Below are 43,573 nucleotides of genomic sequence, written 5' to 3' on the forward strand. Positions count from 1 at the left end.
GGACCCTGTGGGAGAGTAGGACGCCGCCGAACAATCATTGCGGAAGCCCCGCACCAGCCCTTACAGGGCTCGGTGCGGGGCTTTTCTGCGTTCACGGCCAGATCGACGCGGACCGGGCCGGCCGCACGCCTCCCGTCTGTCGTCCGAATGGCCGCAGCAGTCCGGTGACGCGTCGTCGGCGGCCCGGCGAGACGGGCCCTACGTCCCTTTAGTTCGTACTGTGGGGGTATGGGCTACGACCTCGTCATCTTCGACAACGACGGCGTGCTGGTGGACAGCGAGCCGCTCGCCAACAGCATCCTCGCCGGGTACCTGACCGAGCTGGGGCACCCGACCACCTACGAGGAGTCGGTCCGCGACTACATGGGGGCCGCCGTGCACCGGGTGCACGACCTCGTCGTCGAGCGGACCGGGCAGCAGCTGCCGGCCGACTTCGACGAGACCCTGCGCGCGCGGACCGTCGCCGCGTTCGAGCAGGAGCTGAAGCCCGTCCCCGGCGTGGAGGAGGTGCTGGGGGCGCTGACCGCGCAGGGGGTCGGGTACTGCCTGGCCTCCTCCGGGAGTCACGACCGGATCCGGGTCGGGCATCGGGTGGCCGGGCTCGACGGGTGGTTCGAGGAGGAGTGGATCTTCAGCGCGCAGGACGTGGGCCAGGGGAAGCCGGCTCCCGATCTGTACCTGCACGCGGCGCGGCAGATGGGCGTGGAGCCCGCCCGTTGCGTGGTCATCGAGGACAGTCCGCTCGGCATCCAGGCCGCCGTCGCCGCGGGCATGGACGTGTACGCGTTCACGGCGATGCTGCCCGCCGACCAGCTCCCCGGGGCCACCGGGCACTTCGGTGACATGAAGCAGCTCACCGGACTGCTCGGGCTGGAGGCCGGACTGGGTATGTGATCTCTCTACCCACGGGTAGCCCGTGGGCCTACGCTGACCCGCCATGACGGATGATGTGCGGCTGCGGCGCGGCCGCGGCGCTCTGGGGTTCAGTTTCTTCGTGCAAGGCGTCGCCTTCGCGCTGCTCGTGACGCGGATCCCGGCCATCCAGGACCGGTACGGGATATCCGACGGCCTGCTGCCCGCCTTCCTCGCGGCCGTGCCGGTCCTCGCGGGGGCGTCGAGCGTGGCCACCGAGCACCTGGTGAAGCGGGTGGCGCCCAGCGTCGTACTGCGGTGGGCGCAGCCGTTGGTGCTGCTGTCCCTGCTGGGTGTCGGGGCCGGCGGCCAGATGTGGCACGTGGCGGTGGCGCTGGGGGCGTTCGGGCTGTCGGTGGGTGCGCTGGACGCCTCGATGAACATGCTCGGGGTCAGTCTGCAGCGGGCGTACGGGCGGAGCATCATGCTCGGCTTCCACGCCGCGTACAGCCTCGGCGGGATCCTGGGGGCCTCGGCCGCGTGGGCGGGGGCGCACTGGGAGCTGAACCTCTTCGTCAGCTATCTGCCGGCCGTGGCCGTGCTGTTGCCGCTGGCGCTGCTGGGGAGCCGGCGTTATGCCGACGGGCCGGCGGGTCCGGGGGAGACCGGCGGGAAGGGGCTGGGGGCCGGCGGGTTCAAGCTGCTGCTGCCGCTCTGCCTGGTGATGGCGTGCGCGTACATCGGGGACTCCACGGTGGCGAACTGGAGTGCCAAGTACCTCCAGGACGTGCTCGGGAGCTCGGAGCAGATGGCGACCGTCCCCTACAACGTGTACATGGTGACCACCCTCGTGGGGCGGGCCGTCGGGGACCTGGGCGTGCGGCGCTTCGGGGCGGCCGCCGTGGTGCGGGGCGGGACGCTGGTGGCGGCGACCGGGTTCGCCGTGGTGGCGGCGGCTCCGGGGGCGTGGGTGGGGATGCTCGGCTTCACGCTGCTGGGGATCGGGCTGTGCGTGATCGTGCCGCAGACCTTCGCCGCCGCGGGGCGCCTGTTCCCGGGGGCGTCCGACACGGCCGTCGCGCGGCTCAACATCTTCAACTACGTCGGCTTCCTGATCGGGTCTCCGCTCGTCGGGGCGGTCGGCGACGCCTGGAGCTACCGGGGCGCGATGCTGGTGCCGATGGCGCTGGTCCTCGTGACACTCTTCCAAGCCCGCTCGTTCGGTTCCGAGGGCGCCCGATACGGTGTCCGGCATGAGCGGCGAGCCGGTGACCGGGCTGTTGATGTGGGACGAGGCGGTAACGAGGTATGACTTCGGACCGAGCCATCCGATGGACCCGTTGCGCCTGGCGCTGACCATGGGCCTGGTGCGTGCCTTCGGGCTGGACCGGGAGATGGAGGTACGGGCGGCGCCGGCGGCCGGGGATTCGACGCTGCGGCTGGTCCATCGGGAGGACTACGTCGCCGCGGTGCGCGAGGTGTCCGCCGACCCGGGGGCCGCGGACGGTTCGTACGGACTGGGGACCCTGGACGATCCGGCCTTCCACGGGATGCACGAGGCGTCCGCGCTGATCGCCGGGCAGTCCGTGGCGGGCGCGGAGGCGCTCTGGCACGGTGAGGCCGAGCACGCGGTGAACTTCGCCGGCGGGCTGCACCACGCGATGCCGGGCGGGGCGGCCGGATTCTGTGTCTACAACGACGCTTCGCTGGCGGTGGCGCGGCTGCTGGAGCTGGGGGCCGAGCGGGTCGCGTACGTGGACGTGGACGTGCACCACGGGGACGGTGTGCAGGCGGCCTTCTGGGACGACCCGCGGGTGCTGACCATCTCGATGCACGAGCATCCGCGGACGCTGTTCCCGCAGACCGGCTGGCCCGAGGAGACCGGCGGCCCGGGGGCGGAGGGGTCGGCGGTGAACATCGCGCTGCCCGCCGGGACCGGGGACGCGGGCTGGCTGCGGGCCTTCCACGCGGTCGTGCCGGAGCTGCTGGCGGACTTCCGGCCGCAGGTGCTGGTGACCCAGCACGGGGCCGATACGCACTTCGAGGACCCGCTGGCGCACCTGGCGGTCTCGCTGGACGCCCAGCGGGCCGTCCAGGAGGCCTGTCACCGGCTCGCGCACGAGTACGCGGACGGGCGGTGGCTGGCGCTGGGCGGGGGCGGGTACGCGGTGGTGGACGTCGTTCCGCGGTCGTGGACGCATCTGGTGGGGATCGCCGCGCACCGGCCGGTGGATCCCGAGACGGCGGTGCCCGCTTCGTGGCGGGACGAGGTGTACGCGCGGACGCGGCAGTTGGCGCCGGCCCGGATGACGGACGGGCGGACGCCGGCGTGGCCGGATTGGGACGCGGGCTACGACCCGGCGGACCGGACGGATCAGGCCGTTCTGGCCACGCGCCGGGCGGTGTTCCCGCTGCGCGGCATGCTGCCCTGAGCGTGCGGCCGGCAGGCGCGTCCGGAGCTGATGCATTGTTACGCCAACTGTGGGGCTGTTCGGTGGAATTGATGAACCGCCAGATGCGTTGGGGCAGCATCGGAGGGTGTTGAGCACCGGCGCGCTGCGTGCGCATCTGCTGGCCGCCCGGTTGGCCGGGCCCGTCGCCACCTCCCGGGAGGAGAGCCTGCGCAGTTACCGGCTGTTCGCGGCGCGGGATCCGCGGGTGATGCTGGGGCTGGATCCGGAGTGGGCGTGGGGCGAGGGCGATCTGCTGAGGCTGATGGCGGACAAGTGCGGCGTCTCGGCGGATCCGGCGCACGTCAGTGGGCCGGACGTGATCGATCCGGAGCGGACGGTGGCCGCGCTGGAGGCCTTCGCGGGGCGGCTGTGCGAGGCGGCGAGGGCGCGGTCGCCGGTGTTGTTCGGGACGGGCCATCCGCATCGGCTCCTGGGCTTCTACGCCGGTTTGGCGGAGGCGCTGTCGGCGGCGGGATGTGTTGTCCTCACTCCGGCGCAGGGGGTGAGTGTCGACATGGCGACCCGGTTCGGCGTACGCACGTACAGCATCGAATACGTACGGGGGGTCGCACTGGTGCGGGAACCCGGCGTGCGGGTGCCGGGGAGTGCGACCGGCGTGCACACCCATTCGCCGCTGCCGGTTCGGGTGGCGCTGGGGGCTCTCGCGGAGGCCGGCGGGCCGCTGCCGGAGCTGGTGGTGGGGGACCACGGGTGGGTCTGCGGTGCAGGTCAGCTCGGTGTGGAGGCCATCGGGCTGGCGGATACGGATGATCCCGCGCTGTTCGTCGGGGAGGCCGAGGGGCGGGTCTCGGTGGCCGTTCCACTTGATGACGCGGTGCGAGCGGACTACTACCGACCGCTCACGCGGTACGTGCTCGGCCGCGCGAGTCTGACGGGGCGGCAGGAGTGGCCGTAGCTCCTCTTCCCCACTCGTATCACGCGCCCCTACTCTGGGGAGTGAGCGTGCGACGACGAGGAGTAACCGGAGGGGAAGCCGGTGCCCGTCATGCGCGGAAGGTCAAGGTGTGTCATGGCTGCTGGCGAGAGGCCTCTCAGTGAGGTTCAGTTCCTGACCGTGGCGGAGGTCGCCTCGGTGATGCGAGTGTCGAAGATGACCGTGTACCGGCTGGTGCACAACGGCCATCTGCCCGCAATCCGGGTGGGCCGGTCCTTCCGGGTCCCCGAGAACGCGGTCCACGAGTACCTCCGAGAGTCCTATGTGGGGGTGGAGTCGGCCTGAGACTGAGGCTCGGGACGCCCCTGGCTACGACGCGGAAGCGCTCGGATTACAAGCTCAGAGCTCGGGCGGGTAGGCTAGGCCGACGTAGGTCGTGTGGGCCCAGACGCCCCGCACCAGTGAAGAGAAGTGAGCGAGGGTAGTCGTGGGCTCTGTTATCAAGAAGCGGCGCAAGCGGATGGCTAAGAAGAAGCACCGCAAGCTGCTCAAGCGCACCCGCGTCCAGCGCCGTAACAAGAAGTAAACGGCAGCTGTACGTGTTCTCCGCAGCCCCTCCACCATCCTGGTGGAGGGGCTGCGGTGCAGCCGGGGGACTTCTTCGAGGGAGGCGCTGAGCTCGTGGGGAAGGTCGTACTCGTCACCGGGGCTGCCCGGCAGTTGGGCGGCCGCTTCGTGCGCCGGATCCAGCGTGACCCGGACGTCGAGCGGGTGATCGCGGTGGACGCGATGACACCGCCGCACCGGCTCGGATCGGCGGAGTTCGTCCGTACGGACATCAGACAGTCGGCGATCGCCAGAGTGCTGGCCGAGCACGCCGTGGACACGGTGGTCCATCTTGCGGTCACCGGAGGCAGTGCGGGAACGGGCGGTGCGCACAGCACCGTCAAGGAAACGAACGTCATCGGCACCATGCAGCTCCTCGGGGCCTGCCAGAAATCGCCGACGGTACGACGGCTCGTGGTGAAGTCCAGTACCAGCGTCTACGGCGGCACCCCCCGGGACCCGGCCGTCTTCACCGAGACCACGGAGCCGAAATCCCTCCCGGCGGGCGGCTTCGCCAAGGACGCCGCCGAGGTCGAGGGCTACGTACGGGGCTTCGCGCGCAGACGGCCGGACGTCGCGGTGTGCGTCCTGCGGTTCGCGAACATCCTGGGGCCCTTCGCGGACTCGGCGCTCGCCGAGTACTTCTCGATCCCGGTGATGCCGACCGTGCTGGGGTACGACCCGCGGCTGCAGTTCGTACACGAGGACGACGTCCTCGAAGTGCTGCGGCTGGCGGCGCGGGAGCCCAGGCGCGGGACCCTGAACAGCGGCACGTTCAACATCGCGGGTGACGGCGTACTGCTGCTGTCGCAGTGCTCGCGGCGGCTCGGGCGGCCCACGCTGCCGCTGCTGCTGCCCGCGTTGAACTGGGTGGGCGCCGCGCTGCGGGCGGTCGGGGCCAGTGACTTCTCGCCGGAGCAGATAAGGCTGCTCACCCATGGCCGGGTCGTGGAGACCACGCAGATGCGTGAGGTGCTCGGCTTCGATCCGCTCTACACGACCGCCGAGACCTTCGCGGACTTCGCGCGGAGCCGGGGGACCGGCCTGCTGCCGCCGGAGCGGGTCGGACGGGTCGTGGACCGGGTGGCGGCCATGCTGGACGCAAACGGGCTCGACAGGCTCAAGGACGACGCCTACGCGGCTGAAGGAGCGAAGCGATAGTGGCGGACGCCAAGGTCATTCCGTTCGACGAGGACCGGCCGCGGCGGCGGATCCCCCGCCGGGTGCGGGCGGTGCCCGCTGCCGAGCCGGTGGTGGAGCCGCCGGCGGCTCCCGGGCCGGCGTCTGCCGCGGCGCCCGGCGACAGCTGGGACCGGCGGATCGCCGGCGGTCTGGCGTTCCTGCGGCGGCGGGTCACCGGGGACTACGAGGTCGACGACTTCGGCTACGACAAGGAACTGACGGACCAGGTCCTGATGTCCCTGATGCGGCCGCTGTACGACAAGTACTTCCGTGTCGAGGTCAAGGGCATCGAGAACATCCCGGCCGAGGGCGGTGCGCTGATCGTCGCGAACCACTCCGGGACGCTGCCGCTCGACGGGCTGATGCTGCAGGTCGCCGTGCACGACCACCACCCGGCGGAGCGGCACCTGCGGCTGCTGGCGGCGGATCTGGTGTTCATGCTGCCGGTGGTCAACGAGCTGGCCCGCAAGGCGGGGCACACCCTGGCGTGCGCCGAGGACGCGCAGCGGCTGCTGGAGGCCGGAGAGCTGGTCGGTGTGATGCCGGAGGGCTTCAAGGGGATAGGGAAGCCGTTCGGGGACCGGTACAAGCTGCAGCGGTTCGGGCGCGGCGGGTTCGTGTCGACGGCGCTGCGGGCGGGCACGCCGATCGTCCCGTGCTCGATCGTGGGGGCGGAGGAGATCTACCCCATGGTCGGCAACGCGAAGACGCTGGCACGGCTGCTGGGGGTCCCGTACTTCCCGATCACGCCGACGTTCCCGTGGCTGGGGCCGCTGGGTGCGGTGCCGTTGCCGACGAAGTGGACGATCCAGTTCGGGGAGCCGATCCCGACGGACGGGTACGCCGCGGAGGCGGCGGAGGACCCGATGCTGATGTTCAACCTCACGGACCAGGTGCGGGAGCAGATCCAGCACACGCTCTACAAGCTGCTGGTGCAGCGGCGGTCCGTGTTCTTCTGACGCGCTGTCGGCGGAAGAGCCGAAGGGCGGATGGCTGAAGGAAAGGGCGGGGCTGCCTCGGCAGCCCCGCCCTTCCGGTTACTCGGCGTCCTCCGCGCCCAGGCCCAGGCCCGGGAGGAGTCCCGGGAGCAGGGGCGGGATGGTGATGTCCGGCTTCGGGCTCTCCTGCGTGCCCGAGGGGGGCGGGGCCGACTGTCCCGCGGGCGGGTTGAGCAGGTCGCCCGTACCGCCGAGGAGGCCGCCGGCGGGGGGCCGGGAGCTGCCCGATGGGGACGGCGCCGCGGGGCTGCCGGACGGCGTGCCGGCGGCCGGGGCGGACTGGTGGGCGCCGCTGGGGGTGCCGCCCGGCTTGGCGGACGAGCCGGGGGTCCCTCCGGTGCCGCGGGTCTGCTCCGGTGCCTTGGGAAGCAGGCTCCGCAGCGGCGCCACGTCTTCGTCTATGGCCTGGAAGACCGACTCCACCTCACCGCCCACGTCCGTGAGCTGCGCCGGGAGCTTCTCGCGGAGCTTGCCCCACGCGTCGCGGTGGGAGCGGGAGAACGACGACAGCTTCTGGATCGGGCCGAGCGAGCCGTCCCGTTCGTACGCGGCCTGGAGGAGGCGGTGGCCTTCCTCCGCGTCGTGCTTCACGCCCGCCAGCGCCCGGCGGATCGCGCCCAGGGACTCGTGGTCCAGGTCGCCCAGCCGGCCTCGTTCCATCAGCCGGCGGGCTTCCGACAGACGGTTCGAGGCCTGGTCGAGATAGAGCTCGCCCCGGTCCGAATCGTCGTCGGCCATCCCCAGCTTCAGGTCCTCCATGCCCCGCTTCACGGGGTAGAGGTGGTCACCGGGCAGGGCGTCGGAACTGGCAGCGGCCACTCCGCTGAAGGCCCCTGCGGCCACACCCACGGTGAGGCCGCCCGCTGCGATGCCCTTGGACCAGCGGGAGCGGGGCCGCAATTTCCGGAGCGGGGTCGCCCGGTGGGCGCCGCGGCCGGCCCGCTGTTCGGGCAGCTGAGGGTCCGAGGCGGCACCGCCCCCGGCCCTCTCCTCCAGCACCATGGCCTCCATGGCGGCAATGAGCTGGGCTCGTTGCACCACTTTGACCTCGGGGTCCAGCACTGGGCGCGGCATTCTTTCGCCGAGCACGCTCGCCAGGGCCAACAGCCGGTCGTGGTCGGCAGGTTCGGCAGGTGCCTCGGACTGCTCGGCCGCCGAGTCCGGATCTGGAAGATCGGACGGGGTCCGATCCTCCAGGGCCTGGGCGAAGGCGTTCGCCCGCCGGTGCGGGGTCACGTTCGCGATCACTGGCGGCACCTCCTCTCGTCATGACGATCGACTCCCCAAGGTGTCCGGAAGGTTGCCTTCCTTGAGCGCGTCCACACTTTCGAGTGAGCGGCTTCGGGCAAAGCGTGTCCACAGGGAGCCTGCATTCCGCACAACGAGCGTCGCGGCACTTGGGTTACGGACGAAGGATGATCTGACCACAGCGTCATCGAGGGGTCACCGAATGTGAGGTTGTGTGGTGTCGGAGGGTCAGCGGGCGTCTTCGGGGAGGAGGCGGGCCAGGGTGCGCACCGCCCGGTACTGGAGCGTCTTGATGGCGCCCTCGTTCTTCCCCATCACCCGGGCCGTCTCGGCGACCGAGAGGCCCTGCAGGAAGCGCAGGGTCACGCACTCCTGCTGCTGCGGATTGAGCTTGCGTACGGCCTCCAGCAGGGCCGCGTTGGAGAGGGACTCCAGGACGGAGTCCTCGGGGCTGCGCTCGACCTCGTTCGCGTCGAGCATCTCGCCGGTGGTGACCTCCAGCCGGAAGCGGCTGGACTTGAAGTGGTCCGCCACCAGGTTGCGGGCGATCGTCACGAGCCAGGCGCCGAAGTCGCGGCCCTGCCAGGTGAAGGTGGAGATCCGGCGCAGCGCGCGCAGGAACGTCTCGCTGGTGAGGTCCTCCGCGGTCGCCTTGCCGCCGACGCGGTAGTAGATGTACCGGTAGACCGTGTCGCTGTACTGGTCGTAGAGGCGGCCGAAGGCCTCGGCCTCGCCCGCCTGGGCGCGTTCGACCAGGTCCATCATGCGGGCCTGGTCGCTGTCCGCCGTGGGGCGGCGGTGGGTGGCCTGGGTGCCGGTGCCGGCGGCGTTCGAGCCGCCGGCGGCGCGACCTCGTCTGCCCACCGTCGCGCCGCCGTCGGTCAGGGCATAGCAAGGACCGGCCGGGCCGAAGCCGGCAGGGACTGCGGCGGCGAAGGCGGGGACGGCGTACGCGGTGGGGACGAAGCCGCGCAGGTGGTCGAGGACCGTTGCGCGCAGCTGAGCCAGGCCCGAGGCGTCAACCCCGACAGGTGGGTACACGGGACTCCCAGAGGCAGAGCTTCCATCACGTGCAGTGCGGGACCGTTCACCCGTCGTGGCGACAGATGGCCGGTGGCATGCGTTTGAGGAGAATAACGCTTCGTACAGGCAGCGCTACACCCAGTTGCTCAAATCACCGGTTCCGACACTTCTGTTGCGTGTCGAGGGCATATTCAGTCGCAGTTGGTGATCGATTCTTGATCGCTTGGGTACGCGGAATGGACGCTTCCAAGGGGTCCCGCGACCGGGTCGGGCATGCCGGAGTGCCGCGCCGGGGGCGCGGGTAGAGGTGAGCGAATGCGCAGGGCCGGGCCGTGGCCCGGCAGGCCCGGGGCGCGTGGGCCCCGGGCCTGGCGTTGTTACTTGCGGCGGCGGTGCAGGGCGATGGCCGCGGCCGCGCCGCCCGCGATCGCGCCGACGCCGGCGGCCGCCGGGACGCCGACCTTCACGGCCTTGCGGCCGGTCCGATAGTCGCGCAGCCGCCAGTCGTTGGTACGGGCATGCTTGCGCAGTTTTGTGTCGGGATTGATCGCGTACGGATGTCCGACCAGTGACAGCATCGGGATGTCGTTGTGCGAATCGCTGTACGCGGCGCAGCGTTCGAGGTCCAGTCCCTCGGCGGCGGCCAGCGCGCGGACCGCCTCCGCCTTCGCGGGGCCGTGCAGGGGCTCGCCGACCAGGCGGCCGGTGTAGATCCCGTCGACGGACTCGGCGACGGTGCCCAGGGCCCCGGTCAGGCCGAGGCGGCGGGCGATGATCGTGGCCGTCTCCACGGGGGCGGCCGTGACCAGCCACACCTTCTGGCCGGCGTCGAGGTGGGCCTGCGCGAGGGCGCGGGTGCCCGGCCAGATCCGCTCGGCCATGTACTCGTCGTAGATCTCCTCGCCGATCGCCATCAGCTCGGAGACCTTGTGGCCCTTGACGATGGACAGGGCGCTGTCGCGGGCGTCCTGCATGTGCTCGGGGTCCTCGACCCCGGCGAGCCGGAACCAGGCCTGCTGCCAGGCGAAGCGGGCGAGCTCGCGGCGCCGGAAGAACTCGCGCTTGTAGAGGCCGCGGCCGAAGTGGAAGATCGCGGCGCCCTGCATGACGGTGTTGTCGAGGTCGAAGAAGGCGGCGGCGAGGTCGTCGCCGGCGACCGGGAAGACGGGCTCGTCCGGGGTCTGGTCCGGGCCCTCTTCGACGAGGGCTTCCGGTTCCGTTTCGGGTTCGGGGAACGCCGGGGCCTCGGCCAGAGCGGTCTTGCGGGCGGCCTCGGCCGAGGCCTCGCCCGCCAGCACGCTGCGTGCGGTGGCGGAGCGTCGACGAGGGGGGAGCCATCCGAGAGCGGCCATGACGCGAGCATAGCCACTGTGTTCGGGAGTTCCCGAACCGATGGGATGCGGAGGCGTGAACTCTTCGGGGCGCTGCTGTTACGTGAGGGCGCGGGAGAATGGGTGGCATGAGCCCTTTGTTGCGCCGTAAGGAAAAGAAGCAGCCCGGCGAGCGGACGGTGACGCTCATCGGGAAGCCGGGGTGCCACCTGTGCGACGAGGCGGAGGAGGTGGTCGCGAAGGTGTGCGCCGAGACGGGTGCGCAGTGGGAGAAGAAGGACATCTCGCAGGACGAGGAGCTCTACCGGCTGCACTGGGAGCAGATTCCGGTCGTGCTCGTGGACGGCGAGCAGCACACCTTCTGGAGGGTGAACCCCGACCGGCTCCGGCGGGCGTTGGAGGCCTGACCCTCTTCCCGGGTACCATCATGGGCGATTTATGGGGTCTCGGGGGCGTATCTGTGAGGAGTGTGCACGGTTTTGCCCCCTTTGGGATTTGAACGGGTTCGACGTGCCGATGGTTCCGGCTTTACGTGCCGGAGTCGCGTGACCCCGGTCACTTTGGTCGGACAAAGCGGACACAATCTTTGTGCACGCGTTCACAAAGGCATAGCCTGCTGTCGACGGGGCGGTCCTGGGACAAGTGGCCGCCTGCAGCCCCGCTCATCCCGCAGGAGCATCGTGGCAACTGGCCGAACTCACCGACCGGCGACGCGCAGCCGAGGTATTCCCGAGGCCACTGTCGCCCGGCTTCCGCTGTACTTGCGTGCCCTCACCGCGCTCTCCGAGCGATCGGTGCCCACGGTGTCCTCCGAGGAGCTCGCGGCCGCCGCCGGAGTCAACTCCGCGAAGCTGCGCAAGGACTTCTCGTACCTCGGTTCCTACGGGACCCGCGGCGTCGGCTACGACGTCGAGTACCTCGTCTACCAGATCTCCCGCGAGCTCGGCCTGACCCAGGACTGGCCGGTCGTCATCGTCGGCATCGGTAACCTCGGCGCCGCCCTCGCCAACTACGGTGGTTTCTCCGCGCGCGGCTTCCGTGTCGCCGCCCTCATCGACGCCGACCCGGCGATGGCCGGCAAGCCGGTCGCCGGCATGTCCGTGCAGCACACCGATGATCTGGAGAAGATCATCGAGGAGAACGGCGTCTCGATCGGTGTCATCGCGACGCCCGCCGGTGCGGCCCAGCAGGTCAGCGAGCGGCTGATCGCGGCCGGTGTCACCTCCATCCTGAACTTCGCGCCCACCGTGCTGTCCGTGCCCGAGGGTGTGGACGTGCGCAAGGTCGACCTCTCCATCGAGCTCCAGATCCTCGCCTTCCACGAGCAGCGCAAGGCCGGCGAGGAAGCGGCCGCCGCTGCCGCCGGCGGCTCCTCCGTGGGCGGCGCCGCACCTGCCGCGGCCGTGGTGCCGCCGGCCGGGCGGACCACCGCCGAGCAGCGCAAGGGCGGGCCCGAGGGTGACGTGCCGGCGGTGATGCCGGCATGAGTCTGCTCGTCGTAGGGCTGAGCCACCGCAGCGCACCCGTGAGCGTGCTGGAGCGGGCCTCGCTGTCCGCCGATGCCAAGGTGAAGCTGCTGCACGACACCCTCGCCGCCGAACCGGCGACCGAGGCGACCGTGCTGGCCACCTGCAACCGGATCGAGCTGTACGCGGACGTGGACAAGTTCCACGCCGGCGTCGCCGAGCTGTCCACGCTGCTCGCGCAGCACAGCGGGGTCGGGCTGGAGGAGCTCACCCCGTACCTGTACGTGCACTACGAGGACCGGGCGGTGCACCACCTGTTCTCGGTGGCGTGCGGCCTGGACTCGATGGTCGTGGGCGAGGGGCAGATCCTCGGCCAGATCAAGGACGCGCTGGCGCTGGGGCAGGAGCTCCACACCGCCGGGCGGCTGATCAACGACCTGTTCCAGCAGGCGCTGCGGGTCGGCAAGCGGGCGCACTCCGAGACCGGGATCGACCGGGCCGGTCAGTCGCTGGTGACCTTCGGGCTGGAGCAGCTGGCCGTGAACGTGCCGGTGGCCGAGTGGGCCGCGGGCAAGCGGGCGCTGGTCATCGGCGCCGGGTCGATGTCCTCGCTGGCCGCGGCGACGCTGGCGCGGGTCGGGGTCTGCGAGATCGTCGTGGCGAACCGGACCGCCGACCGGGCGGAGCGGCTTGCGGAGATTCTGGTTGCCTCGGGCACCGGGGTTTCGGCCGTGGCCGTGCCGATGGCGCGTGTCGCCGATGAGCTGACACGAGTCGACGTGGTGGTGTCCTGCACCGGTGCGACGGGGCTCGTGCTGACCGCCGACGACGTGCTGGACGCCGTGTCCTGGGGCTCCGCCCCGGACCCCGCGCCTCAATCGCCGGCGGGGCTGGAAGAACGGGGCTCCGCCCCGGACCCCGCGCCTCAATCGCCGGCGGGGCTGGAATCGGTGGATGCGGCCGTTGTCGCGCGGCTCGTTGCCGCTGCCCGGGACGGAGGGCGGCTGGCCGACGCCGGGGCTGCTCGGACCATCAGTGCTCCTGCCGAGGCCGACGGGTGTCCCGTCGGGCCGGACGGGCGCTCCGCGCTGACCGGGGTCGACGCCAACTCCCTCGAACTGCACGGGACCTGGGCCGACCAGGGCGAGGCCGCCGCACAGCGGCAGCCCCGCAGGACCACCCGTACGCAAGCCCACGCGACCACCGTCCGGCTCGCGCTGCTCGACCTGGCCATGCCCAGGGACATCGACGCGGCCGTGCACCGGATCCCGGGCGTCCGGCTCGTGGACATCGAGTCGCTCGCGGAGGCGTCCGCCGACGCCCCGATGGCGGCCGACGTCGACGCCGTACGCGGGATAGTCGCCCAGGAAGTGGCGGCCTTCGGGGCGGCGCAGCGGGCCGCGCACATCACGCCCACCGTCGTCGCCCTGCGCGCCATGGCGGCCGAGGTCGTGGCCATGGAAGTGGCGCGGCTCGACGGGCGCGTGCCCGACCTCGACGAACGGCAGCGCGCCGAGGTGACCCAGACCGTACGCCGCGTCGTGGACAAGCTCCTCCACGCGCCGACCGTGCGCGTCAAGCAGCTCGCGAGCGAGCCCGGCGGCGCCGGGTACGCGGAAGCGCTGCGCGAACTCTTCGACCTCGACCCTCAGACGGTTGCTTCCGTCAGCCGGGCGGACGCGGCCGATCCGATGAACGACGACGACCCAGGACGGGCATCATGAACACACGTCCCGACCAGCCGCTGCGGCTCGGTACGCGGCGGAGCAAGCTGGCCATGTCCCAGTCGGGGCACGTCGCCGACGCGGTACGGGCCGTCACCGGCCGGGCCGTCGAGCTCGTGGAGATCACGACCTACGGCGACGTCTCGCGCGAGCACCTCTCGCAGATCGGCGGGACGGGCGTGTTCGTCACCGCCCTGCGCGACGCGCTGCTGCGCGGAGAGGTCGACTTCGCCGTGCACTCGCTGAAGGACCTGCCGACCGCGCAGCCCGACGACCTCGTGATCGCGGCCATGCCGCGCCGCGAGGACGCGCGGGACGCGCTCGTCGCCCGGGACGGTCTGACCTTCGAGCAGCTGCCCGACGGTGCCCGGATCGGTACCGGCTCGCCGCGGCGCACCGCCCAGCTCAACCACCTGGCGCTGTCGCTCGGCAAGCGGATCGAGACGGTGCCCATCCGCGGCAACGTCGACACCCGGATCGGCTTCGTCCACGACGGTGAGCTCGACGCGGTCGTCCTGGCGGCCGCCGGTCTGAACCGGATCGGGCGCGGTGACGAAGCGACCGACCTGCTGTCCGTCGACAGCGTCCTGCCGGCACCCGGCCAGGGCGCCCTGGCCGTGGAGTGCCTCGCGTCCGACACGGACCTCGTCGCCGCGCTCGGTGTACTCGACGACCCGCACACCCGGGCCGCCGTGACCGCCGAGCGTTCCCTGCTCGCCACCCTGGAGGCAGGCTGCAGCGCCCCTGTGGGCGCGTTCGCCGACCTGCTGGCCGACGGGGAGATTGTCAATGAAATGCGCCTGCGCGGCGTCGTCGGAACCCTCGACGGCACGACGCTGGTGCAGCTGTCCACCACCGGTCCCGTGCCCCAGTCGTACGACGAGGCCATGGCGCTCGGCCGCGAACTCGCGGACGAGATGCTGGCCAAGGGCGCGGCCGGTCTGATGGGGGAGCGATCGCTTTGAACCCCTCAATTCCGACCACCTCCGCCTATCCGGCCGTCGCCGCCCACGGACGCGTCACCTTCCTCGGTGCCGGCCCGGGCGACCCGGGTCTGCTGACGCTGCGCGCCGTCGAGGCGCTCGCCGCCGCGGACGTACTGATCGCGGAGCCCGAGGTGCTCGAGGTCGTACGGACTCATGCGCGGGCGAACGTCGACACGCCGCAGCTGACGATTGCTGATGAAGTGTCAGCGGCCGCCGGGGTCCCGGTGATCCGGGACGCGGCCAATCTTGTCATGGAGGCCGCACGCTCCGGCAGGCGGGTCGTGCGTGCCGTCACGGGCGACCCCGGGCTCGACGGCAACGCCGCCGAGGAGATGCTCGTCTGCGCCACCGCCGGTATCCCCTTCGAGGTGGTGCCCGGTGTCGCGACCGCGGTGGGCGTGCCCGCGTACGCCGGTGTCCCGCTGCGCGACAAGCAGGGCGCGGACGTGCGGTTCGTCGACGCGAAGACCGCCTCGGCGCGCTGCTGGAGCGAGGTGGGCGCGAGCGACGGCATCCTCGTCGTGTCCGCGACGCTGGAGACCGTCCCGGCGGCCGCCGCCGAGCTGGTGAGCGCCGGGCGCAAGCCCGACACCCCGCTGACCGTGACCGTCGCCGGTACCACCACGCGGCAGCGGACCTGGTGCGCGACGCTGGGCACCATCGCCCAGGTGTTCAAGCAGGGCAAGGTGCTCCCCTCGCCCGAGGGCGCCCGGCCCGTCATAGCCGTGGTCGGTGAGCACAGCGCCGTCGCACGGCGCGAGGACCTGTCCTGGTTCGAGTCGAAGCCGCTGTTCGGCTGGCGGGTCCTCGTACCGCGTACCAAGGAGCAGGCCGCCTCGCTCTCCGACCAGCTGCGTTCCTACGGCGCGGTGCCCCACGAGGTGCCGACCATCGCCGTGGAGCCGCCGCGCACCCCGCAGCAGATGGAGCGCGCGGTGAAGGGCCTGGTGACGGGCCGCTACGAGTGGATCGCCTTCACCTCGGTCAACGCCGTGAAGGCCGTCCGCGAGAAGTTCGAGGAGTACGGGCTCGACGCGCGTGCCTTCGCCGGCATCAAGGTCGCCGCGGTGGGCGAGCAGACCGCCGCCGCGCTCGTGGAGTTCGGCGTGAAGCCGGACCTGGTGCCCAGCGGTGAGCAGTCCGCGGCCGGACTGCTGGAGGACTGGCCGCCGTACGACCCGGTCTTCGACCCGATCGACCGCGTGTTCCTGCCGCGGGCCGACATCGCGACCGAGACGCTGGTCGCCGGGCTGATCGAGCTCGGGTGGGAGGTCGACGACGTCACCGCCTACCGGACGGTGCGCGCGTCGCCGCCGCCGGCGGACACGCGCGAGGCGATCAAGGGCGGCGGCTTCGACGCCGTTCTCTTCACGTCCTCGTCCACCGTCCGCAACCTGGTCGGGATCGCCGGGAAGCCGCACAACGTGACCGTCATCGCCTGTATCGGGCCGGCGACGGCCAAGACGGCGGAGGAGCACGGGCTGCGCGTGGACGTCCTGTCCCCGGAGCCGTCCGTGTCGAAGCTGGCGGAGGCCCTCGCCGAGTACGGTGCGGCGCGCCGCGAGGCGGCCAAGGAGGCCGGCGAGACGGTGTTCCGGCCGAGCGAGCGGCGGCCGGGGGCACGGCGGCGTCGTACGACGTGAGCGGGTTAGCCCCGGCCGGACTCCGGCCGGCGGAACGGGTGAGGGGCCCGGGTGCGGAGGGATGCCGCGCCCGGGCCCCTTCGTCGTTCCGGGACGGATGACGGATCAGGAGGCGGGTCCGGCGGCGGTGTACGGACGGGTGGGCCCGCAGGCCCGGAACGCAGCGGCCGTCAGGTGGGGTTCGCGCTGCGGAACGCGCGCCGGTAGCTGTCGGGCGGGACGCCGACGACCCGCTTGAACTGGCGGCGCAGCGTCGTCGCCGTACCCATGCCGGTGGCGACGGCGACCGCCTCGACGGTCTCGTCGGTGGTCTCCAGCAACTCCTGTGCGCGGCGGACGCGCTGGGTCAGCAGCCATTGCAGCGGGGTCTGGCCGGTGACCGCCCGGAACTGCCGTCCCAGGTGGCGCGGGCTCGTACTGGCCCTGCGCGCCATGTCGGTGACGGTCAGCGGCCGGTCCAGCCGTTGCTGGGCCCAGGCGAGCAGCCCGGCGAGCTGATGGTCGCCGCCCGTGACCTGCACCGGGGTGGCCACGAACTGTGCCTGGCCGCCGGGCCGGTGCGGCGCCATGACGAGACGGCGGGCGATGGAGTTGGCGACGGCGGCGCCGTGGTCGAGGTGGATCAGGTGCAGGCACAGGTCCACGGCGGCGGCCTTGCCCGCGGCCGTGAGCACGCTGCCGTTGTCGGTGTAGAGCACGTCCGGGTCGACCTCGGCCAGCGGGTGGCGTGCGCTCAGCTCCGCGGCGTGCGCCCAGTGGGTGGTGGCCCGCCGCCCGTCCAGCAGGCCCGCGGCGCCGAGCACGAAGGCCCCGGTGCACAGGGACGCGACCCGGGCACCCGCCGCGTGGGCCGCGCGCACGGCGTCGACCAGCTCGGGCGGCGGCGGCTCGTCCACGTCGGCGCAGGCGGGCACGATCACGGTGTCGGCCCGGACCAGGCGCTCCAGGCCGTGGTCGGGCTCGACGGTGAACGGGCCGACGCGCACCGGACCGGGGCCGCAGAGCAGTACGTCGTACCAGCCCTGCGGGGCGTCGAGCGGGGGATTGCCGAAGATCTCGTAGGCCACCGCCAGCTCGAAGTGCAGCATGTGACCGGCGGCCGCCAGGGCGACAGTGGGCATGTCCGAAAGTGTACGGGTGATGTCGTTCCGGACCATCACGTTCGGGCACGGCCCGCCCCGAGACTGGGCTCACCAGGACGACGAGGACGGGGAGAACGATGAGCACGGTGGGCAGCACGGACCGCAGGGCGGGTACGGCCGGCGCGGTGGTGGTCTACGGGGCGACGGGACACACCGGTCGTTTCATCGTCGCCGAGCTGCGCAGGCGCGGCATCGCCACCATCATCTCCGGCCGCGACGAAGCCCGGTTGGAGGCGCTGGCGGCGGGGGGCGCGGATGTGCTCGTCCGCCCGGCCACCGTGGACGACCCGGCCTCCCTGGACCGGGCCCTCGCCGGAGCGGCGGCCGTCATCAACGCCGCCGGACCGTTCGCGGTGACGGGCGGCCCGGTCGTCGGGGCGGCCCTGCGCGCGGGGATCCCCTATGTCGACGTCGCGGCGGAGATCGAGGCGAACGCGGCGATGTTCGCCGACCACGCGGAAGCGGCCCGCAAGGCGGAGGTGCCCGTGGTGCCGGCCATGGCCTTCTACGGGGGCCTGGGCGACCTGCTGGTCAGCGCCGCCATGGGGGAGTGGACCGCGGCGGACGAGGTGCACATCGCGTACGGGCTGAGCAACTGGCAGCCCACGGCGGGCACCAGGACGGCCGGCGCGGTGTCCCACGAGCGCCGCGGGGGCCGCCGGGTGAGGTTCACGGACGGCGCCCTGCAGTACCACGACGACCAGCTGTCGGAGCAGGACTGGGTCTTCCCCGAGCCGCTCGGCCGGCGGTCGGTGATCGCGGAGTTCACCATGGCCGATGTCGTCACCGTGCCCAGCCACGTGGCCGTTTCCGAGGTGCGTACGTACATGGCCGTGGAGGCCGCGCGGGACCTGGCCGGGGCGGACACGCCGGCGCCGGAGGCGGTCGACGACCTCGGGCGCTCGGACCAGACCTTCGTCGTCGACGTCCTGGTCCGTGCGGGCGGCGTCGAACGCCGCGCCACCGCACACGGCCGGGACATCTACGCGGTCACGGCCCCGCTGGCGGTGGAGGCCGCCGAGCGGCTGCTGTCCGGGCGCACCCGGACGACGGGCGTGGCCTCGGCCGCGGCGATGTTCGACGCTCCGGACTTCCTGCGGGCGCTGGCCCCGTACCTGTCGGTGGAGGCCTCGGGCTGACCGGCGGACGGTCCGCGCACGGGTGGAGCCCGGGAGCGGGGGGCCCGGGCTCTACCCTTGTCCGGACTGCTGTCGATGCTCGAAGAGGCGACTGAAGATGAGCGCGTACGGATCCTTCCCCGGTTCGCGGCCCCGCCGGCTGCGCACCACCCCGGCGATGCGGCGGATGGTCGCGGAGAACCGGCTGCATCCCTCGGACCTGATCCTCCCGGCGTTCGTCCGGGAGGGCATCAGCGAGCCCCTGGCGATCTCCGCGATGCCGGGCGTCGTGCAGCACACCCGGGACACGCTGCGGAAGGCCGCCGTCGAGGCGGTCGAGGCGGGGGTCTCCGGGATCATGCTGTTCGGTGTCCCGGCCGACGAGAACAAGGACGCGCTGGGCACGGCGGGCACCGAGCCGGACGGGATCCTGCAGGTCGCGATCCGCGATGTGAAGGCCGAGGTCGGGGACGACCTGGTGATCATGTCGGACCTGTGCCTGGACGAGTACACCGACCACGGCCACTGCGGCGTGCTGGACGAGCACGGGCGCGTCGACAACGACGCGACGCTGGAGCGCTACGCCGAGATGGCGCAGGTCCAGGCCGACGCGGGCGTCCACGTGGTCGGGCCCAGCGGGATGATGGACGGCCAGGTCGGCGTCATCCGCGACGCGCTGGACGAGACCGGGCACGAGGACGTCTCGATCCTCGCCTACACGGCGAAGTACTCGTCCGCCTTCTACGGTCCCTTCCGCGAGGCCGTCGGCTCCTCGCTGCAGGGCGACCGCAAGACGTACCAGCAGGACCCGGCGAACGCCCGGGAGTCGCTGCGGGAGCTCGCCCTCGACCTGGAGGAGGGCGCGGACATGGTGATGGTCAAGCCGGCCGGCCCCTACCTCGACATCCTGTACCGGGTCGCGCAGGCGGTGGACGTTCCGGTGGCGGCGTACCAGATCAGCGGCGAGTTCGCGATGATCGAGGCGGCGGCGGAGAAGGGCTGGATCGAGCGCGACCGCGCCATCCTGGAGGCTCTGCTGGGCATCAAGCGGGCGGGTGCCGACACGATCCTCACGTACTGGGCGACCGAGGTCGCGGGCTGGCTGCGCGAGACGCGCTGACGGTCTGTTCTACGGCCAGCCGACGAGGCCGTTGAAGACGATGAAGTCGAGGACGACGGCGGCCGGGGCGGTCACCGCGAACCACACCCTGGCGGCGGCGTAGCGCCGCCGCCAGGGCAGCCCCCACGTGGCGAGCAGCAGGACCAGGACCACGGCCAGGCCGGACCCGAACACCGGGAAGGCGATGTCTAGGAGGCGTCGAAGCGGTCGCTCGCCGTGTCACCGCAGGAGTCGCAGGCATCGGGGACAGCCCGACGAAGAAGAACGCGACGGCCGCGAGCGGCAGCGTCAGCAGGGTGGAGACGAGCGGTGCGACGAACGCGCGGGGGTGGCGGGCGGTGTTCGGGGTCATGGATCCAGTGAACTCCACGAGAAAAATACGAACATGAGTGCGTGTACTCAAATAGCCGGCTCACTGACCTGCGAAACTCTTAGACGTACGTACGCATTTGATGCGGCAGTGCCGAAGAGGGGTGGACATGCAGGACGGCGATCTCAGGGTCTCGGAGGACGGCCTCACCAAGCTCGCTGACGATCTCGATCAGATGCAGGGCCATCTGGAGCGTCAGATCCGCGAGATGGACCGGGTGGTCGACAGCATCGCGGCGGGCTGGCAAGGGCCCACGGCCACGGCCTACCGCGCCCTGCACCGGGGGGCCGCCGAGGACGCCGTGCGGATCCGGCAGGTGCTCTCCCTCCTCGAAGAGGCGACCAGGGCCTCCCGCGACGGATTCACGGCCCAGGAGCTGGAGGTTCTGGCCGCGTTCAAGCGCGTGCAGAGCCGGGAGGACGTGTCCGAGGCCGCCGAGGCCCTGACCGTGCCGGACCAGCCGGCCGCCCCGCAGAGCCGTCTGCAGGACATCTGAGAGCAGCGAGGAACAGCACCACCATGTCGGACGACGACCGGATAACTGTCGATTTCGCCACCCTGCAGCGCCTGTCGGGTAACTTGGAGGAGATCCTCAAGGACCTCAACGAGAAGCTGGACCTGCTCTACGAGCGCGCCAAGAAGGCCGTTCTGAGCTGGGACGGCGAGGCCCGGCAGGCCTTCATCGACGAGCTGGACAAGTGGGACCGCTCGGCCCAGGACCTCAAGGCCGCGCAGGCCTGGCTCCACGAGGTCGTGGTCAAGGGCCATCTCAACTACGCCGCGGCGAACAAGTCGGTGCTCCAGGGTTGGGGAGGCGGCGCCTGATGGCCGGACCCACCCCGGGCCCCGGCCCGGCGCAGCCACCCGCCGGAGGCGGCAACATCGACGTCAAGCCGTCGAGCCTGTGGACCGTCTCCGGACAAGTCGCCGGTCAGCAGGACCCCATGATGCGCGGTGGGAACACCCTCGTGCAGGAGCTGCAGAAGTACCCGGACGCCGGCGGGGCGGGCACCAGCGCCGAGAAGTTCGCGCAGGCCTACAAGAAGATAGGCAACCGCTGGCTGGAGGTACTGGGCAAGAGCGTGGTCAGCATCGGCGGTGTCGCCGTCGGCTTCACGGAGACCGCCAACGCCTACACCAAGGCCGACGCGGCGGCACACCCCAAGCCCGGACAGGCGGCGGAGCAGCGCCCGTTGCCCACGGTGATCGACAAGGAGCCCAAGTTCGCCGGCGTCCCCGACATCAAGTGGGGTGACGACGACGGCGGTGACGACTTGATCCGCGGTGCGATGGAGGGCATACCGGAGATCGTCCGGGACGTCCTGCAGCCCGTCGCGAAGAACCTGTTCCGCGTCGGCAAGGTGGCGGACGTGCACCCCTTCCCGGAGCAGCACTACCTCAACTCGCACTGCCACAGCTGGATGAACGTCTCGACCGTCCCGGGCAACACGGCAGCCGAGCTGACGTCGATCATCGGCACCATCACCAACCACGGCCGGGCGGACTGGGAAGCCGCCATGCGGACGTTCTGCAGCGCGCTGTGGGGCGCGACGGACTGGGGCAAGTCCCGGCACGGCTACCAGTGGGCGCACACCACCCCGCCGCCCGGGACGCGGACGGCCACGGGCAGTCAGCCGGTGATGGCCGTCCTGGCCGACGTGGCGATCAAGATCAGCGACTGTCTGCGCGAGTACGCGGAAGCCGCCGTCGAGCTGAACCACGACGTCTTCGAAGAGCTCAAGCGGGCCATGAGGAAGGCCGCCATGAGCATCATCGACGACCTGGAGAAGGCCAAGGAGAAGCCCAGCCTCAAGACCATCGCCGGCGCCGTCACCAGCGTGGCCAGCGGGATCGGCGGGGCCACCGGCCTCCTGCTGAAGTTCGACGTCAACACGGTCCTGAACCTGGACAAGGCCAAGCTCAACCGGATCGTGGACAAGTACACCGGCATCGTGGACGGCCTCACCACGCGCATGGAAGCGCTCAAGGACGTCTTGGACGAAGCGCACATGAGCGCCCCGAAGTACGAGGCCGGCGTCGCCCGCGCCCACGGCTTCGGCGCCCGGGCCCTGGAAGACTTCAAGAGCACCTCGCAGACCTGGCTGAAGATCGACTCGGCCACCGGCAAGTACACGCTGGACCTGGCGGCCAACGAGTACATGGCCGACGGCCACACACTGGACAAGCACGTGGGCAAGACAGACGAGCAGTTGATGCAGCGTCTGCGCGACCAGGTGCAGGGCAACCAGACCGATACCTGGCCGTTCGGCAAACCGAAGACGAAGGCTTCCTCGGCCTTCCCGGACTACCAGCGGGCGCAGGAACTCACCCAGCACAACCTCAACGAGAACACCGCGGTGATCGACGCCTGGATCAAGGGCCCACCGCCGCCGGACGAAGGTGCCGTGAAGGAGTTGAAGGGGACGGCGCCCGATGACGGGGTCAGCGGGCGCAGCGTGAGCAGAGCGCCGACGGACCCGAACGAACCGCTGTCCGGATGGCAGAGGGGCGGCACCAAAGCCGAGGCGCATGACGTGAAGGGCATCGACACGAGGATCAAGTACGACAGCAGCCGCAATCCTCCGTTCACCGTCATGACGTCCATGCCCAGCGATTGAGAAAGGCCCTTCGGAAATGTCCACCGACCAGACGTCCTGGGAAGCGGCGGTACGGCACCTCTACGAGGACGCGTTCACCTTCAGCGCCACCGGTCCGCGCGCGCACGAGGACTGGCGGGCCGACGTGCTCGCCGTCATGGCGCGCGCCGTCCCCGACCCGCGCGGCTGGGCCGGGCTCGACGACACCGCGAACGAGCGCTCTCAGGAACACCCCGACTTCCCGTTCTGCCGTCCGTCCGTCAGGGCCGATCCGTCCCGCCCGCTCACCCCGGCCGACATCGGGGAACGGTTGCACGAGATCAACCGTGCGAGTGCCGAGAACCTCCTCCTCGCGCTCACCGACGGCGGCTGCACCCTGCGGAACCTCGAAAGGTTCACCGAGAGTTTCGACGAGCTGCAGAGTATGGCCCGCACCATCCTCGCCCGCTACGGGGACACGTTCACCTGCTACACCAACGTCACCGTCGGCGCGCGCAAGGACGACACGCTGGACTTCGGGGCGTCCCACTGGGGCTACACCCCGATGACCTTCTACGGGGAGGACGCCGGCCTGGTCATCGTCTCCGACACCGAGGTCGGGCTGTTCTGGGCATTCGACGACATCTGATCCCTGAGAGGAGGAATCCATGCCGACCCGATCCGTCGATGCCGCCACCTGGGGCCGAGGTCATCCGCGCCGTCACGGAGCGGTCGGGGCCCGCACCTGCGACGCGCCCGACTTCCCGGCGCGGGACCTCGAAGGCGGCCATCCCCTCACCGGCCACATGATGGACCTCGGCCTGATCGCGGTGTCCGCGGACGAGGTCGGAGTCTTCTGGTCGTTCCACGCGAATTGAGACAATGATCCGATGCTGACCCGATCCGCCACCTACCCCGACCGGGAGACCGCCCAGTGGGCCACCCAGCAGGTGGTGACCGCCAACGAGCAGGTCATCCACCGCTGGCTCGCCCAAGGAACCCGGGCCCGCCTCACCCTGGAGGCCGCCTGGCCGTCCCGTGAGGAGCCCGTCGGCCGGGTGCAGTTGGAAGCGATGCTGCTCGCCGGCCAGGGACCCGTGGAGGTCCGCGCCGCCCGTGTCGTACTGCGCCGCGAGCCCGCCGGCCCGCACGGTTTCGTCGTCCAGACCACCGTCCCGTTCTACCCGTAGAGGCAGCCGACCGTGTCCATGAAGCCCCTCGAACACGACCGGCGCTACGGCGAGCTCGATCAGGTGCTGCGCGCCTACCTCGGCCGGCCCGCCGACGACACGGCGGAGCAGCGCAGCCGTGCGCTGGACGCCTACCTGCGCCACACCTGGCACACCCGCCCCTGGGCCATCGCGGAGGCGGAGCGCCAGCTGCGCGAGTACAGCCGCAACCCCCCGGGGCGCCTGCGGATCGACCTCGACGAGTTCTACGCCGTCCCCGACGTCGGGATTCCCCAGTCCGCCATCGGTGGCTGGCTCCTCGTGCTCGCCGACCACCTCAAGCAGAGCATCGAGGACGGCGAGGTGCCGCCGCCGGCGACCCCGCAGACGCACTGGGAGTGGCACGCACGGTTCCCCGAGACCGGGCAGCTGCTGGGCGGCTGGTTCTCGCAGGACATCGTCGATGAGTTCCCCGACCACGAGGCCGCGGTCGCGGACTACGCCGCCACCACCGACCCGCAGCTCGTCGCCCGCCTCGTCGGCGAGCTCCACGAGCTGCTCGCCCTCCCGCTGGACGAAGGCGACTACGCCCTGGCCGCCGCAGAGCTCGGCATGGAGGTCAACCCGCCCGAGCCGTTCTCGTACGGAGCGTGGTTCCAGTCGGTGGCGGCGACCCTGGCCGACGGCTGACCGCTCGGAGCCCGCGAGCGCCCGGCTCGCGCCGCATCCCGCGCGGGCGCACCCTGGAGGGAAGGGTGACCCCCTGGAGGTGATGCACCATGGCCACGCTCGTCGGGTGGCATGTGGAGCTCGAATTCACCGAGGAGGGCCACCGCACCAGTGCGGCGGCCCTGGTAAGGCTCGGGGACGGCTCCGAGATCAAGGCGCGGGGCTATGCCTTGCGTCATCCCTCCGACCCGGAGCAGCTGAGGGTCGGGGAAGAGATCGCGGGCGCTCGTGCGCTCATGGATCTCGCGTCGCAGATGTTGCAGAAGGCCCACGCCGAGATCGATGAGGCCACGGGCCGCCACTCCTACCCGCTCAACGGCTGAGCGGCAGGCTCACAGGCCCGCTGAGGGGCTCCGACCGGAGCCCGTCAGCGGGTCCTGCCGCGGAACAGGACCGCCGCCAGGATCATGGCCACGGCCGTGATGCCGGCGCACCAGGTCAGGGCCACCCAGGGGGCATTTCCCGCGGGCTGCGCCAGGAGCAGTGCGCGCAGGGATTCGATCACCGGGGTCAGCGGCTGGTGGTCGGCGAAGCCGTGGAGCCAGCCGGGCATGGTCTCGATGGGGACGAAGGCGCTGGACGGGTACGGCAGGAACATCATCAGGAAGGTGAAGCCGCCCGCCGCCTCCGGGGTCCTGGCGAGCAGTCCGAGCGCGGCGGCCAGCCACGAGATCGCCGTGATGTACGTCAGCAGCAGGCCGGCCGCGGCGAGGAAGGCGGCCGGGCCCGCCTGCGGGCGGAAGCCGATCGCGAGGGCGACCGCGAGGACCAGGGTGGTGGAGATCAGGTTGCGCACCACCGAGGCCGCGACGTGCCCGGCGAGGATCGGGATGCCGCCGACATCGAGGGAGCGGAAGCGGTCGATGACGCCGTTCGTCATGTCCTCGGTGACGCTGACGGCGGTGGAGGCCGCGCCGAAGCCCGCGCAGAGCAGCATGGCGCCGGGCACCACGTACGTCACGTACGCCGTGCCGGTGTCGATGGCCCCGCCGAAGAAGTAGACGAAGATCAGCATCAGCATGACGGGCAGCATCAGGGCGGCGATCAGCGCGTCGGGCCGGCGGCTGCTGATGCGCAGGCTGCGGCCGGCCAGGGCGAAGGCGCTCACGGGCGTGGCAGTCATCGGGCGGCTCCCGTCAGGGCGAGGAAGACGTCATCGAGGGTGGCGCTGCGCAGGGCGAAACGGTCGATGCCGGTGCGGTCCGGGTCGAGTTCGTCGAGCAGGGTCCGGACGTGGGCGGCGGTGCCGTCGGTGGGCAGGCCGAGGGTGAGCTCGTCGGGGGCGAGGTGGACGGCGCGCGGGGCGAGGGCCTCGTAGGCGGCGGCGGTGGTGAGGGTCAGGTCGAGCCGGTGGCCCGCGACCCGGGACTTCAGTTCGGCCGGGGTGCCCTCGGCGGCGATGCGGCCGTCGGCGAGGACGGCGACGCGGTCGGCGAGCCGGTCGGCCTCCTCCAGGTACTGGGTGGTGAGCAGCACGGTGGTGCCGTCGGCGCGCAGTTCTCGTACGAGCTCCCAGAGGTCCTGGCGGCTGCGCGGGTCGAGGCCGCTGGTCGGCTCGTCCAGGAAGATCACCTCGGGGCGGGAGACGAGGCTCGCGGCGAGGTCGAGGCGGCGGCGCATGCCGCCGGAGTACGTCTTCGCGGTGCGGCCGGCCGCTTCGGTGAGGCCGAACCGGTCAAGGAGCTCGTCGGCACGGGTGCGGGCGGCGCGCGGGCGGAGCCCGGCGAGGCGGCCCATCATGCGGAGGGTCTCGGTGCCGGTCAGGAGCTCGTCGACCGCGGCGAACTGGCCGGTGAGGGCGATGAGTTCGCGGACCCGGGAGCGTGCGGTGGCGGTGTCGTGCCCGGCGACGCGGGCGGTGCCGGAGTCGGCGGCGGTGAGGGTGGCGAGGATCCGGACGGTGGTGGTCTTGCCGGCGCCGTTGGGGCCGAGGAGGGCGAGGACGCTGCCGCGCGGGACGGCGAGGTCGATGCCGTCGAGGACGCGGAGGTCGCCGTAGGACTTGGTCAGGCCGGCGGCCTGGATGCCGAGGTCGCCGGAGGCGTGCGTGGTCATGGGGGATGGTGCTCCCTTCCCAGCTTCTGCGTATGCCTTACGCTCTTCTGCGTAAGTAATACACAGAACTAGGATGGGGGTCAATCGAGGAGTGGGCGGTCATGGCGGACGAGGACAGCGGGACCGGGCTTCCGGCCAGCCTGGAAATGGCCTGGGGTCTGCGCGAACGCCCGGGCAAGGGGCCGCGCCCCACGCTCACGCTGCCCCGCATCGTGGAGGCGGCGGTGGCGCTGGCCTCGGGTGAGGGGATGGACGCCGTCTCCATGGGCCGCGTGGCCAAGGAGCTGGGCGTCTCGACCATGTCCCTCTACCGGTACGTCGCCGCCAAGGAGGAGCTGTACGTCCTCATGTCCGACGCCGGCGTCGGCACCCCGCCGCCGCTGCCGCCGGAGGCGCAGGGGTGGGGCTGGCGCGAGCTGCTGACGAACTGGGCGTACGCGCAGCGGGCCGTGCTCATGGCCAACTCCTGGATCCTGCGCATCCCGCTCACTGCCCCGCCCGTCACCCCGAACCAGCTGGCCTGGATGGACCGGGGGCTCGGTGCGATGGCCGGCGCGGGCCTGGCGGAGGGCGAGAAGCTCTCCACGATCATCCTGATCGGGGGCCTGGTGCGGAACGAGGCCACGATGGCCGCAGACATGATCGACGCCATCATGAAGTCGGGCGTGACCCCGGAGCAGGCCCTGGCCCAGTACGTCCGCACCCTGCGGCTGCTCGCCGGCCCGGACAGCCACCCGGCCGTGACGCGGCTGCTGGATTCGGACGCCTTCAGCGGCTCCGGGGAGCCGGACTTCCAGTTCCGCTTCGCCCTGGACCGGCTGCTGGACGGCCTGGCGGCGCTGGTGGCGGGGCGGCCGGGGGCGGCTTCGGCGAGCAGCCCTTGAGGTCAGACAGGCGGCAGCAGATCGCTCTCGCTGACGGTGTACGTCAACGGGGGATAGACGAAGTCCGTTTCATCGTTCTCGCGGCGCCGTAGCCGGTAGAACTCGCGCCTCTGCTCGGCGTCGGCCGAAGTGAGGCGCGCGCCCTGCGGGAGGTACGCCTGTCCGTCGCGAAACCGAACGAAGGTCTTCGACGTCCGGAACGTCACGCCCAGCCATTGGTTGTCCGCCGTCGGGACGGGCGTGTCCAGCACGATCTTGTGCTTGAACCGCCGATTCGAGTCGACAGAGAACGCGACGACGCTGTTGTGGGTGAGAGGGATCTCGAACGTGTCGACATCAGACCCCTTGGATTCGAATACCAGCTTCCGTGGCGGGCTGGCTTCGGGATGCCGATAGCAGGAGAAGACGGCGATAAACGACTCGTCGGCCAGATCCAGGGCTTGGTCGGAATGGCTCCCCATGGTCCTGTAGACATTCGTGTAGCTCTCGATGAGAGCGTTGTTGAAGCCGACCGGGATCGCCGCATGTTCTTGAATCTGTTGCGCCAGCCGTTCGTGCACCGCGCGGAAACGCTGCGGCGGGCTGCTGTATCGAGTGGTGGTGCGTACGAGAGGCACACCCTCCGCCTCGTCGACCCTGGTGAGCACGGCACCTTGCCGGCCCTTTCCTGCGGCTTCCAGACGAGCCGACGTGGACAGCTCCGCAAAGAGATCCTGCTCGGCCGGCAACGAGTGCGAGATGATCTCGTCGGAGATCCTAGACCCGGGGGGCAACATAGTCTCCGGTGTTCATGCTGAAGAGGAATTCGTCGCCGTAGTCGATGAAGGACGAGGTCCTGTTCTCCTCGGCGTACAGCCTGCGCAGCTCGTCCATGCCCTCCGGTGTGGGTGGCCCCAGCTTCACCAGATCCCCGGCCGCTTTGAGGAACGTGTGGCCGTTCCTGTGAACGGCTTCGGCGCTCGAACAGCGCACCACGTACCCCAGGCGGGTCGGGAGGGTCTCGGCGCCCAACGCCGAGGGCAGGATTTCGTGCGTGTACAGACGGTTGGTGGACAGCGGCATGAAGAACACGGAGCCGGGGTAGAGCGTCAGGGCGAACTGCGGGGGGAGCGCCACCCCGTCGTGTTCCCCGATCGGCTCCTTGAGGCGAAAGTGGAGTCTGGTCAGCCCGCTGGCACGCTTCACACCGTAGTCGAAGGGGTCTTCGGCCAGGGGTTTCAGCTTTTCGAGCCCGTCATAGAAGGTACAGAAGGCCATGACGCCATTGGCGGGCATGTCCTTGGTCTTGTCGGCATGGGCCGATATCTTGGCCTTGGACTGCTTACGCTCGGCCGTGGCAAGGGTGTTGTGGTAGATCTGCGCGAGGACATGATTCAGCGGCGCCTGGTCCCGGAATACGGTGGCGGCCTCGCGATTCAGAGCCTCGACGATGCGGGTGTCGGTCGCGCGAAAGCCCTCGGTCGGCCCCGAGAGATTCGTGGAGCACCGGAGCAGGCGGAAATGCAGTGCGTCACCGTCCTGCTCGACGGGCGTCAGATAGATTCCGCTGCGATGGGCCGTTCCAGGCTTGGTGGACTCCGTCAGGGACTGGAAGGCGTGCTCCGCACGGATCCGTCCGAAGTGATCGGCGTCGAGGTCGAAGAAGCGGCGGTAGTACACGCCGGCGCCGTGTACCCGGAGGGGAACTCGGCCGACATCGACGAGGGTCCAAGGCGTGCCGACGTCCTCGCGGTACCCGCGCGACAGCTCCCGGACGACGAACACCCGGTCCGCCGCCTCCAGTTGACGGCAGCTGATCCCGAATACGTCGCCACACAGGTAGACGGTCTTCCGCGCGAGGTCGGGCGAACCGGAAGCGAGGTCCTCCGGTGTGATCACGGACCCGAAGAAGTCCCTGATCAGGTCCTTGTCCTGCAACGTCGAAGGCGCGACGAGTATGTTGCTCGCATCATCGATGCAGGCTTCCGTCAGCTCTGTCGGGTACGTCAAGCGGCACCTGCCATTCGCAGATCTTGTGGGCTATCGAGCCAGCCAGCCGGTCAGCGCCGCCCAGCTCGCCGGCGCGAGAGCCAGGATCGGCCCGTCCTGGACCTTCGAGTCCCGGACGTGGATGGTCGTCGGGCTGGTGGCAATCTCGACGCAGGCGTCGCCTTCGTCACCGCTGTACGAGGACTTGCGCCAGGCAGCGGCAACTTCCAGGCAGGCGCCGCCTTCATCGCCGCTGTAGCTGGACTTGAACCACTTGAGTGCAGTCGTGGCGCTCATGTCTCTCCTAGCAGGCGGTCCAACAGGCCCCGTGTTTGCTCGGTGTTGAGGGCCTGGGTTCGCAGCATCGCATACTTGCGCGCGAGGATGCTGACCTCATCGGGGTCAGAGATCAGCAGGCTGCCGCGCTGGGTTTCGGCGTAACCGAGGTGCTGGTGGGCCGGGGTTTCCAGGAGAATGAACGGCTCGTTGAGCCCAGCGTGCGTTGTTTGGCCGAAGGGCAGGATCTGCAGAGTGATATTGGGCAGTTCCATGCAGCTGAGCAGATGGCGCAACTGCTCCCGGTAGATCTGGCTTCCGCCGATGCGGACTTGGAACGCAGCTTCCCAGAGGACGAAACTGATGCTGGGCGGAACCGCGCGGTGCAGGATCTCCTGCCGAGCGATGCGACTTACCGTCAGAGCTTCGATCTCCTCCCCGGGATGGGCTGGCACGCGGTTACGGAACAGCGCACGCGCATGGTTCTCGGTCTGCAGCAGGCCAGGGATGCGAATGGACTCGTACCAGGACAGCGCGATAGCACGCTTTTCGAGGTCCATGTACTCCTCGGCCCAGGGCGGAATCGTATCGATCAGCGGCATCTCGTTCGCCGCCACGGTCAGCAGCCCTGGCAGCCCCAGGTGCAGATCCATCAGCTCGGCGACGTTCGGCATCAGCGCCCGCCGGCCCTGCTCGATCGACGCGATGGTCTCCGCGTCCAGGCGGACCAGCTCGCCCAGCTGCTTCTGGGTCAGGTTCTTGGCGATGCGGGCTCGGCCACCATCGCGCCGACCATCTTCATGGTCGTCGCGTTCGGCCGTACTCGTTTCCTCGGTGGCATGACAGCGAACTCCCCACCCACGCAAGCGGAATACCCCGTGCAGACCCGTACTCATGAAGGAGTACGGGTCCGCGCTCAGCCACACGCTAGTCACGCAACGCGACGATCGTCCCGTGAATCCAACTATCCAGGCGGCGCTCATGCGCGAGCGCCTCTACCTGCGCTCACCCCGAACCGTCGCAGCTGCGCGCCAGTTCACACGTGACACCTTGCAGGCGTGGGTGGTGACCGAGCACCGCGACGAGATGTTGCTCTGCGTGAGCGAGCTGGCCACCAACGCCCTGCGGTACGGCGTACCGCCCGGCCGTGGTTACCTGCTGCGGCTGTTCGGCTTCGAGGACGCGACCGTCCGCATCGAGGTGCACGACGGCGGGCCCGGGTTCTCCCGGATCACCGGGCGACCGCACGGGCGCGGGCTCACCCTCGTCGCCGGGGTCGCCGACGAGTGGGGGGTGCTGGCCCGGACGCCGGGGAAGGTCGTCTGGTGCGAGTTCCGCGGGGGTGCCTGCTAGCTTCGGATGCTCGGAAGACGCATCAAGGGGGGCCAGTGTCACGTCCGTTGCGGTGGGCTGTCGTCATTGGGGGCACGGCGATCGTGTTCCTGCTCAGCTTCAAGCTGGGCCAGGTGGACCCCTTCGGCTGGTTGCCGGACAAGGACTCGGACAAGGTGGCGGCCGCCGCCGGGTTCGCCGGGGCCATGGCGGCGGCCTTCGGGCTGGCCGGGGCCTGGTGGGCGAGCAGCGGGCCGGGCGCAGCCGTTGCCGGACAGACCGTGGTGCGGCAGCGGGCCCGCGCCTCCGGGACCGGTCAGATCACCCAGTCCGGCGGAGGCTCGGCTCCCGGTCTGCTGGACCAGCGGGCTCGGGCCGACGACGACTCCCGCGTGCAGCAGACCACCGACACCGGCGGTACCACCCCCGGTACCACCCCCGGTACCACCCCCACCTCCTAGTGGGCAACCAGCAGTGGGCCCGCGCCGACGAGAACGCGCGGATCACCCAGGTCGCCGGCGACCACATCACCTACGCGGCCGGCGCCGGCCCCGCGCCCCGGGCGCTGCTCGGCCTGCCCGACGCGCCCGCCGCCCTGGTCGGGCGCGACGGGCCGGTCAAGGAACTGGTGGGACTGCTCGCGGAGGGCGGCCCGCCGGTCGTCGTGGTGGCCGGACTGGCCGGCGTGGGCAAGAGCGCGCTAGCGGTGTCCACGGCCCACCGGGCCGTGGAACTGGGTTGGTTCGGCGACCGGGTGTTCTTCCTGTCGCTGCGCGGCTACGCCCCCGATGGCGGGGTGAGCGGGCCGCAGGCGGTCCAGGAGATGTTGCGCCACCTGGGGCTCCGCGACGCGGACATGCCAGAGTCGCCGGAGGGCCGGGTGGCGCTGTACCGGGCGCGGCTGGCGGCCTTCGCCCAGGCCGGGCAGCGCGTGCTGATCGTGGCCGACGACGCGGGTTCGGTCGGGCAGGTGCGGGACCTCGTACCGGCCGCGGACGCGCACCGGCTGCTGGTGACCTCGCGGCACCGGCTGGTGGCTCCCGGGTTCGCGGGGCGGGTGCTCCCGCTGGACGAGCTGGCGGAGGGGCCCGCGGCCGAGCTCCTCGCCGATGCGGTGCTGCGTGCGTGGCCGGACGATCCCCGGCCCTCACGGGAGCCCGAGGCACTGGCCGGGATAGCCCGGCGGTGCGGACGGCTGCCGCTGGCCCTCGCGGTGGCGGGGGCGGTGCTGGCGGGCGATCCCGGACTGTCCGCGGGGGAGCTGGCGCAGCGGCTGGCCGAAGCCCGGAGCCGGCTGGAGGCGCTGACCTTCGACGAGGGCGGCGTACCGGTGGGGGTGCGGGCCGCGTTCGACCTCTCGTACGCGCGGCTGCCCGCCGACCAGGCGCGGATCTTCCGGCTGTTGACGGTGAACCCCGGCCCGGACTGCCGGACCGGGTACGCCGGTCTGCTCACCGGCGAGGGCGAGGACGTGCGGCCCAAGCTGGCCGCGCTCGTACGAGCCAGCCTGCTGACCGAGCAGCCCGTCGGCTCGGGACGGTGGCGGATGCACGACCTGCTGCGGCTGTACGCGCTGGAGCGGGGCGAGGAGTGCGCCGAGGAGGACGGGCGGGAGGAGGCGACCGACACCTTCCTGGCGGACCTGGTCGTCAGCACCGGAGTGGCGCAGGAGGTCCTGGGAGTGAACAGTCCGGGCAGCAGTGGGCCGGGACTGCCTTCCGTGGCGCAGGCGCTGGACTGGCTCGACACGGAGCGTCCGCTGCTGGCCGCCGCCGTGGGCTTCGCGGCCGACTCCGGCCGGGTGGACACCGCCGTGGAGCTGGCCGACCTCCTGGCTCCCTACCTCCAGCTCTACGGGCACGCGCAAGAACACTTGCTGATGGCGCGCCACGTTCTCGCAGCCGTGCGCACGACGGGCAGGCCCGACGCCCTTGCCGTCGCGGTGTGCGACCTCGGCAGCGCACTGTGCCAGGCGCACGACTGGGCGGAGGCCACCGACCGGCTGACGGAGGCCCTGACCCGGTTCCGCGAGAGCTCCGACAGGGAGGGGGAGGGCAGGGCGTTGAACCTGCTGGGCACCTCGTACAGCGCTGTGCGCCGTTACGAGGAGGCGCGCCACGCTCACCAAGAAGCGTTGGACATCAACCGCGAGCTGGGGAACCGGCACGCGGAAGCCGCGGTCCTGGTGACGCTGGGCGCCGACCTCCAGTACCTGGGACGGCTGGACGAGGCGATCGCCATGCACCGGCAGTCTCTCGCCCTCATGCGGGAGCTGGGCGACCGGCACCGCGAGGTCATCGCGCTGGACGCGCTCGGTGATGCGCTGGGGGTGGCGGGACGGCGCGAGGAGTGCGTGGCCGTACGGGAGGAGGCACTCGTCATCGTGCGGGGTCTGGGCAACCGGACCCGAGTGGCCTGGACCCTGACCTGGATCGCGTCCTCGCTGTTGTCCGTCGGGCAGGCGGACGAGGTGCAGGCCCGTTTCGAGGAGGCGCTGAGCCTCTTCACGGCGGATGGCAACCGGCAGGGCGAAGGCGTGGTGCTGACCAACCTGGGCCTGTTCCACGTCCGGGAGGGGCGGTTGGCGCAGGCGTTGGAAGCGCACGAGCGTGCGTGCGTGCTCCTGGCCGCTGCGCGGGACCAGGCCGGCCAGGCCGGTGCGGCGAGGGCGCTGGCCTACACCCTTGGGGTCCTGGGCCGCCTGACGGAGGCCGAGGAGAACTTCGAGCGGGCCGCGGCGGGCTTCGCCGCAGTCGGCGATGCGAAGCGGGAGGCGGAGTGCAGGGAGGAGGCCGCGGCCGTGCGCGAGTTGTCCCGGCGGCCCCGCCGCTGGTGGCACCGGTTCACGAGGTGAGGGGCGCACGGGGAGAGGGCGTTCCCCGTGCTCCCGGTCGCATCAGGCGGGCTGCTCCGTGATCGTCGAGGTGATTACCGCGAAGGGGCCGCCCTGCGGGTCGGCCAGGACGGCCATGCGGCCCGCCACCATGTCGAAGGCGGGGGCGAGGACGGTGGCCCCGGCCCGTTCGGCGGCGGCCTGGATGTCGTCGACGCTGTCGACCTGGAAGTACGGCAGCCAGTTCGGGGGAGTGCCGGGCGGCGACTGGTCCAGGTTCATCATTCCGCCCACCACGCGCCCGGAGGCCTTGAACTCCGTGTACCCCTCGGCGCCGGGCATGTGGGAGGCGGCCGTGGTGATCGGCAGGATGGCGGAGTAGAACGCGGCGGCGGCGGGGACGTCGCTGGTGCTCAGCTCGTTCCAGATGAGGGCGCCGTGCTCGTTGACGATGCCGGCGCCGTCGAAGGAGCCCGGCTGCCACAGGCCGAACACGGCACCGGTCGGGTCGGCGACGACGGCCATCCGCCCGAGGTCCATGACGTCCATCGGGCCCATCACGACGGTGCCGTGGGCGTCGGTGGCGGCCTTGAGGGTGGGGTCGATGGCGTCGGTGGAGAGGTACGTGGTCCACACGGTCGGCGGCATCGGGTCCGGGACGGTGCCGTCCGGGTTCATCGCCTTCATGATGCCGGCGACCGGACGGCCCTTGAGGGTGCAGACGGAGTAGCCGCCCTGCTCGGCCGGGCCGATCTCGCCCTGCCAGCCGAACAGGTCGCAGTAGAAGTCGAGGGCGGCCTGCTGGTCGGGGACCATCAGGTCGATCCAGCAGGGAGTGCCGGGCTTGTAGGGGCCGTTCATGTCGGGCACGGAGGCCTCCGGTGGTGGGTGGGGGAAGGACGGGCCGTCCCCTACCCGGCCCGTACGGCCCGAATCGGGCCGTACGGGTGAAACCGGGGGCGTCAGTTGGTGCGGCGGCGGCGGCGGTGGCGGCCGGTGCCGGCGACCAGGGCGGCGCCCAGGGCCAAGGCCGTCCCCGCACCGCCGAGCGCCCAGCTGGTGGCCGGGTCGGCGCCGGTGGCGGCGAGCGCGGTGGCGCCGGTGGCGCTGCCGCTGGTGGGGACGGTGACGGTGCCGGTGCCGCCGTTCGGCTCCGGCACGTTGCCACCGGGTGCACCACCCGGGGTGCCGCCCCCGGGGGTCTCCCCTGCCGGGGCGCCTCCGCCTGGGGTCCCGCTGCCGGGGGTCTCCCCTGCGGGGGCGCCTCCGCCGGGGGTTCCGCTGCCCGGGGTCCCTCCCGCTGGGGTGTCCCCGCCGGGAGCGCCTCCTCCGGGAGTTTCGCTGCCCGGGGTGGCCCCTCCGGGAGTGCCTCCGTCCGGGGTGCCCCCTCCGGGGGTGCCCCCGCCGGGGGTTCCGCTGCCCGGGGTCTCCGCGCCGGGAGCGCCCCCTCCGGGAGTGCCTCCGCCTGGGATCCCTCCCGCTGGGGTGTCCCCTCCGGGGGTGCTCCCTCCGGGGGTGCCCCCTCCAGGGGTGCCTTCGCCCGGGGTCTCTGCGCCGGGAGTGCCTCCGCCCGGGGTGCCTCCGCCGGGAGTCTCCCCGCCTGGGGTGCCTCCGCCAGGGGTTTCGCCCCCAGGGATTCCTCCGCCTGGGGTGTCGCCTCCTGGGGTGCCTCCGCCGGGGGTCTCCCCGCCCGGGGTTCCTCCTCCAGGGGTTTCGCTGCCCGGGGTCCCCCCGCCCGGAGTCTCCCCGCCCGGGGTGGTGGCCGGTTGCAGGAGGGTGGTCAGTTGGCGCTTCGAGCGGGAGCCGGCCCAGGGTGGGGGTGTTTCCGCGTCGACCTGGGACGTGCCCCAGGCGAAGAAGGAGACCGAGCCGGTCGGGGCGTCGGCGGAGAAGCGGACGCGGACCGGGACGTCGAAGGCCGCACCCGCGCCGATCGGGCCGCGCACGAGGCCGCCCGCGAAGAAGTAGCCGTCCTCGTCCGAGGTGATCTCCACGGCCTGCCAGGCCGCCGGCTGTCCGTCCGCGGCCGGCCGCAGGACCTCGACCGAGATCTGCGAGACCTGCATGGAGACGAAGTCGGGCCGGGCCAGGACCAGTCCCAGGTCGAAGGCGGCCAGCTCACCCTTCCCCGTGTTGTCCACCCGGACGGAGAGGTCCGTCCAGTCGCCGCCCGCACGTACCGATTCCGGGACCCCGCTCACCGTCAGGGCGGGACCTTCGGTGAACAGCGGGTCCTCGTCGCCACCGGGCGCGCCCGCGATCCTGGTCGCGTACGAGGAGGTGGGGGAGCTGCCGGTGGCCGTCCCGACCCGGCCCGTGCCGTCCGCCGTCAGGTCGAACGGCACGACGGGGGTGTCCGCGGCGAAGCTGATCCGGACGTCGATCGTCCGGACCTGGCCGACGGGGACCGCGGTGGCGCTGCCGAGGGCATAGCCCAGCGTGGGGGCCGCGGTCTGGACCGGCGCGGCGGCCGTCCACGGCCCGCCCGCGGTGCGGTACTCGACCTTGATGTGGGCGGGCCCGAACTGTCCGGCGGCCTGCGAGACGCCCAGCATCGGGGTGTAGTCCGCCACCGCGACGTGGCCCGAGTTGTCGACGGTCACGGTGAGCGGGGTCCAGCTGCCGTCGGCCTTGAAGCCGTCCGCGGGGATGCCCTGGACCGTGACCTCGGGCCCCACCAGGATCCGGTCCGACCCGGTGTCCTGCTCGTCCTCGACGGCCTCGGGCAGCGCCTGTGTCTGCGCCTGCGGCTGTGTCTGGGTCTGCGGCTGTGCCTCGGACGCGGCCGGGACGGTGGGCGTCTCCGGTGCCTCCGGCGCCTTCGGCGTCTCCGGTGCGACCACGGCCTGCGCGGCGGGCTGCTGCGGGCCGGTGTCCTCGGCCTGTTCCTTCTCCCCGGTCTGCCCCTGCGCCGCTGCCGCTGCCTCCGCCGGTCCGGCGGTGTCCGCGGGTACCGCGTCCGGCGCGGTCACCGCCGGATGCTCCTCGGCCACCGCTGGTGCGGCGATCAGGAGCGTTTGGCCGGCCATCGCGGCTGCTGCCACGACGGCCATGCGCTTGAACTGCATGCTCTTTACCTCCCCGGGCTCCGGGCATCAGACCGGAGCCACCCCAAACCCCTTGGGAGGCGCCTAGGTTAGTGAGACGGGAGGGGCTTGCAGAGGGCTACAGGATTGCGAAATATGTACGGTCCCACGACACGCCGGGCGGGCTACGGGCCGAGCTGGTCCGGGCGCGGGTGGTACTCGCCCGGGTCCGGGTCCACGGGGCCGCCCGGCCGGAAGGAGGGCCGGCCCCCTACCCGGCCCGTACGGCCCGTACGGCCCGAATCGGGCCGTACGGGTGAACGCGGGCGGCGCCTCAGGCGGTGGTGCGGCGGCGGCGACCGGTGCCCGCGACCAGGGCGGCGCCCATGGCGAGGGCCACGCCGGCGCCGCCGAGAGCCCAGGTGGTGGCCGGGTCGCTGCCGGTGGCGGCGAGCTCGCCACCGGTGGTGGCGGTGGTGGCGGTGTTACCAGTCGTGCCCGTGTTGCCGGTCGTGTCGGTGATCGGCTTGGCGCCACCGTTCGGGTTCGGCTGGTTGCCGTTCCCGCCCGTGTCCGCGGAGGCGGCGACGATGTTCGTCAGGCGGGCCTTGGAACGCGAGTCCGCCCACGGCTCCGGGGAGTCCGGGCCGACGTTGGACGAGCCCCAGGAGAAGATGCTGACGGCACCGAGGGGCGCGTCGGCGGCGAAGCGGATCCGGACCTGGACGTCGAAGCTCTGGCCGGCCGCGACCGGGCCGCCCGCGAGATCGATGCCGAAGAAGACGCTCTCCTCCTCGGACCAGACCTCGGCCTCGTGCCAGCCGGCCTTGCCGCTCTTGTCCTTGCTCAGGACCTCGACCTTGATCTGGGAGGGCTTCATCTTGACCCAGTCGGGACGGGCCATGACCAGCCCGACGTTGAATCCCTTCAGGGCCTGCTTCCCGGCGTTGTCCACGTGGACGGACAGGTTCGTCCAGTCACCGCCCGCCTTGATGCTCTCCGGTACGCCGTTCACCGTCAGCGCGGGGCCCTCGACGAACGGGTCCTCGGGTCCGCCGACCGCACCGGCGATCCGGGTGCTGTACCAGGTGGAGGGCGAGTGGTTGACGTGGTTCCCGACGCGGCTCTTGCCGTCCGAGGCCAGGTCGAAGGGCACCACCGGGCTGTCCGCGGCGAAGGAGATCCGCACGTCGACCGTGTAGGAGGTGTCCTTGGTGACGGACGGGGCCGTCCCGAAGGTGTATTGGAGGCCGGGGCCGAGCGCCTCGCCCTGTACGAGCTTGGCGGCCTGCCAGGTTCCGCCGGCGGTCTTCCACTCGACCTTGATCTGCGAGGGCTTGAACTTGCCGTCCTCCTCGTAGACGGTCACGCTCGGCGTGTAGTCCGGGACGGCGATGTGGCCGGAATTGTCGACCGTCACCTTCAGCGGGGTCCAGCCGCCGCCGGCCTTGAAACCGTCCTTCGGGATGCCCGCGACCGTGACCTCGGGACCCATGAGGATCCCGTCGGACTCGGCGTCCTGCGCGTCCTCGTCGCTCTTGGTGTCCTTCGCCGCCTTCTCGGCGACGGGCGCCGGCTGCGGCGCGGGCGCCTGGGCGTCCGGGACGGCCGGCGCAGGTACGGGGGCCGGCGCCGGGGCCGGCGCCTGGACGTCCGGCACGGCCGGGGCCGGCGTTCCCGCGTCGGCGGCGTCGTCCTTCGGTGCCACGTCCGGGACGATGACGGCCGGCTGGTCGGCGGCCATCGCGGGCGTCGCGGTCAGGATGGTCGGGCCGGCCACGGCCACCGCGGCCACGGCGGCCATGCGCTTGATGCTCTTCACGGGTGTCCCCCCACTAAGTTTTGAACACGATCAGATTAGTGGGGGTGGCTGGATTGTGGGGGCCTCGTAGATCACGAAATGCGTACGACCCCAGCAGCAGCTGCCGGGGCCGTACACATTTGGCGCGGGTTGTGCGGATCGAGCGAGGTCAGAGCTTCTCGGGGGTCCGGATGCCGAGGAGGGCCATGCCCTTGTTCAGGGTGCGGGCGGTCAGCTCGCACAGGAACAGCCGGTTCTCGCCGACGACGAGCTCCGGCTCCGGCTTCACGACGGGGCACTCCGTGTAGAACGTCGTGAACAGCGAGGCCAGCTGGTACAGGTACGCGGCCACCTTGTGCGGGGCGTGCTCCGCGGCCGCCTCCTCGATCAGCGCGCCGAACCCGTCCAGGTGCAGCCCCAGCGCCCGCTCGGCCGAAGCCAGCTCCAGCTCCGGGTGGGCCACCGGGGAACGGTCGCCCGCGTTGCGCAGGATCGACCGGATCCGGGCGTACGCGTACTGGAGGTACACGGACGTGTCACCGGTCAGCGACACCATCTGGTCCAGGTCGAACTTGTAGTCGCGCGCCGCCGAGGTGGAGAGGTCCGCGTACTTGACCGCACCGATGCCGACCTGGAGGCCGTTCTCGACGATCTCCTGCTCGGTGAGCAGGCCGCGGTCCTTGTCCTTCTCGCGCACGACGGCCGTCGCCCGCTCCACGGCCTCGTCCAGCAGGTCCACGAGCCGGACGGTCTCGCCCTCACGGGTCTTGAACGGCTTGCCGTCCTTGCCGAGCACCGTGCCGAAGGCCAGCTGCACGGCCTTGACCTCGTCGCTCAGCCAGCCCGCCCGGCGCGCCGTCTCGAAGACCATCTTGAAGTGCAGGGACTGCCGCGCGTCGACCACGTAGATCAGCTCGGTCGCGCCCAGGTTGCCCACGCGGTCGCGGATCGCCGACAGGTCGGTCGCCGCGTAGCCGAAGCCGCCGTCCGACTTCTGCACGATCAGCGGGGTCGGGTTGCCGTCCTGGCCCTTGACGTCGTCGAAGAACACGCACAGCGCGCCGTTGGAGCGGACGGCGACGCCCGAGTCCTCCAGCAGCTTGCAGGTCTCGACCAGCATGTCGTTGTAGCCGGACTCGCCGACCACGTCGGGGTCCTGGATGTCCATGTCCAGCTTGTTGAAGACGGAGTAGAAGTAGATCTTCGACTCGTCGACGAACCGCTGCCACAGGGCGAGGGTCTGCGCGTCGCCGGCCTGGAGGTCGACCACCCGCGCCCGGGCCCGCGTCTTGAACTCCTCGTCGGAGTCGAAGAGCGCGCGCGAGGCCTTGTAGAGCCGGTTCAGGTTGGACATGGCCTCCTCGCCGGACACCTCCTCGTCCGACTTGTGGTCCAGTTCGTGCGGGTGCTCCAGCAGGTACTGGATGAGCATGCCGAACTGGGTGCCCCAGTCGCCGATGTGGTGGCGGCGGATCACCTTCTCGCCCGTGAACTCCAGGATCTCGACCATCGCGGCGCCGATCACGGCGGACCGCAGGTGGCCGACGTGCATCTCCTTGGCGACGTTCGGCTGCGCGTAGTCGATCACCGTGGTGCCCGGGTTCGCCGCGAGCGGCACGCCCAGACGGTCGTCGCCGGCCCGCGCGGCCAGGGTCTCGATGATCGCCCGGTCGGAGATGGTGATGTTGAGGAAGCCGGGTCCGGAGACCTCGATCTCCTGGATCAGGTCACCGGTCGGGATGCCCGCGACCACGGTCGCCGCCAGCTCGCGCGGGTTGGCCTTGGCCTTCTTCGCGAGCGCCAGGATGCCGTTGGCCTGGAAGTCGGCCCGGTCGCTTCGTCGCAGCAGCGGGTCCGCGCCACCGGCCTCCGGCAGGGCGGAGGCAAGGGCGTCCGCGACGCGCTGATTGACGGAAGAAGCGAGGGAAGGGACCGAGGCCATGAGCTGCCGTTCCTGTGAGGTTGTGCCGGTGGGTGCACTTGGTTGTTCCGACAAGTGCCGAGTATCCCACGAGGGGGCAACCCGTTTCCCGGTGGAAAAGCAACCTCAGAGCGACCCGTTCCGTCTGGGAGAATGGCTGAAGCCAGCATTCGAGATAGAAGGACGTGTCGTGGCTCAGAGCAGCACCGAGACCGACTGGGTCTCCCGTTTCGCGGACGAGGTCATCGCCGAGGCGGAGCGCCGAGCACCCGGCAAACCTGTCGTCGTCGCGTCCGGACTCTCCCCCTCCGGCCCCATCCACCTGGGCAACCTCCGCGAGGTCATGACCCCGCACCTGGTCGCGGACGAGATCCGCCGCCGGGGCATCGAGGTCCGCCACCTCATCTCCTGGGACGACTACGACCGGTACCGGAAGGTGCCCGCGGGCGTGCCCGGCATCGACGAGTCGTGGGCGCAGCACATCGGGCGCCCGCTGACCGCCGTGCCCGCGCCGGCCGGGTCCGCGTACCCGAACTGGGCCGAGCACTTCAAGGCCGTCTTCGTCGAGGCACTGGCCGAGATGGGCGTCGAGTACGACCCGATCAGCCAGACCGAGCAGTACACGAACGGCGTCTACCGCGAGCAGGTGCTGTTCGCGATGAAGCACCGCGGCGACATCGACGCGGTCCTCGACCAGTACCGCACCAAGCAGAAGCCGGGCGGCAAGAAGCCCCAGCAGAAGCAGGTCGACGAGGCCGAGCTGGAGGCCGCCGAGGGCTCCGGCGCGGCCGCCGAGGACGACGGCAGCACCGGCGAGGGCGGGTACTTCCCGTACAAGCCGTACTGCGGCCAGTGCGGCAAGGACTTCACCAAGGTCACCTCGTACGACGACGAGACCACCGAGATGACCTACGTCTGCACCGAGGACGAGTTCACCGAGACGGTCAAGCTCAGCGAGTTCAACCGCGGCAAGCTGGTCTGGAAGGTCGACTGGCCGATGCGCTGGGCCTACGAGGGCGTGATCTTCGAGCCCTCCGGCGTCGACCACTCCTCGCCCGGCTCGTCCTTCCAGGTCGGCGGCCAGATCGTGCACATCTTCGGCGGCGAGCAGCCGATCGGACCGATGTACGCGTTCGTCGGCATCAGCGGCATGGCGAAGATGTCCTCCAGCAAGGGCGGGGTCCCGACCCCGGCCGACGCGCTGAAGATCATGGAGCCGCAGCTGCTGCGCTGGCTCTACGCCCGCCGCCGCCCCAACCAGTCCTTCAAGATCGCCTTCGACCAGGAGATCCAGCGGCTCTACGACGAGTGGGACAAGCTGGAGGCCAAGGTCGCCGACGGCTCCGTGCTGCCCGCCGACGCCGCCGCGCACACCCGCGCCGTCCGCACCGCCGCCGCCGAGCTGCCGCGCACCCCGCGCCCGCTCCCGTACCGGACGCTCGCCTCCGTCGCCGACATCACCGCCGGCCACGACGAGCAGACCCTGCGCATCCTGACCGACCTCGACCCGACGCAGCCGCTCACCTCCCTCGACGAGGTACGGCCGCGCCTGGACCGCGCCGAGAACTGGATCACCACCCAGGTCCCGGCCGACCAGCGCACCCTCGTACGCGAGGAGGCCGACACCGAGCTGCTGTCGTCCCTGGACGACGAGGGCCGCGAGTCGCTGCGACTGCTCCTCGACGGGCTGGACTCGCACTGGTCCCTGGACGGGCTGACCACGCTCGTCTACGGCGTCCCGAAGGTCATGGCGGGCCTTGAGCCCGACGCCAAGCCGACGCCGGAACTCAAGGTCGCGCAGCGCACGTTCTTCGCGCTGCTCTACCGGCTCCTCGTGACCCGGGAGACCGGACCGCGCCTGCCCACGCTGCTGCTGGCGGTGGGCGCCGACCGCGTGCGCAAGCTGCTCGCCGTCTGAGCCGTCTGAGCCGTCTCAGCCGGCCGACCCGGCCGACCCGGCACGTGGAAGGGCCCGCACCCCGAGGGGTGCGGGCCCTTTCCGCTGTCCGCGGCCGTCAGGCGATGTGCTCGGCCTCACGGTCCTTGTGGTACCGCTGCTTGAACGCCGGGATCATCCGGCGCAGCAGCGAACCGCTGCGCGGGTGGGTCACGCCGTAACCGTCCGACAGGTGTATGTCGAGGGCCTCCGCCGACGGATAGTCCTGCTTCTCGTCGACCAGCGCGCAGAACACCTTGTACGCCGCCTCGGCGAACTCGGCCTCGTCAGGCGTCTCGGGACCCTCGGCCGGGGCCTCCTCCTGGCGCGGAGCCGGGATGGAGAGCTCCTGCTGCGCGGACTGCTCCTCGTCCGGACCCATCGGGGGCAGGACCGGGGTCGGCTCCAGGCCCTCCACGTACTGGGGGTTGTAGCCACCCTCGTACGCCGCCTGCGGCGCCAGCGGCGCGGCGAACCAGGCGCTGTTGTGGGCCGCGGGCATGGCCGTCGGGTCCACCGCGAAGGGCGGCGGGTTGTGGTGGGCAGCCCCGGGAACATCGGGAACACCCGGAGCACCGGGTACACCGGCCGCGTTCTGCATCTGCTGGGCCTGCTGCGCGGCTTGCTGGGCGGCCTGCTGAGGCTGCTGGGCCTGCTGCGCGAGCCCGGGCGCCGCCGCCAGCGCCGGGGCCTGCTGGGCCTGCTGCTGGAGCTGCTGCTGGCCCTGCTGCTCCACCGGCGGCAGCACCGCCGGCTCGATGCCCGTCGCCGCCAGCGCCTCCGCGGTCGTCTCCGCGAGCGGCACACCGATCTTCGCCAGCTTCAGCGGCATCAGCGCCTCCACCGGAGCCTTCCGCCGCCATGACCGGCCGTACCGCGCCTGCAGCCGGGCCTGGTAGATCAGCCGGTC

The 43,573-nt window shown here is 71.3% G+C and carries 43 protein-coding genes and 1 pseudogene; 28 read left to right on the forward strand and 16 right to left on the reverse strand.

Features of this window, described 5'->3' with window-relative positions; all coding sequences use genetic code 11:
- The first annotated feature begins 228 nt into the window (after positions 1-228).
- The 8 genes from ACFY04_RS40515 (at position 229) to ACFY04_RS40550 (ending at position 6,947) form a co-directional block, all read left to right on the forward strand.
- Positions 229-894, forward strand: coding sequence for an HAD family hydrolase (locus ACFY04_RS40515; RefSeq protein ID WP_389125543.1), 666 nt, complete (start codon positions 229-231; stop codon positions 892-894).
- A 43-nt stretch (positions 895-937) separates the two neighbouring features.
- Positions 938-2,164 (forward strand): MFS transporter, encoded by a 1,227-nt coding sequence (locus ACFY04_RS40520; protein ID WP_389125546.1) that lies wholly within the window; start codon positions 938-940, stop codon positions 2,162-2,164.
- Positions 2,136-3,284, forward strand: a complete 1,149-nt coding sequence (locus ACFY04_RS40525) for an acetoin utilization protein AcuC (protein WP_389125625.1) — start codon at positions 2,136-2,138, stop codon at positions 3,282-3,284. The genes ACFY04_RS40520 and ACFY04_RS40525 overlap by 29 nt, the downstream gene beginning before the upstream one ends.
- 106 nt (positions 3,285-3,390) lie before the next feature.
- A complete protein-coding gene (locus ACFY04_RS40530) occupies positions 3,391-4,221 on the forward strand; it encodes a phosphatase (RefSeq protein ID WP_373038724.1) in 831 nt (276 codons plus the stop codon).
- 114 nt (positions 4,222-4,335) lie between these two features.
- Complete coding sequence (locus ACFY04_RS40535) at positions 4,336-4,545, forward strand: helix-turn-helix domain-containing protein (protein ID WP_008738568.1); 210 nt, start codon at positions 4,336-4,338, stop codon at positions 4,543-4,545.
- Positions 4,546-4,687: 142 nt separating this feature from the next.
- A complete protein-coding gene (locus ACFY04_RS40540; RefSeq protein WP_003948845.1) occupies positions 4,688-4,786 on the forward strand; it encodes a 30S ribosomal protein bS22 in 99 nt (32 codons plus the stop codon).
- A gap of 95 nt (positions 4,787-4,881) precedes the next feature.
- Positions 4,882-5,967, forward strand: a complete 1,086-nt coding sequence (locus ACFY04_RS40545) for an NAD-dependent epimerase/dehydratase family protein (protein WP_389125549.1) — start codon at positions 4,882-4,884, stop codon at positions 5,965-5,967.
- Positions 5,967-6,947, forward strand: a complete 981-nt coding sequence (locus tag ACFY04_RS40550; RefSeq protein WP_389125552.1) for a lysophospholipid acyltransferase family protein — start codon at positions 5,967-5,969, stop codon at positions 6,945-6,947. Before ACFY04_RS40545 ends, ACFY04_RS40550 begins: the two co-directional genes overlap by 1 nt.
- 78 nt (positions 6,948-7,025) lie before the next feature.
- On the opposite strand, the gene ACFY04_RS40555 is transcribed toward ACFY04_RS40550, so the two are convergent.
- The 3 genes from ACFY04_RS40555 to ACFY04_RS40565 form a co-directional block, all read right to left on the reverse strand.
- On the reverse strand, positions 7,026-8,234 hold the full coding sequence (locus ACFY04_RS40555; RefSeq protein WP_389125555.1) for a DUF5667 domain-containing protein: 1,209 nt from the start codon (positions 8,232-8,234) through the stop codon (positions 7,026-7,028).
- Positions 8,235-8,462: 228 nt separating this feature from the next.
- Positions 8,463-9,275 (reverse strand): ECF subfamily RNA polymerase sigma factor, BldN family, encoded by an 813-nt coding sequence (locus ACFY04_RS40560; RefSeq protein ID WP_314247776.1) that lies wholly within the window; start codon positions 9,273-9,275, stop codon positions 8,463-8,465.
- Between the two features lie 359 nt (positions 9,276-9,634).
- Positions 9,635-10,609, reverse strand: coding sequence for an HAD family hydrolase (locus ACFY04_RS40565; RefSeq protein ID WP_389125557.1), 975 nt, complete (start codon positions 10,607-10,609; stop codon positions 9,635-9,637).
- Between the two features lie 98 nt (positions 10,610-10,707).
- On the opposite strand from ACFY04_RS40565, the gene ACFY04_RS40570 reads away from it, so the two are divergent.
- The 5 genes from ACFY04_RS40570 to ACFY04_RS40590 all read left to right on the forward strand — a co-directional run bounded on the left by ACFY04_RS40570 (position 10,708) and on the right by ACFY04_RS40590 (position 16,407).
- Positions 10,708-10,995: a glutaredoxin family protein gene (locus ACFY04_RS40570; RefSeq protein WP_301368103.1), complete on the forward strand. Its 288-nt coding sequence runs from the start codon at positions 10,708-10,710 to the stop codon at positions 10,993-10,995.
- Positions 10,996-11,268: 273 nt separating this feature from the next.
- Positions 11,269-12,075 carry a redox-sensing transcriptional repressor Rex gene (locus tag ACFY04_RS40575; RefSeq protein WP_326588687.1) on the forward strand — a complete coding sequence of 269 codons (807 nt, stop codon included), beginning with the start codon at positions 11,269-11,271 and terminating at the stop codon, positions 12,073-12,075.
- Positions 12,072-13,778: a glutamyl-tRNA reductase gene (locus ACFY04_RS40580; RefSeq protein WP_389125561.1), complete on the forward strand. Its 1,707-nt coding sequence runs from the start codon at positions 12,072-12,074 to the stop codon at positions 13,776-13,778. Before ACFY04_RS40575 ends, ACFY04_RS40580 begins: the two co-directional genes overlap by 4 nt.
- Positions 13,775-14,743 (forward strand): hydroxymethylbilane synthase, encoded by a 969-nt coding sequence (hemC, locus tag ACFY04_RS40585; RefSeq protein WP_301368100.1) that lies wholly within the window; start codon positions 13,775-13,777, stop codon positions 14,741-14,743. The genes ACFY04_RS40580 and hemC overlap by 4 nt, the downstream gene beginning before the upstream one ends.
- Positions 14,740-16,407, forward strand: a complete 1,668-nt coding sequence (locus ACFY04_RS40590) for a uroporphyrinogen-III synthase (protein ID WP_389125563.1) — start codon at positions 14,740-14,742, stop codon at positions 16,405-16,407. The genes hemC and ACFY04_RS40590 overlap by 4 nt, the downstream gene beginning before the upstream one ends.
- Positions 16,408-16,577: 170 nt before the next feature.
- Here ACFY04_RS40590 and ACFY04_RS40595 read toward each other — a convergent pair whose 3' ends face one another.
- Entirely contained in the window at positions 16,578-17,528 is a 951-nt protein-coding gene (locus ACFY04_RS40595; RefSeq protein WP_389125566.1) for a GlxA family transcriptional regulator, read from the reverse strand.
- A 98-nt stretch (positions 17,529-17,626) separates the two neighbouring features.
- Between ACFY04_RS40595 and ACFY04_RS40600 the strand changes: the two genes are divergently transcribed.
- Both ACFY04_RS40600 and hemB read left to right on the forward strand, forming a co-directional pair.
- Entirely contained in the window at positions 17,627-18,688 is a 1,062-nt protein-coding gene (locus ACFY04_RS40600) for a saccharopine dehydrogenase family protein (protein WP_389125568.1), read from the forward strand.
- A gap of 97 nt (positions 18,689-18,785) precedes the next feature.
- Entirely contained in the window at positions 18,786-19,787 is a 1,002-nt protein-coding gene (hemB, locus tag ACFY04_RS40605) for a porphobilinogen synthase (protein WP_389125570.1), read from the forward strand.
- A gap of 9 nt (positions 19,788-19,796) precedes the next feature.
- On the opposite strand, the gene ACFY04_RS40610 is transcribed toward hemB, so the two are convergent.
- Positions 19,797-19,961: a hypothetical protein gene (locus tag ACFY04_RS40610; RefSeq protein ID WP_389125573.1), complete on the reverse strand. Its 165-nt coding sequence runs from the start codon at positions 19,959-19,961 to the stop codon at positions 19,797-19,799.
- Between the two features lie 305 nt (positions 19,962-20,266).
- Here ACFY04_RS40610 and ACFY04_RS40615 point away from each other — a divergent pair, with 305 nt between their 5' ends.
- From ACFY04_RS40615 to ACFY04_RS40650, 8 genes are all read left to right on the forward strand, one after another.
- Entirely contained in the window at positions 20,267-20,653 is a 387-nt protein-coding gene (locus ACFY04_RS40615) for a WXG100 family type VII secretion target (protein ID WP_389125574.1), read from the forward strand.
- Positions 20,654-20,676: 23 nt separating this feature from the next.
- Complete coding sequence (locus ACFY04_RS40620; protein ID WP_389125576.1) at positions 20,677-20,982, forward strand: WXG100 family type VII secretion target; 306 nt, start codon at positions 20,677-20,679, stop codon at positions 20,980-20,982.
- Positions 20,982-22,775 carry an RNase A-like domain-containing protein gene (locus ACFY04_RS40625; protein WP_389125579.1) on the forward strand — a complete coding sequence of 598 codons (1,794 nt, stop codon included), beginning with the start codon at positions 20,982-20,984 and terminating at the stop codon, positions 22,773-22,775. The genes ACFY04_RS40620 and ACFY04_RS40625 overlap by 1 nt, the downstream gene beginning before the upstream one ends.
- Positions 22,776-22,791: 16 nt before the next feature.
- Positions 22,792-23,382, forward strand: a complete 591-nt coding sequence (locus ACFY04_RS40630; protein ID WP_389125581.1) for a hypothetical protein — start codon at positions 22,792-22,794, stop codon at positions 23,380-23,382.
- A gap of 19 nt (positions 23,383-23,401) precedes the next feature.
- A complete protein-coding gene (locus ACFY04_RS40635) occupies positions 23,402-23,611 on the forward strand; it encodes a hypothetical protein (RefSeq protein WP_389125584.1) in 210 nt (69 codons plus the stop codon).
- Between the two features lie 12 nt (positions 23,612-23,623).
- Positions 23,624-23,923, forward strand: coding sequence for an RNase A-like domain-containing protein (locus ACFY04_RS40640; RefSeq protein ID WP_389125586.1), 300 nt, complete (start codon positions 23,624-23,626; stop codon positions 23,921-23,923).
- 12 nt (positions 23,924-23,935) lie between these two features.
- Positions 23,936-24,592 (forward strand): contact-dependent growth inhibition system immunity protein, encoded by a 657-nt coding sequence (locus tag ACFY04_RS40645; protein WP_389125589.1) that lies wholly within the window; start codon positions 23,936-23,938, stop codon positions 24,590-24,592.
- 89 nt (positions 24,593-24,681) lie between these two features.
- Entirely contained in the window at positions 24,682-24,954 is a 273-nt protein-coding gene (locus ACFY04_RS40650; protein ID WP_030721318.1) for a DUF1876 domain-containing protein, read from the forward strand.
- 44 nt (positions 24,955-24,998) lie between these two features.
- On the opposite strand, the gene ACFY04_RS40655 is transcribed toward ACFY04_RS40650, so the two are convergent.
- Positions 24,999-25,754 (reverse strand): ABC transporter permease, encoded by a 756-nt coding sequence (locus ACFY04_RS40655; protein ID WP_389125592.1) that lies wholly within the window; start codon positions 25,752-25,754, stop codon positions 24,999-25,001.
- A complete protein-coding gene (locus tag ACFY04_RS40660; RefSeq protein WP_389125595.1) occupies positions 25,751-26,686 on the reverse strand; it encodes an ATP-binding cassette domain-containing protein in 936 nt (311 codons plus the stop codon). The genes ACFY04_RS40655 and ACFY04_RS40660 overlap by 4 nt, the downstream gene beginning before the upstream one ends.
- A gap of 101 nt (positions 26,687-26,787) precedes the next feature.
- On the opposite strand from ACFY04_RS40660, the gene ACFY04_RS40665 reads away from it, so the two are divergent.
- A complete protein-coding gene (locus tag ACFY04_RS40665; protein WP_389125597.1) occupies positions 26,788-27,570 on the forward strand; it encodes a TetR/AcrR family transcriptional regulator in 783 nt (260 codons plus the stop codon).
- A 2-nt stretch (positions 27,571-27,572) separates the two neighbouring features.
- Here the strand turns inward: ACFY04_RS40665 and ACFY04_RS40670 are convergent, their stop codons facing one another.
- From ACFY04_RS40670 to ACFY04_RS40685, 4 genes are read right to left on the reverse strand one after another with little or no spacing between them, the layout of a single operon-like run.
- Complete coding sequence (locus ACFY04_RS40670; protein ID WP_389125628.1) at positions 27,573-28,343, reverse strand: alpha-ketoglutarate-dependent dioxygenase AlkB; 771 nt, start codon at positions 28,341-28,343, stop codon at positions 27,573-27,575.
- The gene (locus ACFY04_RS40675; RefSeq protein ID WP_389125600.1) at positions 28,327-29,559 is read right to left on the reverse strand and encodes a hypothetical protein; all 1,233 of its coding nucleotides are present in this window, start codon (positions 29,557-29,559) and stop codon (positions 28,327-28,329) included. The genes ACFY04_RS40670 and ACFY04_RS40675 overlap by 17 nt, the downstream gene beginning before the upstream one ends.
- A 30-nt stretch (positions 29,560-29,589) precedes the next feature.
- Positions 29,590-29,835, reverse strand: a complete 246-nt coding sequence (locus tag ACFY04_RS40680; RefSeq protein ID WP_389125603.1) for a DUF397 domain-containing protein — start codon at positions 29,833-29,835, stop codon at positions 29,590-29,592.
- Positions 29,832-30,710 carry a Scr1 family TA system antitoxin-like transcriptional regulator gene (locus ACFY04_RS40685; protein ID WP_389125605.1) on the reverse strand — a complete coding sequence of 293 codons (879 nt, stop codon included), beginning with the start codon at positions 30,708-30,710 and terminating at the stop codon, positions 29,832-29,834. The genes ACFY04_RS40680 and ACFY04_RS40685 overlap by 4 nt, the downstream gene beginning before the upstream one ends.
- Positions 30,711-30,768: 58 nt before the next feature.
- On the opposite strand from ACFY04_RS40685, the gene ACFY04_RS40690 reads away from it, so the two are divergent.
- The 3 genes from ACFY04_RS40690 to ACFY04_RS40700 are packed head-to-tail and all read left to right on the forward strand — an operon-like array spanning position 30,769 to position 34,000.
- Positions 30,769-31,167: an ATP-binding protein gene (locus ACFY04_RS40690; protein ID WP_389125608.1), complete on the forward strand. Its 399-nt coding sequence runs from the start codon at positions 30,769-30,771 to the stop codon at positions 31,165-31,167.
- A gap of 35 nt (positions 31,168-31,202) precedes the next feature.
- Positions 31,203-31,607 carry a hypothetical protein gene (locus ACFY04_RS40695; protein ID WP_389125611.1) on the forward strand — a complete coding sequence of 135 codons (405 nt, stop codon included), beginning with the start codon at positions 31,203-31,205 and terminating at the stop codon, positions 31,605-31,607.
- Positions 31,607-34,000, forward strand: a complete 2,394-nt coding sequence (locus ACFY04_RS40700; RefSeq protein ID WP_389125613.1) for a tetratricopeptide repeat protein — start codon at positions 31,607-31,609, stop codon at positions 33,998-34,000. The genes ACFY04_RS40695 and ACFY04_RS40700 overlap by 1 nt, the downstream gene beginning before the upstream one ends.
- Positions 34,001-34,042: 42 nt before the next feature.
- Here ACFY04_RS40700 and ACFY04_RS40705 read toward each other — a convergent pair whose 3' ends face one another.
- The 4 genes from ACFY04_RS40705 to argS all read right to left on the reverse strand — a co-directional run bounded on the left by ACFY04_RS40705 (position 34,043) and on the right by argS (position 40,748).
- Positions 34,043-34,840, reverse strand: a complete 798-nt coding sequence (locus tag ACFY04_RS40705) for a VOC family protein (protein WP_389125630.1) — start codon at positions 34,838-34,840, stop codon at positions 34,043-34,045.
- Between the two features lie 101 nt (positions 34,841-34,941).
- Complete coding sequence (locus tag ACFY04_RS40710) at positions 34,942-37,047, reverse strand: hypothetical protein (RefSeq protein ID WP_389125615.1); 2,106 nt, start codon at positions 37,045-37,047, stop codon at positions 34,942-34,944.
- A gap of 292 nt (positions 37,048-37,339) precedes the next feature.
- Entirely contained in the window at positions 37,340-38,827 is a 1,488-nt protein-coding gene (locus tag ACFY04_RS40715; RefSeq protein ID WP_389125617.1) for a hypothetical protein, read from the reverse strand.
- Positions 38,828-38,975: 148 nt separating this feature from the next.
- Positions 38,976-40,748 (reverse strand): arginine--tRNA ligase, encoded by a 1,773-nt coding sequence (gene argS, locus ACFY04_RS40720; RefSeq protein WP_389125620.1) that lies wholly within the window; start codon positions 40,746-40,748, stop codon positions 38,976-38,978.
- Positions 40,749-40,917: 169 nt separating this feature from the next.
- Between argS and lysS the strand changes: the two genes are divergently transcribed.
- The gene (gene lysS / locus ACFY04_RS40725) at positions 40,918-42,645 is read left to right on the forward strand and encodes a lysine--tRNA ligase (RefSeq protein ID WP_389125623.1); all 1,728 of its coding nucleotides are present in this window, start codon (positions 40,918-40,920) and stop codon (positions 42,643-42,645) included.
- 97 nt (positions 42,646-42,742) lie between these two features.
- Here lysS and ACFY04_RS40730 read toward each other — a convergent pair.
- A pseudogene (locus ACFY04_RS40730) lies at positions 42,743-43,573 on the reverse strand (hypothetical protein); the annotation flags it as partial.

Origin of the sequence: Streptomyces sp. NPDC001549, from assembly GCF_042894025.1 — a bacterium.
Classification (GTDB): Bacteria; Actinomycetota; Actinomycetes; order Streptomycetales; family Streptomycetaceae; genus Streptomyces; species Streptomyces kutzneri.

What these genes read in the sequence shown, in the direction of transcription:
- ACFY04_RS40515 (WP_389125543.1), top strand. Translation starts at nt 229, where the DNA reads ATGGGCTACGACCTCGTCATCTTCGACAACGACGGCGTGCTGGTGGAC.
- ACFY04_RS40520 (WP_389125546.1), top strand. Translation starts at nt 938, where the DNA reads ATGACGGATGATGTGCGGCTGCGGCGCGGCCGCGGCGCTCTGGGGTTC.
- ACFY04_RS40525 (WP_389125625.1), top strand. Translation starts at nt 2,136, where the DNA reads ATGTGGGACGAGGCGGTAACGAGGTATGACTTCGGACCGAGCCATCCG.
- ACFY04_RS40535 (WP_008738568.1), top strand. Translation starts at nt 4,336, where the DNA reads ATGGCTGCTGGCGAGAGGCCTCTCAGTGAGGTTCAGTTCCTGACCGTG.
- ACFY04_RS40565 (WP_389125557.1), bottom strand. Translation starts at nt 10,609, where the DNA reads ATGGCCGCTCTCGGATGGCTCCCCCCTCGTCGACGCTCCGCCACCGCA.
- ACFY04_RS40570 (WP_301368103.1), top strand. Translation starts at nt 10,708, where the DNA reads ATGGGTGGCATGAGCCCTTTGTTGCGCCGTAAGGAAAAGAAGCAGCCC.
- ACFY04_RS40580 (WP_389125561.1), top strand. Translation starts at nt 12,072, where the DNA reads ATGAGTCTGCTCGTCGTAGGGCTGAGCCACCGCAGCGCACCCGTGAGC.
- hemC (WP_301368100.1), top strand. Translation starts at nt 13,775, where the DNA reads ATGAACACACGTCCCGACCAGCCGCTGCGGCTCGGTACGCGGCGGAGC.
- ACFY04_RS40595 (WP_389125566.1), bottom strand. Translation starts at nt 17,528, where the DNA reads ATGCCCACTGTCGCCCTGGCGGCCGCCGGTCACATGCTGCACTTCGAG.
- ACFY04_RS40600 (WP_389125568.1), top strand. Translation starts at nt 17,627, where the DNA reads ATGAGCACGGTGGGCAGCACGGACCGCAGGGCGGGTACGGCCGGCGCG.
- hemB (WP_389125570.1), top strand. Translation starts at nt 18,786, where the DNA reads ATGAGCGCGTACGGATCCTTCCCCGGTTCGCGGCCCCGCCGGCTGCGC.
- ACFY04_RS40615 (WP_389125574.1), top strand. Translation starts at nt 20,267, where the DNA reads ATGCAGGACGGCGATCTCAGGGTCTCGGAGGACGGCCTCACCAAGCTC.
- ACFY04_RS40620 (WP_389125576.1), top strand. Translation starts at nt 20,677, where the DNA reads ATGTCGGACGACGACCGGATAACTGTCGATTTCGCCACCCTGCAGCGC.
- ACFY04_RS40625 (WP_389125579.1), top strand. Translation starts at nt 20,982, where the DNA reads ATGGCCGGACCCACCCCGGGCCCCGGCCCGGCGCAGCCACCCGCCGGA.
- ACFY04_RS40630 (WP_389125581.1), top strand. Translation starts at nt 22,792, where the DNA reads ATGTCCACCGACCAGACGTCCTGGGAAGCGGCGGTACGGCACCTCTAC.
- ACFY04_RS40635 (WP_389125584.1), top strand. Translation starts at nt 23,402, where the DNA reads ATGCCGACCCGATCCGTCGATGCCGCCACCTGGGGCCGAGGTCATCCG.
- ACFY04_RS40640 (WP_389125586.1), top strand. Translation starts at nt 23,624, where the DNA reads ATGCTGACCCGATCCGCCACCTACCCCGACCGGGAGACCGCCCAGTGG.
- ACFY04_RS40650 (WP_030721318.1), top strand. Translation starts at nt 24,682, where the DNA reads ATGGCCACGCTCGTCGGGTGGCATGTGGAGCTCGAATTCACCGAGGAG.
- ACFY04_RS40655 (WP_389125592.1), bottom strand. Translation starts at nt 25,754, where the DNA reads ATGACTGCCACGCCCGTGAGCGCCTTCGCCCTGGCCGGCCGCAGCCTG.
- ACFY04_RS40660 (WP_389125595.1), bottom strand. Translation starts at nt 26,686, where the DNA reads ATGACCACGCACGCCTCCGGCGACCTCGGCATCCAGGCCGCCGGCCTG.
- ACFY04_RS40665 (WP_389125597.1), top strand. Translation starts at nt 26,788, where the DNA reads ATGGCGGACGAGGACAGCGGGACCGGGCTTCCGGCCAGCCTGGAAATG.
- ACFY04_RS40680 (WP_389125603.1), bottom strand. Translation starts at nt 29,835, where the DNA reads ATGAGCGCCACGACTGCACTCAAGTGGTTCAAGTCCAGCTACAGCGGC.
- ACFY04_RS40685 (WP_389125605.1), bottom strand. Translation starts at nt 30,710, where the DNA reads ATGAGTACGGGTCTGCACGGGGTATTCCGCTTGCGTGGGTGGGGAGTT.
- ACFY04_RS40705 (WP_389125630.1), bottom strand. Translation starts at nt 34,840, where the DNA reads ATGAACGGCCCCTACAAGCCCGGCACTCCCTGCTGGATCGACCTGATG.
- ACFY04_RS40710 (WP_389125615.1), bottom strand. Translation starts at nt 37,047, where the DNA reads ATGCAGTTCAAGCGCATGGCCGTCGTGGCAGCAGCCGCGATGGCCGGC.
- argS (WP_389125620.1), bottom strand. Translation starts at nt 40,748, where the DNA reads ATGGCCTCGGTCCCTTCCCTCGCTTCTTCCGTCAATCAGCGCGTCGCG.